Source organism: Colwellia sp. BRX8-5, from assembly GCF_014077325.1.
Taxonomy (GTDB): Bacteria; Pseudomonadota; Gammaproteobacteria; order Enterobacterales; family Alteromonadaceae; genus Colwellia_A.
The window spans coordinates 1-57,671 of record NZ_JACGVR010000021.1; the positions used below are offsets into that span (position 1 = coordinate 1).

Annotated in this window: 47 protein-coding genes and 1 pseudogene (1 of these 48 running past the window's edge); 14 read left to right on the plus strand and 34 right to left on the minus strand. The window is 37.3% G+C overall.

The window, feature by feature from the left end:
- Positions 1-84: 84 nt before the first annotated feature.
- The 7 genes from H4J62_RS20490 to H4J62_RS13625 all read right to left on the minus strand — a co-directional run bounded on the left by H4J62_RS20490 (position 85) and on the right by H4J62_RS13625 (position 9,450).
- Complete coding sequence (locus H4J62_RS20490; protein ID WP_259364983.1) at positions 85-231, minus strand: hypothetical protein; 147 nt, start codon at positions 229-231, stop codon at positions 85-87.
- Between the two features lie 106 nt (positions 232-337).
- Positions 338-1,618: a sensor domain-containing diguanylate cyclase gene (locus tag H4J62_RS13605; RefSeq protein WP_182216276.1), complete on the minus strand. Its 1,281-nt coding sequence runs from the start codon at positions 1,616-1,618 to the stop codon at positions 338-340.
- Between the two features lie 844 nt (positions 1,619-2,462).
- The gene (locus H4J62_RS20775; RefSeq protein WP_404842412.1) at positions 2,463-2,576 is read right to left on the minus strand and encodes a tyrosine-protein phosphatase; all 114 of its coding nucleotides are present in this window, start codon (positions 2,574-2,576) and stop codon (positions 2,463-2,465) included.
- Between the two features lie 344 nt (positions 2,577-2,920).
- Complete coding sequence (gene pgi, locus H4J62_RS13610; protein WP_182216274.1) at positions 2,921-4,573, minus strand: glucose-6-phosphate isomerase; 1,653 nt, start codon at positions 4,571-4,573, stop codon at positions 2,921-2,923.
- Positions 4,574-4,605: 32 nt separating this feature from the next.
- Positions 4,606-5,562: a carbohydrate kinase gene (locus H4J62_RS13615; RefSeq protein ID WP_182216272.1), complete on the minus strand. Its 957-nt coding sequence runs from the start codon at positions 5,560-5,562 to the stop codon at positions 4,606-4,608.
- 67 nt (positions 5,563-5,629) lie between these two features.
- Positions 5,630-8,053: a TonB-dependent receptor domain-containing protein gene (locus H4J62_RS13620; RefSeq protein ID WP_182216270.1), complete on the minus strand. Its 2,424-nt coding sequence runs from the start codon at positions 8,051-8,053 to the stop codon at positions 5,630-5,632.
- Positions 8,054-8,220: 167 nt separating this feature from the next.
- The gene (locus tag H4J62_RS13625; protein WP_182216268.1) at positions 8,221-9,450 is read right to left on the minus strand and encodes a sugar MFS transporter; all 1,230 of its coding nucleotides are present in this window, start codon (positions 9,448-9,450) and stop codon (positions 8,221-8,223) included.
- Between the two features lie 180 nt (positions 9,451-9,630).
- On the opposite strand from H4J62_RS13625, the gene gtfA reads away from it, so the two are divergent.
- Entirely contained in the window at positions 9,631-11,106 is a 1,476-nt protein-coding gene (gtfA, locus tag H4J62_RS13630) for a sucrose phosphorylase (RefSeq protein ID WP_182216266.1), read from the plus strand.
- A gap of 96 nt (positions 11,107-11,202) precedes the next feature.
- Positions 11,203-12,234, plus strand: a complete 1,032-nt coding sequence (locus H4J62_RS13635) for a LacI family DNA-binding transcriptional regulator (protein WP_070373768.1) — start codon at positions 11,203-11,205, stop codon at positions 12,232-12,234.
- A 449-nt stretch (positions 12,235-12,683) separates the two neighbouring features.
- Here H4J62_RS13635 and H4J62_RS13640 read toward each other — a convergent pair whose 3' ends face one another.
- Positions 12,684-13,061 (minus strand): RNA-binding S4 domain-containing protein, encoded by a 378-nt coding sequence (locus tag H4J62_RS13640; protein WP_070373769.1) that lies wholly within the window; start codon positions 13,059-13,061, stop codon positions 12,684-12,686.
- A 375-nt stretch (positions 13,062-13,436) separates the two neighbouring features.
- Complete coding sequence (ribA, locus tag H4J62_RS13645) at positions 13,437-14,033, minus strand: GTP cyclohydrolase II RibA (RefSeq protein ID WP_182216265.1); 597 nt, start codon at positions 14,031-14,033, stop codon at positions 13,437-13,439.
- 487 nt (positions 14,034-14,520) lie between these two features.
- Here ribA and H4J62_RS13650 point away from each other — a divergent pair, with 487 nt between their 5' ends.
- The 5 genes from H4J62_RS13650 to H4J62_RS13670 all read left to right on the plus strand — a co-directional run bounded on the left by H4J62_RS13650 (position 14,521) and on the right by H4J62_RS13670 (position 20,593).
- Positions 14,521-16,590 (plus strand): MFS transporter, encoded by a 2,070-nt coding sequence (locus H4J62_RS13650; protein WP_220466048.1) that lies wholly within the window; start codon positions 14,521-14,523, stop codon positions 16,588-16,590.
- Between the two features lie 669 nt (positions 16,591-17,259).
- Positions 17,260-17,634, plus strand: a complete 375-nt coding sequence (locus H4J62_RS13655) for a BlaI/MecI/CopY family transcriptional regulator (RefSeq protein ID WP_182175629.1) — start codon at positions 17,260-17,262, stop codon at positions 17,632-17,634.
- Positions 17,627-18,862, plus strand: coding sequence for a M56 family metallopeptidase (locus H4J62_RS13660; protein ID WP_182216261.1), 1,236 nt, complete (start codon positions 17,627-17,629; stop codon positions 18,860-18,862). The genes H4J62_RS13655 and H4J62_RS13660 overlap by 8 nt, the downstream gene beginning before the upstream one ends.
- A 182-nt stretch (positions 18,863-19,044) precedes the next feature.
- Positions 19,045-19,647 (plus strand): TetR/AcrR family transcriptional regulator, encoded by a 603-nt coding sequence (locus H4J62_RS13665; RefSeq protein ID WP_182216259.1) that lies wholly within the window; start codon positions 19,045-19,047, stop codon positions 19,645-19,647.
- A 391-nt stretch (positions 19,648-20,038) separates the two neighbouring features.
- Positions 20,039-20,593 (plus strand): carboxymuconolactone decarboxylase family protein, encoded by a 555-nt coding sequence (locus tag H4J62_RS13670; RefSeq protein WP_182216257.1) that lies wholly within the window; start codon positions 20,039-20,041, stop codon positions 20,591-20,593.
- Between the two features lie 103 nt (positions 20,594-20,696).
- On the opposite strand, the gene H4J62_RS13675 is transcribed toward H4J62_RS13670, so the two are convergent.
- The 7 genes from H4J62_RS13675 to H4J62_RS13705 all read right to left on the minus strand — a co-directional run bounded on the left by H4J62_RS13675 (position 20,697) and on the right by H4J62_RS13705 (position 30,015).
- A complete protein-coding gene (locus H4J62_RS13675) occupies positions 20,697-22,526 on the minus strand; it encodes a monovalent cation:proton antiporter-2 (CPA2) family protein (protein WP_182216256.1) in 1,830 nt (609 codons plus the stop codon).
- Between the two features lie 574 nt (positions 22,527-23,100).
- Complete coding sequence (locus tag H4J62_RS13680) at positions 23,101-25,146, minus strand: response regulator (RefSeq protein ID WP_182216254.1); 2,046 nt, start codon at positions 25,144-25,146, stop codon at positions 23,101-23,103.
- A 7-nt stretch (positions 25,147-25,153) separates the two neighbouring features.
- Positions 25,154-25,777 carry a chemotaxis protein CheX gene (locus tag H4J62_RS13685; RefSeq protein ID WP_182216252.1) on the minus strand — a complete coding sequence of 208 codons (624 nt, stop codon included), beginning with the start codon at positions 25,775-25,777 and terminating at the stop codon, positions 25,154-25,156.
- A gap of 8 nt (positions 25,778-25,785) precedes the next feature.
- Entirely contained in the window at positions 25,786-26,142 is a 357-nt protein-coding gene (locus tag H4J62_RS13690) for a response regulator (RefSeq protein WP_182216250.1), read from the minus strand.
- Between the two features lie 324 nt (positions 26,143-26,466).
- The gene (locus H4J62_RS13695) at positions 26,467-26,760 is read right to left on the minus strand and encodes a hypothetical protein (protein ID WP_182216248.1); all 294 of its coding nucleotides are present in this window, start codon (positions 26,758-26,760) and stop codon (positions 26,467-26,469) included.
- A gap of 230 nt (positions 26,761-26,990) precedes the next feature.
- Positions 26,991-27,827 carry a bifunctional allantoicase/(S)-ureidoglycine aminohydrolase gene (locus H4J62_RS13700; protein ID WP_182216246.1) on the minus strand — a complete coding sequence of 279 codons (837 nt, stop codon included), beginning with the start codon at positions 27,825-27,827 and terminating at the stop codon, positions 26,991-26,993.
- The gene (locus H4J62_RS13705) at positions 27,817-30,015 is read right to left on the minus strand and encodes a malate synthase G (protein WP_182216245.1); all 2,199 of its coding nucleotides are present in this window, start codon (positions 30,013-30,015) and stop codon (positions 27,817-27,819) included. The genes H4J62_RS13700 and H4J62_RS13705 overlap by 11 nt, the downstream gene beginning before the upstream one ends.
- A 400-nt stretch (positions 30,016-30,415) precedes the next feature.
- Between H4J62_RS13705 and H4J62_RS13710 the strand changes: the two genes are divergently transcribed.
- Complete coding sequence (locus H4J62_RS13710; protein ID WP_182216243.1) at positions 30,416-30,601, plus strand: hypothetical protein; 186 nt, start codon at positions 30,416-30,418, stop codon at positions 30,599-30,601.
- 235 nt (positions 30,602-30,836) lie between these two features.
- On the opposite strand, the gene puuE is transcribed toward H4J62_RS13710, so the two are convergent.
- The 10 genes from puuE to H4J62_RS13760 form a co-directional block, all read right to left on the minus strand.
- Positions 30,837-31,757, minus strand: coding sequence for an allantoinase PuuE (gene puuE, locus H4J62_RS13715; protein ID WP_404842411.1), 921 nt, complete (start codon positions 31,755-31,757; stop codon positions 30,837-30,839).
- 28 nt (positions 31,758-31,785) lie between these two features.
- Positions 31,786-31,959, minus strand: coding sequence for an ureidoglycolate lyase (locus tag H4J62_RS13720; protein WP_182216242.1), 174 nt, complete (start codon positions 31,957-31,959; stop codon positions 31,786-31,788).
- A 92-nt stretch (positions 31,960-32,051) separates the two neighbouring features.
- Positions 32,052-32,267 (minus strand): hypothetical protein, encoded by a 216-nt coding sequence (locus H4J62_RS13725; protein WP_182216240.1) that lies wholly within the window; start codon positions 32,265-32,267, stop codon positions 32,052-32,054.
- Between the two features lie 73 nt (positions 32,268-32,340).
- Positions 32,341-33,543, minus strand: coding sequence for a urate hydroxylase PuuD (locus H4J62_RS13730; RefSeq protein ID WP_259364867.1), 1,203 nt, complete (start codon positions 33,541-33,543; stop codon positions 32,341-32,343).
- Positions 33,544-33,850: 307 nt separating this feature from the next.
- Complete coding sequence (locus H4J62_RS13735; RefSeq protein WP_182216237.1) at positions 33,851-34,513, minus strand: TetR/AcrR family transcriptional regulator; 663 nt, start codon at positions 34,511-34,513, stop codon at positions 33,851-33,853.
- 30 nt (positions 34,514-34,543) lie between these two features.
- Complete coding sequence (locus H4J62_RS13740) at positions 34,544-35,245, minus strand: GntR family transcriptional regulator (RefSeq protein WP_182216236.1); 702 nt, start codon at positions 35,243-35,245, stop codon at positions 34,544-34,546.
- Between the two features lie 535 nt (positions 35,246-35,780).
- Positions 35,781-37,769, minus strand: coding sequence for a TonB-dependent siderophore receptor (locus H4J62_RS13745; RefSeq protein ID WP_182216234.1), 1,989 nt, complete (start codon positions 37,767-37,769; stop codon positions 35,781-35,783).
- 94 nt (positions 37,770-37,863) lie between these two features.
- Positions 37,864-38,238, minus strand: a complete 375-nt coding sequence (locus H4J62_RS13750) for a hypothetical protein (protein ID WP_182216233.1) — start codon at positions 38,236-38,238, stop codon at positions 37,864-37,866.
- 297 nt (positions 38,239-38,535) lie between these two features.
- On the minus strand, positions 38,536-39,066 hold the full coding sequence (locus H4J62_RS13755; RefSeq protein WP_182216231.1) for a hypothetical protein: 531 nt from the start codon (positions 39,064-39,066) through the stop codon (positions 38,536-38,538).
- A gap of 322 nt (positions 39,067-39,388) precedes the next feature.
- Positions 39,389-40,324, minus strand: a complete 936-nt coding sequence (locus tag H4J62_RS13760) for a LysR family transcriptional regulator (protein ID WP_182216230.1) — start codon at positions 40,322-40,324, stop codon at positions 39,389-39,391.
- 138 nt (positions 40,325-40,462) lie between these two features.
- Between H4J62_RS13760 and H4J62_RS13765 the strand changes: the two genes are divergently transcribed.
- Both H4J62_RS13765 and H4J62_RS13770 read left to right on the plus strand, forming a co-directional pair.
- Positions 40,463-41,488, plus strand: a complete 1,026-nt coding sequence (locus tag H4J62_RS13765) for a zinc-binding alcohol dehydrogenase family protein (protein WP_182216228.1) — start codon at positions 40,463-40,465, stop codon at positions 41,486-41,488.
- Between the two features lie 84 nt (positions 41,489-41,572).
- On the plus strand, positions 41,573-42,658 hold the full coding sequence (locus H4J62_RS13770; protein WP_182216226.1) for an L-dopachrome tautomerase-related protein: 1,086 nt from the start codon (positions 41,573-41,575) through the stop codon (positions 42,656-42,658).
- 246 nt (positions 42,659-42,904) lie between these two features.
- On the opposite strand, the gene H4J62_RS13775 is transcribed toward H4J62_RS13770, so the two are convergent.
- From H4J62_RS13775 to H4J62_RS13795, 5 genes and pseudogenes are all read right to left on the minus strand, one after another.
- Positions 42,905-44,551 (minus strand): FMN-binding glutamate synthase family protein, encoded by a 1,647-nt coding sequence (locus tag H4J62_RS13775; RefSeq protein WP_182216225.1) that lies wholly within the window; start codon positions 44,549-44,551, stop codon positions 42,905-42,907.
- Positions 44,552-44,701: 150 nt separating this feature from the next.
- Positions 44,702-46,027, minus strand: a complete 1,326-nt coding sequence (locus H4J62_RS13780) for an NAD(P)/FAD-dependent oxidoreductase (protein WP_182216223.1) — start codon at positions 46,025-46,027, stop codon at positions 44,702-44,704.
- 417 nt (positions 46,028-46,444) lie between these two features.
- Entirely contained in the window at positions 46,445-47,449 is a 1,005-nt protein-coding gene (locus H4J62_RS13785) for a hypothetical protein (protein WP_182216221.1), read from the minus strand.
- Positions 47,446-48,477 (minus strand): hypothetical protein, encoded by a 1,032-nt coding sequence (locus tag H4J62_RS13790; RefSeq protein ID WP_182216220.1) that lies wholly within the window; start codon positions 48,475-48,477, stop codon positions 47,446-47,448. Before H4J62_RS13790 ends, H4J62_RS13785 begins: the two co-directional genes overlap by 4 nt.
- A 401-nt stretch (positions 48,478-48,878) precedes the next feature.
- Positions 48,879-49,157 (minus strand): annotated as a pseudogene (locus H4J62_RS13795) (alpha/beta hydrolase family protein); the annotation flags it as partial.
- A 149-nt stretch (positions 49,158-49,306) separates the two neighbouring features.
- Between H4J62_RS13795 and H4J62_RS13800 the strand changes: the two are divergent.
- The 4 genes from H4J62_RS13800 to H4J62_RS13815 all read left to right on the plus strand — a co-directional run bounded on the left by H4J62_RS13800 (position 49,307) and on the right by H4J62_RS13815 (position 53,972).
- Positions 49,307-50,674, plus strand: coding sequence for a M17 family metallopeptidase (locus H4J62_RS13800; protein ID WP_182216218.1), 1,368 nt, complete (start codon positions 49,307-49,309; stop codon positions 50,672-50,674).
- A gap of 270 nt (positions 50,675-50,944) precedes the next feature.
- On the plus strand, positions 50,945-51,490 hold the full coding sequence (locus H4J62_RS13805; RefSeq protein WP_182175603.1) for a GbsR/MarR family transcriptional regulator: 546 nt from the start codon (positions 50,945-50,947) through the stop codon (positions 51,488-51,490).
- Between the two features lie 112 nt (positions 51,491-51,602).
- Entirely contained in the window at positions 51,603-52,970 is a 1,368-nt protein-coding gene (locus H4J62_RS13810) for a cytochrome ubiquinol oxidase subunit I (protein WP_182216216.1), read from the plus strand.
- A 3-nt stretch (positions 52,971-52,973) separates the two neighbouring features.
- Positions 52,974-53,972, plus strand: coding sequence for a cytochrome d ubiquinol oxidase subunit II (locus H4J62_RS13815; RefSeq protein ID WP_182216215.1), 999 nt, complete (start codon positions 52,974-52,976; stop codon positions 53,970-53,972).
- A 145-nt stretch (positions 53,973-54,117) separates the two neighbouring features.
- On the opposite strand, the gene H4J62_RS13820 is transcribed toward H4J62_RS13815, so the two are convergent.
- From H4J62_RS13820 to H4J62_RS13830, 3 genes are all read right to left on the minus strand, one after another.
- On the minus strand, positions 54,118-56,319 hold the full coding sequence (locus H4J62_RS13820; RefSeq protein ID WP_182216213.1) for a xanthine dehydrogenase family protein molybdopterin-binding subunit: 2,202 nt from the start codon (positions 56,317-56,319) through the stop codon (positions 54,118-54,120).
- A complete protein-coding gene (locus H4J62_RS13825) occupies positions 56,316-56,774 on the minus strand; it encodes a (2Fe-2S)-binding protein (protein WP_182216211.1) in 459 nt (152 codons plus the stop codon). Before H4J62_RS13825 ends, H4J62_RS13820 begins: the two co-directional genes overlap by 4 nt.
- Positions 56,775-57,613: 839 nt before the next feature.
- Positions 57,614-57,671 carry the 3' portion of an RNA-guided endonuclease TnpB family protein gene (locus H4J62_RS13830; protein ID WP_182216209.1) on the minus strand. 1,244 nt of this gene lie beyond the right edge of the window, so only the last 58 of its 1,302 coding nucleotides appear in the window; the start codon falls outside the window, past its right edge — the gene reads right to left on this strand; the stop codon is at positions 57,614-57,616.

Sequence of the window (57,671 nt, forward strand, 5' to 3'; positions counted from 1 at the left end):
AACCTGTTGCTTGGTTATGGGTTTTCCAGACATATCTTTCTCTATTGAATTTGATATATCTAAAGTGTACCAAAACCGGTCAACCTAATTGTCGCGACCCGGCCAAGCTAATTGTCGCCTAATAGGGACTTCATAATATTCAATTTTATAACCTTTTGATGTGTATATTTCGTGCAATATATCTATAACAAAGCCACGCGCAGAAGATGCTTCTGATGGAAATATTGTCATCGGAGGCCATTGGTCATAGCAAACTTTTAATGTCGCAGCATGACTTATATTAACTATACTGTTTCCTATGAATAAGGTTACAAGTAACAATAGCTTGTGAATTTTTTCATTTTTCAACACGGTCGCGGCCTTTATCTTTTGCGCCATAAAGTTTTAAATCAGCGCGTTTAAATAAATCTTGAATTAAATGGTCTTTTGGCTCTGTTGACACAATGCCAAGACTCACAGTATAAGTAATTTTTTTACCCTCTATGTGTAAAATAGAACTGCCAATTTCCTTCCTTATTTTATCAGCAATGAGAAAGGCGTCATCAATTCCGGTATCAGAGAGAAATATGGCAAATTCTTCTCCGCCAACTCTCCCAATAAGGTCAGACTTTCTTAAAAACTTTTGAAGTGTAGTAGTGAAATGAATGAGTACTTTGTCACCAATGTAATGCCCATAAGTATCATTGACTATTTTAAAGTGATCTAAATCCATAAATAAAAAAGATGCAGGCGACTTTTGGCGATGAGAAAGATCGAGCAAATGTTGCGCAGCTTCAAAGAAACTCCCCCTATTTAATGTGTCAGTCAAAGAATCCCTGGTGGCTAGAGCTTTGAGTTTTTCATTCAATATTTGTAGGGCTTCTGTTCGCTTTGTAACAGCTTTTTCTAACCAATTTCGCTTGGCTTGTTCGTCTTCTAATAATAGTTTTCGATCTTTCTCTATGGCAGAGAGCATATTGTTTATATGTTCTTGAAGTTGACTGAGTTCGTTATTTTCAATGTTCGACAGGTTAATACGTTTATTTATGTTTTGGCTCAATTGAACCTCATTCACTTGCGACATTAATTGTTTCAAGGGACTTGCTAAGTAGCGATCGAACGCCCAGATAAACAGCCAAAACAAAATAGATAACTTGATGATTTCCGTAATTGCAATTAAGGAAAAGCCGAACAAAACACGATCTAAAATAACTTCTGACGATGAATAAAGGATAACCGTTCCAAGCATTATATTTTGTTCATTAAGCGTCCAATTTAAGTCTGATGTGGTATCAAAAATGGATAAGGGGGGCGATGTCAAAGCGTAAGCTCTTTTAGAGATAATACTTTTGGCATTCTTATCAAGAATATCAACACCCTCGATAATTGGCATTTTGACAAGTCCTGCGATGAGAGCATCTAATTGATTATGATTGTATTGCCACAAACTTGTTGAGATAGGTTTGTGGACTGTTTCTTCCAACTGTTTCAATTCAGTTAATATTGAATCCTTCGTTTTCAAATATTCGGCCAAGAACTGCATACTTGTGATAAGACAAGTTACGCTCAAATAAATAGTAAAGATAACCCGCATCATTTTTTTTGATAGATTATTGGGGCGAATAAAACGTGCAAACATTAAACACTACTTATTGATAAGCTTGAAACTTAGATTAACATTAAATGACTTATGCGCTCAATGTAAGAATAGTAATCTAAATCGGTTAATTGTCTCCTTCATTGTTTAGCTAACTATTGTATTGTTTAACTGCTCATAGCACTCAATATCACAATATCTTGAAGATATAATCAAACAAAACTTTAAAGTTTCTAAATGGTTTTCAACAATATCTTGGGGGGTAACCAAAAGTGTAAATCAGCTTAAAATATCACAATGTCCGTTTTGTTAAATAACTTCTGTTATTGGTGTAAACTTTATTGTCGAAAATCACAAAGAAAACTCTAAAATCAAAGATTTTGAATGTCCATTTTAGTATCTAAAGTTAATCTAAATTCGAATTGATTTTAGTGATAATTTAAGTCTGATTTTGTGGAAAAAATTAGCATTACAGAATGATTCTTGACTAGCAGCTATGATTTTGAGGCCGACGCTAGGATTAACGAATTACTATTGTTAGTAATGCGACTTGCAGTGATTGATGCTTTAAATTAAAGCGACAATTCTTCCGATAAATTAGCCCTTTCAAAGTTAATAAAGTTGTTATGATTTCTCAACGTGAATTAGAAAAACAAATATTGATTAAAATTACTGAAAGCAGACAGTCAATTTACATGATTTTGTTTACTAAAAATTTAATCGTTCTAAAGCGGTTTAGGGCACAAACCGAGATAGGTCCTGTGTGCCGACTTGAGCGTAGTTTAACCTATTGATTATTGATTATACTCCTTTGGAAATAACTCCACCTCCCTTTTTTTTGGAAAGCTAATTGTTCTTTGACTTTTAAGGTTTCAAGCCGAACCTTTTAAATTGGCCAGTCGTAGCAAGTTAAAATCATTGCCGCGACTAATCCGTTTCTCCCTTTACCACCTTTGCAGTGAATTGTTACACAGCCTCCATTGATAATGGTAGCTAATATGAGTGATTGATATTACTTCCATTTATTTTCAAATGCTTTATTTGGCACATCATCATCGACTATAGGTAACTGTAACCCAGTAATTTCTTGTTTTTTGCACAATTGAGGAACTAACTCTATGTGATTTTCTGTCATCTTTTCATCAAACATCAGTGTCAATAATACTGTTGCACCTGCTTGTTTCAGGTCTTTTAGCGATTCGCTTAACTCAACGTTTATTGTTCCTGGACACGGTTTAAAATAATTTGTGCACTACTTTCTATATTTATCGAGTTGTTAAGATATTTATTCATAACCTTCTGTATCTAAAGTAAAATATGTTTTTGGTAATACTAGATGTTTTTCTATTTGGTGCGATTTTTTACCTCTTCATAATGCATCATAAGATTCCAGGTAGAGCTATCGTGAGCGAGATCGATCGAGTTATTGTGAAGCTCGCTTTCTATTCTACTGGCTAAACCTTTACCCAGTTCAACTCCCCATTGGTCAAAAGAGCATATTTGCAAAATAATGCCTTGAACAAATATTTTATGTTCGTAAATTGCAATTAAAGTACCGAGCGTAAATGGCGAAATCTTATTCATTAATAAAGTATTGGTTGGCCGGTTACCTTTATGTACTTTATGGGGAGCGACTTTATCTATGTAGCTAGGTGTTCGTCCCTTTGCTGTTAAATCGTCCCTAACTTGTTGTTCATTAACACCTTGCATTAAAGCTTGAGTTTGCGCGAAAAAATTAGACATGAGGGCTTCATGATGGCCTTCTATAGGAGTAACACTTTCAACCGAGCCAATAAAGTCGGCGGGAACAATGTTATTACTTTGATGTAAATATTGATAAAAAGCATGTTGACCATTAATACCCAACTCCCCCCAAATTGATGGAACGGTTGGATAATTGATAGTTTCACCATCCCAGTTCACCGATTTACCATTACTTTCCATCTCTGCTTGTTGCAGATAAGCCGACAACATATGTAAGGATTGATCATAAGGTAAAATGGCTTGAGATTGAGCACCTAAAAAAGTGCAATTCCATATACTTAATAATGCTAATATCACCGGAATATTATGTTCTATCGGTGTATCACAAAAGTGGCAATCCATTTCATAAGCACCATCAAGTAACTCCCTAAAACAATCAAAACCAAGATTAATAGCGATAGGAAGCCCGATAGCAGACCATAACGAAAATCGTCCACCAACCCAATCCCACATATCAAAGATGTTTGCTTCTGCTATACCATACTTCATGGCGTTTACTTTATTAGCAGTAACGCCAATAAAGTGTTTTGCGATAGCTGATTGATCAAATGATGACGCAGTTAACCATTTAATCGCTGTTTTAGCGTTTAACATGGTTTCTGTCGTGGTAAATGTTTTACTGGATACAATAAATAGCACTTTTTCTGGGTTTAATGGTCGAAGGACTTCGGCTATTTGGGTGCCATCAACATTCGACACATAATGGACGTTAACGCAGTTATCACTAAACCTTTTTAATGCCTCGGTCACCATTTGAGGTCCCAAATTAGAACCACCAACGCCAATATTTACTATATCGGTGATACGCTCACCCGAATATCCTCGCCAGATACCTTGACGAATATCATCACTAAACTTTTTAACTTGTTTTAGTGTTTTTTCAATATCTTCTGAAATATTTTTACCATCTACCCAAAGTGGTTTTTTAGAACGATCCCTTAATGCTGTATGCAAAACAGCACGATCTTCAGTTTTGTTAATACGTTCACCACTAAACATTTTTTCACGCCATTTTTCAACTTCACACTCTTTAGCTAGATCGGTTAAAAGCGTAATAGTTTCTTCTGTGATCGCATTTTTAGAATAATCTAATAGTATAGAAGGCAGTTTTATTGAAAACTTACGAAATCGCTGACTATCTTTTGCAAATAAGTCCTTCATATGTTGATTTTTCATTAGCTGTGCATGTTGGGTTAATTGCTGCCAACTATTAAGATTTTCTCTAGATTGCATGTCGATCCTAGGTAAGTAAGTTATGTCGAGTATTAGATATCAGTTAAGTGGGGTAATGCCGTGAAGGCCCCTTTTTTCTGACAGGTAAAAGCGCCACAGTTAGCGCCAAATAATACCGCAGCAGAAACGTGTTCACGTAGCTCAATGATTTCAAATAATGTATCGATACTTTCATCATCGTCCACAGATTTAGCGAGTGAAAATAGAAAACCTGAAATAAAGCTATCTCCGGCTCCAGTAGTATCAACGGGAGATACTTTAGGTACTTTAAGCATTATTGAAAAACTAGCACAAGTTACTTGAACAGGGTTTGCACCATCGGTGATGACAATCAGTTTAGCGCCAAGTAATAGTAAATATTGTACATAAACATCGACATCAACCTGCTTTATTTTTGCTAAGTATTCGGCTTCGTCTTTACTCAATTTGACTATGTCACTTTCTTCGATACAAGCTTCAACGCGTGACATCAATAGGGATAAATCTTGCCAAAGTTGTTGGCGTAAATTTACATCAAAGCTAATTAATACGTTATTTCTTTTCGCATTTCTTATCGCATAAAGCGTATCGCTATACATTGGCTGGCTAGTTAAGGTGTTTGAACAAAAGTGAAAAAAACCCATGTTTTGCCAGTTAATTTTATCAACTTGAGAGATGCCATATTGCATGTCGGCAGTATTATGACGATAGAAATTAAATGTTCTCTCACCACAAGAGTCTAAGCTAACTAATACTAAAGCGGTATTTGCGCCTGCTATTCTTTTAACGAAATCGGTATTAACGCCTTCATTTTCTAATGCTTGCATGAGCATTTTACCAAAGTTGTCTTCACTAACACCTCCAGCAAAGTATCCTGCTCCACCTAACTTAGCATAAGCTACTGCGACATTAGCAGGCGCACCTCCAGCTAACGGAATGTAACTGGGGTCATTGACTGACGTTGGCAGAAAATCGACCAACACTTCGCCATAACTGATTAAAGAAAACATAGATTCACCTTGAAAAAAAGCCCATATTAAATGGGCTAGTTAATACTTCTAATATTATAATTTAGGATTAAAATTCGTATTTAAACGTAAGAGTCGTTGAACGACCTTGTATTGATCTTGCACGGATAATAGTTTTGGCAGAAGCAGCTGTAGCATCTTCTGCTTCGGTGATCCCCACAGTTTCAAAAACGTTGTTAATATTTAAGGAAACACTAAATGCGTCAGAAAGACGGTATTGAGCAAAGGCATTTACTTGAACATAACCGTCTAAAATAAGTGCGTTAGGATCCGTTTGGTCAAAGTTATCTTGAGCAAATGAATCTGAAGTGCCAATAAGGTTAACACCCGCAGAACCTTCATTGAAGTTATAACGACCTGTTATAGAGTAAACAACATCGGCTTGTCTTCTTGGCGTATTACCAACAACGCTTGGGTTAACAAAATCTTTAGTTATTTCAGAATCAGTCCACGTTAAGTTTGCACGTACATCAAAATTACCAACATAGTAAGTTGATTCAATTTCGATACCTTTTGATTCATATTCACGGTCAAAAAATCGTTGACTAGTTGCTTCAAAATTTTGCTCTTGCGTTTGTGCAAAGAACGCTGTCGCAAAGACAGACAAGTTATCTTGACGGAATTTAACACCCAATTCCAATTGATCTACTTCATCATAAATATCTTCATCTTTTGCAACACCAGCAGTATCTATTTTACCAAAAGCCAAGCGGTCTGCGTTAGCGGTAGCCCCCTTGCTGATACGACCAAATGCAGCTAAGTCGTCATTAATTTGAATATTAGCGCCTAAAGAGTAAGACACGTAGCTCCAATCATAATTTACATTGTTAGCATCGGCGTTGTTTACATTTGAAACACTCGTTTCGATTTGATGAATACTGCCGTCACCGTTCATGTCAACTGTCGATTGAGCAGCGCCTGCGAAAGTCCCCGTTGCTGTTCCACTGTCAAAGCGAACACTACCGTCTATATTGATGTTATCAAAACTTGTGCTAAACGCTGCGTATGGAGCAGAAACTTCATATTGTAGATCGTAATTACGCGTACAACAGTTACCCCAAGCTGGAACACCGTATCCAATAACACCATTGTCAGAGAATTCAGTACCGTCAGCGGCATTTACATCAACAAGCGCAGCATCTTGGCCTTTAACTTCATATAAGTAAGAATTCCATAACCACGATTGTTGAATGGTTTGAGATGAGTTATATAAACCAAATGTAAAACTCGTATCATTCATTGTTTTTGTTAATTTAAAATCGTTAACCATAAAATCAAGGTTAGTCATTTCGACATCAAATGAGTGAATACGCATAAGGTTATCAGCAGTATAAGCATTACCTGCTTGTGGACCATTTGCGTAAGTTAATGTTGCACCATCACCCGCTATACTGTCAGCTAAGCCTTGACTTCCTTGAATACTTTCAGGGAATGGACCAGTAAAGCTACCTTTAGTGCGAGAAATTCTCATTCTGTTTTCAACAGACCAGTCATTGCCTAAATCAAATACGGCTTCAAAACCAAGCGCATCAACTTTCGGACTCATTCCATTACGCATATCAGCAAGACGTCCATTTCCAGCACCATCCGTTGTGATCATAGAGGTGTGATATGGAGTGTGAGGAGTTCCGGTTGAAGCATCAAACCCTTCAACTGAAGAACCATCAGCATAAACAGGCATAGGTAAATAAGCGGTTGTTGTATCATCTAAGTGTTTGAAATAAAGTCTAACGTAACCAGCATCGAACTCTTTAGTTATATTAGCTTTAATTTGGCCACCTTTATTACCCGTATAACCAGTATCACGTACACCCTCACCTTGACGGTAGAACCCCCCAAGATGGAAATAGGTAGAGTCGTTAATGTCGCCACCAAATTCAAAATCTGTGCGAGTTGAGTCGTAATCTAAACCGATGGTTGTAGCTACGCTACCTCCTTCAGTTTTACCATTTTTGCTAACGATATTGATTATGCCGCCAGGAGCATTTGTAGCAAGTGTAGATGCAGAGCCACCACGAATAGCATCAATAGAAGCCATTGTAGAGTCTATGCGTAAGAAAATATCTGTGTTACCAAAAGCGATATCACCAAATTGTAGAATAGGTAAACCATCTTCTTGAATTTGCATGAATTTAGCGCCACCTGCTGCTACAGGAAGACCACGAACCGCAAGGTTAGCGTTACCGTCGCCACCTGATGCTTCAGCACGAACCCCGGGGATATTTCTAAATGCCTCTGCACTACTTCTTGGTGCTGCTACTTCTATTTGATCACCAGAGATAGTACTTACTGAAACGCTTGATGCCATCACTGTTGTGCCTTTACCCGTGGCACCTGTTACTACGATTCGCTCAAAATCGATGCCTTTTTTATTTTCTACTTTCGTTTTGATTGTTTCTGCTGCACTTAAGCTCGAGCATATAGCCATGGCTAATGTACTTAATATTAATTTTTTATATGTTGTATGTTTCATTTACTTCCCCAAGTTTCTTTATAGTATGTTTTATATTTTAAAATCTTTCTGCTAAAACGACCAACTTAATCGATTAAGATGATTATTGTGTAAGAAGCAGTCATTTTGCAAGTTATTTTTTATATTCAATTTTGTTTTTTTATTAATCTACTGATAAATAATAAGATTTAGTTTTGAGGATTATGCTGAGTGGGATCAGCTATCAGGTTATAAATAGCAGCTAACGCTAGAATAGCTGAAAAGAATGTTGCTAAGTAAAAACCATAAGATACATGACCAAACAGATCACTAATAACGCCCATAAGAAGTGGAGATACTGCGGCAGAAACAGCGGTAAAAAACAGAATAACTCCAGCAACAGCACCATGTTTTGATGGGTGGAAACAACTGATCCCTTTAGAATTAAGGGTCGGATATATCATCGACATAAATAAACCTGAAAGTGGCAATAGTACAACTGCTGCTTCAACACCCATTATTGCCGTGCCTAAATAACACAAAAATACGGCTAACGAGAACCAACACATCACTGTTTGCCAGTTAAAATGTTTTAGCATCCATACTCCTAAAAATCGACCTCCCGCTCTTAAAGCAAAGAAAATAGTGAGTGAGTATGTAGCCAGCCAAACCAGAGAGCCTGTATAATCAGCCAAGAGTGTTGGCATCCAAACGTAGATGGCAACTTCTGTGGCAACATATAACGCTATTGCCAATGAAAATCCCATCGCATAAGGGTCTTTCATTACTTTAAGTGAGCTTTTTAAATTTATTTTCCCTTCCGTACTTGGTTTGCTGACCGGGTATTTAGTTTTCATTGCGGCCAAGCATAGTAGTGCGCATAACACACCAGCACTTATGTATAAGTACTTCCAAGATATACCAGCAACAAGTAAGTAACTTACAATCGCAGGACCCACCATAGCACCTATACCAAAAAATCCTTCTACCTTGTTCATCGTCGACGTATGATCTTTATTTGACGAAGAGATGTCACCAATAAGCGCTAACGCACCTGTTTTAAATAAACCAATAGCGATGCCAATTAAAGCGAGTAGTGATAAAAAATACAGGAAAGAACTACCCAAGGAAAATAAAAAGCATGCGATAGAGAAAATTGCCAACCCAATAACAATCGTTGCTTTTCGCCCCCATTTATCGGCCAAGTATCCTAAGAACAAACCACTCAATGCAATGAAAATCATGGGCACATAATGAAATGCACTCGCTTGTGTTAGATTTAATTGATAGGTTTCTATTAATTGTGGAATGATAACCCCTACTGCATCCGAGGTCATCGCAAAAACAAAAAACATCATATATGTCAGAAGTTTAATTCTATTTACCGACGCATCTTCAGATAGTTGTGGGCTTAGTGTTAAGTTATTCGTTTGGTTCATTATTCTTCCCCAGTTAATAAAACTTTTTATGTTAATGATAGCTAAAAAAATTTATCGCTATTTACTTATTTTGTCTTAGCATCTTAAAGAAAAATTAAATTATTCTTGATTAATACTATATTGTATATAAAGATAGAGCTTAATCGATTAAGATGCAACTTAAAATTAAATGGTAAACTTATGAAAAATAATGTTCAGCTAATCACCTACATTGATAGACTCACTGGAGCAGATACCCAGTCATTAACCAACTTGTTAAATGAGCAACTTTCAGATTTGTTTTCCGGTGTTCATTTGTTACCTTTTTATTATCCAATAGATGGTAGTGATGCTGGTTTCGACCCTATAGATCATACCCAAGTCGATAGCAGGCTTGGCAATTGGGATGATATAAAAGAGCTGGGTAAAAATCATGAGTTGATGGCTGATCTTATCGTAAATCATATGTCAGCCCAATCTGAAGAATTTAAAGATGTATTAAAAAATGGTCAAAAATCTCCTTTTTGGGAACTATTTTTAACCAAAGATAAAGTTTTCCCGAACGGTTTAAGTACTACACAACAAGAAAAAATATATCGTCCTAGACCTGGTAGTTGTTTTACTCATTTTTCATTACCTAATAATGAAAGCGCAGATTTTTGGACTACCTTTACAGACAATCAAATAGATATAGATGTGACATCTGAGATAGGGAAAGCCTATTTAAAACGCATTTTAACAACATTTTCTGAAAATAATATTAAAATGATCCGTTTAGATGCCGCAGGTTACGCACTGAAAAAAGCGGGAACAAGCTGTTTCATGCTTGACGAAACTTTTGAATTTATTGATGAGCTAAGTAGTATCGCTAATAAACTGGGGATTGAAACCCTTGTAGAGATCCATTCCTATTATCAAACTCAAATAGAAATAGCTAAACGCGTTGACCGAGTTTATGATTTTGCATTACCTCCTCTGGTTTTACACAGTATTTTTAGTCAGAACTTCACCGCATTAGCTAAGTGGCTACACATATCACCAAGAAATTGTATTACTGTGTTGGATACTCATGATGGCATTGGTATTATTGATGTTGGCCCAATGAATGGTAAGGCTGGTTTATTGGATGATGTTGAAATCGATAACCTGGTTGAAACAATTCATTTTAATAGTGCTGGCGAAAGTAAAAAGGCAACGGGAGCTGCGGCAAGTAATGTAGATATATATCAAGTAAATTGTACATACTATGATGCACTTAGGCAAAATGATTTTGATTATTTAGTTGCCAGAGCGATTCAATTCTTCTCACCAGGCATACCACAGGTGTATTACGCTGGTTTACTGGCTGAAGGTAATGATATTACATTATTATCTAAAACAAATGTTGGCCGAGACATAAATCGCCCTTATCTAAATAATGAGCGCATTGAACAAGCATTAAATAAGCCTTATACCAAAGCAATAATTAGTCTCATTAAATTACGTAATAACACTGAAGCTTTTAATGGTGAATTTACCGTTAGTAGTAATGTTTCAACATTAGAAATGAAGTGGCAAAAAGATGATGACAGTACAACGCTAATCGTCGATTTAGCTGACAGACACGCACAAATTGAGATCATAGAAAACAATACCACACGCATTATTAGTTTAAATATGTTGCTTAATTTAAGCTGAAAGCTCATGAATTAATATTCAGTTTATAATAGAACTAAGTATACTATGGCGAACATTGTAAACTGCTGAAATTTTAAGGTAATCAAAAAGGTCATCATGACAGATAAAAAAGTTTGGACGCTTAAAAGTGTTGCTAAAGAACTCGGTGTTTCAAATGCAACAGTCTCTAATGCATTTAACAGACCCGATCAACTCTCTAAAAAGCGTAGAGATGATATTCTCGAGTCATGTGAAAAAATGGGTTATTCAGGACCTAACAAAGCGGCTCAATCGTTAAGAAATGGTCGCTTTAATATCGTCGCTTTAGTGCTACCTGACAGTGTTGAATACATGATAACAGATCCGGTGGCGAGTAATTTTGTAAAAGGTGTTTCATCGGTTTTAGAAAAAAGTAAAGTCAATTTGTTATTGTTTTCTGGCACTTCTGAGAATATCAACGCGGTATCTGATTTTGTTGATGGCTTTATTTGTTACGGTAGTCCACGTAATACAAAGTTAATTGACCAATTAAGAACAACAACAAAAAAAGTTGTTACCGCAGATTTTGATATAGATCGTAAAGCATCTGTAGGTATTGACAATGAACAAGCCGCTTATGAAATAGCGAAACTTGCAATAAAGTCAACAGATGACGCCATCGCTATTCTTGGCTTGAGATTACTCGATTCTAATGTAACTTGTCGTGTTTACGATTTACCAAGTTCAGACTTTAAATGTTCAATTGCTCATCAACGCTTAAGTGGTTATCAAAGAGCAATCAAGGAGTTAGATGTTAATCTCAGAGCTGATAGAGTGTGGAACATACCTGAAAGTAAGCATCATTCTGCCTTAATTGCTGCTAGAGAAGCGTTAACATCAACGCCTCGCCCAAATGTTTTACTTTGTATGAGTGATCTTATTGCTTTAGCTGCCATCAAAGAAATTAACGCTATGGGACTTAATATTCCTGAAGATATAAGAGTGGTTGGTTTTGACGGTATCGATGAAGCTCTTCGTTCTACTCCGCCCTTAACAACAGTGCATCAAAATAGTGAAAAAAAGGGTGTCAAAGCTGCAGAACTTTTTATCAATAGAGCGACTGATTCTGTATTAATTCCTTTTCATATAGAGCATGGAGGGAGTTGTTAAACTCAAGGGCACCTTTTATAACCGTTAATGACTATAATCAGATAACTAATCAATTATTTTTAGCTATATCGCATTTTTATGGTGAAAGTCATTCTTAGCTCTATCTCGCATAGGTCGAAAGCGCCGTAGATCTAACGCCATGCAAAAATGTTAGGCAAAATTTCAGTTGTAAATTGATGTGAGTTTTTAAGTTAAATTGCAGTAATCAGCTTGAACCCGACCTTAAGAACATTAGCAAGTTTACTTCCGGTTTACTTACCAAGAAGTCATTAAAACTGATTTTTTAATTGCTCATTGTAAGCTGGGCTAACGTTTGGGACACATGAACCGTAGCTTTACCAGGTTTTATCCCCTAAAATATTAATGGCATTTCTTGAAGTAACTGTAAATGGATTTCCCCCAATGAAAAATTTGCGATTTATTTTCAATTTGGAGGAAATTTAAAAAAATTAAAGTGCTGTAGACTTTCTTTTTGGGCGCTCGCTCGATGGTTTTGTAACAGATTCAGATGCAATAACCGGTGCTTTACTTCTTGCTCTTTTTTTCTTTTTTGAATTCTGACTTACTGAAACGACAGAATTGATAAACTCTGCTGATTTCTTAGTCGGATTATAAGCGACCTCAATAATTTTACCGTTATATTCGATAATATCACCGCGGCGAATTTTTTTACGCTTTTGAACTGAAACTTCATTATTTACTAAAACATTACCTTCACTGATCATGGTTTTAGCTTCGCCGCCGCCACCAACCATATTGGCAATTTTGAGTAATTTACATAGTTCTATAGGTTCAACACAAATGTCGATAATAGTGTGTTCAGACATGAAATACGCCTAATAATTTTAAATAATAATATCGTCGAATTCTAACATATATAACCGCTATTGAATAAGAATTATATTAAGGACACTGGGCATTGTTAAGCTAGCATAACCAGTAAATACTTAATGTAGCAATACCTTAAAATTTAACTATTTCTTTTTAATTCACTATCGGGTTATACATCTAATAAACGTTCCCTTTTTAACAATTAATACTACTGAGTTAGTTAGTGAATAACGAATTTAGCTAAATGCACTACTTAAAAGTGATTTAGTCCATCGACTGCTTAAGCATTTAATACAATGCTTTAGAGAAAAATCCAACTGATACATAAGTACCGTTGGACTTTTATAGGTTTGGAATTAAAGATTAACTATTTAATCAATTTTTAAATCATGCTTACCGTGATTTTTTTTAGTGCGTAAATAATTGTTATTATCATCTTTTAAATGCAAACTCGTATTCACTTGTTCGACAATATTAAAATAATCTTTTAAGGCATTTATCTTTTTAGGATTATTAGTGATCAAACGTAAATCTGTAACGGCTAAGGCTTGCAGCATAGTCACTGCATCTTCAAAACTACGGGCATCTTCTGCAAAACCTAAGTGCTTATTAGCTTGATAGGTATCCATGCCTTGGCTTTGTAATACGTAGGCATCTAATTTATTGTATAAACCAATGCCACGACCTTCTTGGCGAAGATAAAGAATAATTCCGCCCTGCTCTTTCATCAAGTTGATAGTTTCATCTAACTGCTCACCGCAATCACAACGTGAAGAGTGGAATACATCGCCCGTTAAACATTCCGAATGCATACGAACTAGTGGTGCTTGCTGATTTTTATCGGCCTGTTGAAAAATTAACGCTATGTGCTCATGGTTTTCATCAAACATTGTAAAGGTCGCGATTTCTGCGTCGATATCACTGTGTAATCCAACTTTTAGATTAATTCTTGCACGTATTTTATTCATGGGTTTCTTTATTAAATTAGCAAAGGCGCTGTTATTAGCCCCTTAAATATTACCACTCGTTACATTCATATTGAGATATTTATCTAGCTTTCAAGTGTTAATCAACTTTTTGGCTTAAATAGTCCACTCTGTTAGAAATTCACTGCGTATATTAACAATAATCGATTAATACGGCTAATAAGTTAACCTTGAGATACATTTACTACAACGAAGTGTATAAGTCATTAGTGCTGTTAAATATTGAGATAACAGTGGGATTTAAAAGGTAACGATTGAATTTTGAACGAACAGACTAACTTTAGTCATCTGTTTTTCTTATTCCACTGTAAACCCTAATATGCGCTTGGTATACTAAGTGTCTGTGAGTTGCTTTGAAGTAACATCAATAATTTATAGTTGAACGTCATATTATTTAATTTTAAATAATATGACGTTCATTCAAACCGTTAAAGCGTTCCGCTAATAGATAAGAGTATTCCTTGTGATAATGACCCTCAAACCCTTTATTTTAGTATTAATAAGTGGCTTCTTGTTAATGCTAGGCTATGGACTCAGTAATATTTTATTGCCTGTGCGCATGCAGAGCGATGGAATGAGCATGAACAATATTGGTTTAGTGTTATCGATGTTGTCTGTGGGGTTTTTGTTGGGTGCATATTATAGCCGTATGTTATTACAACGTGTTGGGCACATAAGAATATTCGCGATGTGTGGTAGCTTAACTTCCGTCGCTATTTTACTTTCAGGCCTGTATCCAGAACCATTAATGCTTGCGTGTATGAGAATTGTCACTGGCTTTTGTATTGTTTGTACCAATGCCACACTTGATAGTTGGTTAAGCCACAGCGCCACAGAAAAAAATAGAGGACGCATACTATCAATTAATCAGATGATGATAATGACGGCACTATTTTCTGGTCAGTTTTTATTAAATGTCGCTCCTATTGATGACATTACTTTATTTGTTATCTGCGGCATTTTATTTAGCTTGTCTATCACACCTATCGTTATTAGTAAGCAACAAGGTCCACAAATTGAAGACAGTCAATCAATGTCTTTAATGACTGTTTTTAAGTTATCTCCTTTAGGTGTGGTTAGTTGTTTTTACTGTGGAGTCCTCTATGCGGCTTTGATTAATATGCTGCCTATTTTTGCCAGTAACAACGGTATTGCCGGCTTAGATTTATCCATCTTTATGGGCACAGCCATTTCTGGGGCGATCATTTTACAGTTCCCTATCGCCTACTTATCAGATCACTTTGACCGTCGAAAAGTTATGCTCTGTATGGTCGCAACACTCATTGTATTATGTTTATTAGTGCCTTTTCTTATTTCCTCAGATATGTTCAAACTCACCTTGTTAGCCGTAGCGCTGATTACGGGATTAGTTGCCTGCCTTTATCCAATGAGTATGTCAGAGACTTTTGATAAAGTATTAAAAGAACAAATTTTATCTGCAATGAGTTCGTTATTATTAATCTATGCATTGGGCAGCATTTTAGGCCCCTACCTAGCTTCTATGGTAATGGATACTTTCGGTAGCAGTGCCTTATTTAGTTTTATGAATATCGTTGCGATAACACTGTTACTGTTTATCAGTATTCGAATGAAACTAAGAAAAGCGTTACCGCTTGATGAACAAGAAAGCTTTGTTATGCAAACACCCAGCGGTGTAGTATCGGAACTCGATCCTCGTACACAATATGCAGAGGCACAATTTGAAACAACGCCAGAAGTAGAAGTTGCCATTAGCCTTGCAAGTAAAAACCCATCAGCGGCTGTTAACATGGTTAAAGCGCTAGTGCTTCGAGACCCCAAAAACGCCTCAAATTTAGCCGCAGCATTAAGTACCATAGACGCGATAGACATTAGTAAACTTTATGCGGCAATAACCTCGGCAGCACCACAAATGAGTATTCATATTGCTCAAGCATTAACAAATGCTTGCCCTGAGAAAGCCAATCAATTAGTTGATTGGATAACCTCTGAGTACCCTGACCAATTCACTAATATCATTGTTGCTATTGCGAATACAATGCCTGACGACGGTATTAATGTCATGGAACTCGCCGCTGAAAACATGGCAGAAGACTACCCCAGTGAACTTCTAGAAATGACCAAAGAATACATGACAAATTTATCAGATTCTTTAGATGCAATGCGACCGATAGATAGAATCGCCGCGGTCTCAGAAAATACAGCAACTGAGCTTTATAATCGATTAACGGATGTTGCTCCTGATCAATCAGCAGAGCTTGCCTTTACGGTATCAGATTCGCTACCTGAATCATCAAGTGATGTTGCTGAAGCCTATGTCCAAAATTTAATCGACAGTGAACAAGCTGGCTCAGCACAGACCTCAGAAAACATTGAAAATGCTGCCAATAACTATGTTAACCATATGGTTGAAAGTATTCCTGAACATGCAGTAGAAATTGCCGGTACCTTTGTCGATTCTTTCCCCGAGGTTGCATCGGATATGCTTGAAATATTGCAAGAATCAGATGATATTGAAGACAGCGAGTTAACCACTTCTATTGATAAAAAACCCTCGTAAGGTTTTATAAATCGGCAGTAACAATTACGCTATAACTCAAAACCTCTAATATCAGTAAAAGTAATTGGCCTAGAATGAAAATTGTTGACGTTAGCAATATAAGAATTAATGATAATTTTGTCTACTAAGCGAAAACTAGACGTTATTATTTTAACGTCAACAACTCTGACATTGTTGGCATTAGGAAATTCACTAAGCTTTATTATGTAATAATATTTTTACTAGATAACTAGTTACAACTGAAAACTCATTGGTATTATCAAATTATACAGATAAATATAACAACCTAGCATGACCCTTTTTTTAAACCAACCCTAGCTACAAAGAATAAGTACCAATGTTCTATTTATACAAACCTTATACCAATCAGTACTTTAAGTTAAATAAGCGCCTAAAAACAACAACACTTTAGTTATTTTTATTCTGTGTTATAAATTGACTTACCATGGCTGATATCGTCCAACTTTGCTTAACTTCTAGGTATTTATCTATCTCAGTCGAGAAAAAGTGACTGTAAAATACAGCAAATATCTAGGGGATTTTACTCTCTACTAAAACATGTAAACCAGGTTACCAGTAAATATATAAATACCTTTAACACCTCGATACTTGACAGCTGTGATTACAAGTGTAATATCAACGCATCGATTACAACTGTAATATTAAAATATGTCTGAAATTACTAATACAGAATTTGAAGTTTTAGAAGCTTTGTGGGCTCAACACCCTGCTACAGCAAATAGCATTATTGAACAACTTAATAAACATAAGCCATGGCACGATAAAACAGTAAAAACCCTGATAAATCGTCTGGTAAAAAAAGAAGCGATAGGTTTTGAAAAGCAAGAACGCCATTATCTTTATTTTCCGTTACTTGAACGAGATGCTTATACGGAAGTTCAAAGCCAAAGTTTTATCGAACGGTTATTCAGAGGAAGAGTATCGCCATTAGTTGCTGGTTTTGCTAAAAAAAACAATTTGAAGAAAGAAGATATTGATGAATTAAAACTTCTCATTACAAAATGGGAGCAAGACAATGATTGATAACCTTTTTACTTTATTACTGCCCTTAACATTGTTGCTAACTATATTGTTAGTTGGTCATAAATGGCTAATACATTATTTAGGCGCTAGTAATACCTATTTACTATGGTTAATAGTGCCCTTAGGGCTGGTGATATATTGTTTACCACTCCCTTGGCAGCAGAGTAGCCTATCAAAAATAATTGAAATAAAACGTTACTTGATAACTCCAACTGATGAACTTAAACAAAGCCTCTCTATGTCTTGGGCTCTCTATATTTGGCTAATTATTGTGGCTGCCATGATAACTTATGGCTTGTTAACTTATCATATATTTAACAAGCACCTTCAGCTCACCGCTATTAATAAGTCTATGGTGCCATTAGTGTTACCCCCAAATATATTGCTCTACCAAAGTACAGGTACTTATAGCCCGATGTTGGTGGGTTTGGTACAGCAAAAACTTATTATTCCAGAAGATTTTTTTGAGCTTTACAGTACCGAGCAACAAAAACTAATTCTTGAACATGAAATTTGTCATTTTGATCGAAATGACATTTATTGGAACCTAATTGCGCTGACTTGCTTAACGTTGTTTTGGTTTCACCCTCTTGCTTGGCTCGGCTATTTTAGGTTTCGTCAAGATCAAGAACTCTCCTGTGATCAACTCGTTCTGGCGCGCAAACCAAAAGAGAGCAGGATTAACTATAGTAAAGCGCTGTTAGTGGCGGCTCAGTCGACACCTTCATTAGCATTTGCTCAACTATCATTTAAGAAATATGGAGATAAAAAAATGATGTTAGAACGAATTAACAATTTAAAAACTCGTCCAAAAAGCTCTAAATTAATACTGGCTACCGTAATATTTACCACCGTTACTCTGCTCTCAGGATTAAGTTACGCAGGAAACCAACAGGAAAGTCTTGGAGATAAAGTCTCAAAGTCAGTTGAGCTTAAGCCTATTCAGCGTGTTAATCCTAGCTATCCTGAACAAGCAGCAAAAGACAATATAGAAGGTTCAGTAGTACTAACGTTTGATATAATGACAAATGGTGCGGTTGAAAATGTAGCGGTCGTAAATTCAAAGCCTGCCGGTGTATTTGACCAAGCAGCCTTAACGGCATTAAAGCAATGGAAATACTCTGTCAGTGACCACACGTTAAAAAATGCGTTAGTTCAATTAGATTTTTCAATGAATAAAGATACAAAACATGAAAGCTTAATTGAGCGTATTCAAATAACTAAGTAAAGTTAGCGTAATATTTTAAAAAGGTTACCTAGGTAGCCTTTTTACATTTAAATTAGTATACCCGATCGTAAAATTAATCACTTTTGCTGTAAATTTTTCCATAACCTTATCCATTTTTTGCTACTTGAATGCGCCTGTACCGTTAGGTACAATGAGTTGAGTTAAATTTACAGGCTAATATTGTGATAAAAGGTAAAAGAAGATCCTTCGATGAGACTACCGCATTAAATGCTGCGATGAATGTTTTTTGGCAAAAAGGTTATGTTGGCGCATCACTCACCGATTTAACAAAAGAGATGGGGATTAACAAGCCAAGTATGTACAGTGCTTTTGGTAACAAAGAAGCCTTATTTGTTAAAGCCACACAGTGCTATATTGATACTAAAATGAAACCTCATATGGCGTTATTATTTGCACCTGATATTCCCCTAAAAAATCGTTTGAAAAATCATATGATGTCAATTGTAACTATGCAGTGCAGCGATGAGCAAGCAAAAGGATGCTACTTAGTTTTATGTCAATCAGAACTGGTCAGTGGTGATATTCCTGAGCAAGCAAAATTGATACTCAAAGATGCTGAAGTGATTCCTAAACAATTATATGTCGATTTTTTTAATCAAGACTTAGAGGCTATCGCTTTAGGGCTAAATAAAAATGCCGACGCAAACAGTTTAAGCGTATATACGCTTTTAAAAGGCACTGCCTCTATGGCTCGTTCTGGCGTAGCTAAATCACAACTAGAATATACTGTAGATAGTATGCTTAAAGGTATCGGCGTTAACTAAAGAGATCACTCTTTTTAAAAACGAAATGTCAAGGCTATACACAACCAACAATAATGCGTTATTTACCATTATTTATCTGGGCATTTAAAGTTTTACCTTCCCCCAATAAGGCACGACAAGACTTTCAGTTCACTTTTAATTACCCTTTCGTTAATCAGCATAGATAAACACGTTGCTTACTCTTTAACATGGCCTAAACCTCTAGAACTTTAAATAGATAAAATTTATTTCATTAATTACGATTGACTTCAATGTACCGATCGGTACAATACGAAAATCAAGACATACCGATCGGTACATTTTTTAAATAAGCACCATAGACGTGAAGTACTTATTCACCGTGAATTTTTAATCTGATCAATTAAATTAAATTAATGATAAGGAAAGTAAAATGACAACTTTAACAATACATACGATTGAATCTGCTCCACAAGCAAGTAAGACACTTTTAGAAGGCTCAGTTAAAGCTTTTGGCATGTTACCAAATTTACATGGTGTACTCGCTAGCTCACCACAACTTCTTGAAGCATATCAAAAACTTCATGAGCTATTTACAAATACCTCATTTGATGCAGAAGAATTAACTGTTGTTTGGCAAACAATAAATGTTGAGCACGGCTGTAATTACTGTGTACCAGCACACACGGCTATTGCTCATTCAATGAAAGTTGATGCTGCAATTACTGAGGCTTTGCGTAATCAATCACCAATGCCAAACGCGAAGTTACAAGCACTTCAAGATATGACCTTGATTATTGTTCGTAATCGCGGACACGTTAGTGATACAGAATTAGCCAGTTTTAAAGAAGCTGGGTATGGCGAACAGCAAATATTAGAAATAATATTAGGCCTGTCTCAAAAAGTGATCAGTAACTATACCAATCACATTGCGAGTACGCCAACAGACGCACCATTCAAAGAATTTGCATGGCAGAAAAATGCATAAGTAGCGCTGGGGGAATAGCTAAGTTAATTATTCTACTGACCATTCCCCAAATAAATGCTAAATACGTTAATAACGTGCTAATAACATCGAGTTATTAGCACTTTTATTGGTTGTTTTTTTGACGAGTTTTTAGTTTATTTTGCTCAATTTTATCGTTTTGTAATACTTGTTGTAAATCTTCACTACGTTGTTTAACCGCTACCCCATAACTTTTATCATCACCCCATTTATCAGCCAAAATTGTCATTGACTCAGTATCATGCTCAGCAAAAAGTTCTCCTGCTCTAGCCGATTCAACCGGATCGTTGCCAAGTAACACTAATGCTTCAATACCAAAATTAACAGCAGAGTCAAAAGTTTCTCGTTTAAGACTTGTCACCCCAAGCTGCATAATCTGATAAGCGTGTCGTCGGTCAATAGCGCGTGCAAGAATTTTTAAATGTGGATAGTGCTTACGAGCCAATTTAATAATATCTAATGTTTTATCGGGCTCGTCTACAGCAATAACCAGCATTTTTGCATCTTGGGCCCCTGCCGCTGCTAATAAATCTTGTCGAGCGGCATCACCATAAAAAACTTTATTACCAAAACGTCTGAGTAAGTCTATTTGGCTGGCACTGTGATCAAGAATCGACAAATGGTAGCCTTGAGCCGTTAATAAACGTCCTATAATTTGGCCAAAACGTCCATAACCAGCAATAATGACATTTTTTGTGGGTTCGAGGTCTTTTATAGCATCAAATTCAGGTGTGGAAGAAGTTTTTCTCACCAACACCTTCTCATATAAAATTAATAACAATGGTGCACAAAGCATTGATATAGCAACGATAAGTGTAATTAATTTAGTCTGCTCTGGTGTGGTAATAAGTAGATTACTTGTTAATGAAAGTAAAACAAAAGCAAATTCACCACCTTGAGCTAAAGCTAAAGTGAACAGTATCTTTTGGCTGCCTTTCATCTTAAAAAAATGTGCCAACACAAAAAGAACCAGTGCTTTAATCGTTATAAGGGCTAATACCGTTAGCGTAACAAAGGTAATTTTATCAAAAAGAAGAGGAAAGTCTATCGAAGCACCTACGGTTATAAAGAATAAACCAAGCAATAATCCTTTAAAGGGTTCAATATCAGCCTCTAATTCATGCCTAAACTCGCTTTCAGCTAGTACAACACCCGCTAAGAATGTACCTAACGCAGGAGACAAACCTATTTTTTCCATAATCAGTGCAATGGCAATAACTAATAGTAATGCCGCAATGGTAAAAATTTCACGTAACCTTGTTTCAGCAATGTAACGAAATAATGGCGATGAGATGTATTTGCCCGCTAAAATAATGGCTGCAATAACTGCAAGAGAAATCCCCACTTGACCGTAAACGGGTAAGTGAGCAATCAAACTATGGCCAGAAGACTTTGCTGCACTTAAGTCTTGAAAGGCAAGGAGTGGTAATATCGCAAGAATAGGGATTACCGCAATATCTTGGAACAGGAGTACCGAAAAAGCATTTTGCCCCGCGTCTTGCTTGATCCAACCCTTCTCTGTCAATGTCTGCAAAACAATCGCCGTTGAAGACAATGCCAACATCAACCCTATTGCTAACGATGTTTGCCAAGGCAAACTGAATAGATAAAAACAAAGTGCAAAAATAAGCGTGGTTGTTGCTATAACTTGTAAGCCGCCTAGGCCTAGAATAGAGTGACGCAATTTCCATAGTCTGGCCGGTTGTAATTCTAGGCCAACTAAAAATAGCATCATCACAACACCAAACTCTGCAAAATGCATAACACTGGTTTGATCGCCAACCAAGCCGAGTAAGCTAGGGCTAATTAAAATTCCCGCTAACAGATAACCTAAAACAGAACCTAAGCCGAGTCTCTTTGCCACTGGCACTGCAACAAGTGCTGCAACTAAGTATATAACCGCTATTTCTAACATCTTTACATGTACTCCTTTCACTAGGGCGTTATTGAATAGTTAAAGTTGAGGATTAGTCGCCTAAGTTATACGTATTTTATCAATATTTTAAAGCTGATGCGATAGTCTAGTGCAGAGTTATAGGCGAGAAGTAAAATTGTCACCTGAAGTTTAATGATGACGATAACAGCACTAATAGTGTAAATAATGATTGTATGACATCACCATAGTAACTTATCCTTCAGTTTCGACTAGAGAGACTAAAGTTGCCCGCTTATCAAAAAAAACACTGCATTATGTGAAGGAATTCAAGCGTCAATAATGCAAATATGATCATATATATACCGTTAGCAACGTTATTAGACAATGTTGCTCGGCATATATTGGTTTACTTCATGGTGAAGCTCTTGTATCGCACTAACAGTAACATTTAGTTTTACTGCTAATGTTGTTTTTGATAGTGCTCAGATAAAATAAGTAATGAGCGATGATAATTAATTTTAGCGATACTTTAAAAAGTTAATGTATTGAAAAAGTGGCCATGCTTTTATTTTTCTGTTTTATTAGCAAGAAAATCACTACTTGGTTACTAAAATTAATTAAGTTTGTTCAACCAGTAACTAATTTTCTCTTCCAACAGTTTAGGGTTTATCGGTTTAGAAATATAATCATTCATACCCGATGCTAAGCATTTTTCTTTATCACCCTTCATAGTATTTGCCGTCATTGCAATAATAGGGATAGTCGAGAACAAGACACTATCCATATTATTTCTTATATGTTCAGTGGCTTGATAGCCATCCATTTCTGGCATTTGGCAATCCATTAAAATAAGATCATAAGGATGTTCTGGATCTTTCTTCTCTAAGATATCAATTGCATTTACACCATTGACTGCAATATCAATAGAATAATCAAACTTTCTTAATATACCTAAAGCGACTTGTTGGTTAATTCGGTTGTCTTCAACTAACAATATTTTTGCTTTAGTGGTCTGACTTTTATTCTCTAACATATTACTTCCAAGGCTAGCTGAAACGCCAGCCGTATTTTTTAATATCTGTGTCTTGTTAAGCGTATCATCTAAGATATTAAGTAACTCATCAATGACCACAGGTTTTAATAAATAATCTGAAAATCCTGACGTTGATGACAAAGGACCTTTAACAATCTGATCCATTGAAGTTAACATCACTATTTTAAGCTTATCAAGTGACTTAATTTTTCTAATCTCAGCGCTTAACTCACTACCTGACATGCTCGGCATTTGCATATCAATAATAGCCATAGCAAAATAATGGCTATCGTATTGCTTCAATATAGCCAATGCCTTACTACCACTGTCAGCTTGAATAACTTCAGCCCCCAAAAGACCGAGTTGTTTGCTAAGCACGGCAAGATGAGTAAGATTATCATCAGTAACTAAAATGTTAATTCCATTTAAATGAGTACCTAACTGAGTTTGCACTTCTTCTGTGCTAGGTTTTAATTGGATATTAAAACTAAATTCGCTGCCTTGACCCAAGACACTACTAACAGTAATGCCTCCCCCCATTAATTCACATAATTGCTTTACAATAGACAAGCCTAAACCTGTGCCACCATACTCTCGTGTTGTCGATACATCGACTTGGGTGAACACATCAAAAAGTATTGAACATTTATCCGCTGGTATACCTATTCCTGTATCTATGACACTGATATGTAGTTTTATATCTCCATTGTCATTTAAAACTGTCTTTGCTTTAATAACAATTTCACCCGTGGGGGTAAACTTTATTGCATTGCCAACTAAGTTAGTAATGATTTGTCTTAATCTACCAGGATCACCGATGACCATTTGATGACCAACATCGGTGACATCAAGAATAATTTCTAATTTTTTATCTTTGCTATTCATCGATAAAGACTGAACCAAATCGCCTAAATTTCTTAAAAGGTCAAAAGTAATCAATTCAACTTCAAGTTTACCTGCTTCTATTTTTGAAAAATCTAGAATGTCGTTTAGGATATGAAGCAAGGTATCGGCACTTGAATGTGCTAGTCGAGTAAAATGAGCTTGTTCTTGACTTTGCTTGGTCGTTGATAATAAATTTAGCATGCCTAAAACACCGTTCATTGGCGTTCTAATTTCATGACTCATATTAGCCAAAAACTGTGACTTAGTCCGATTGGCTAATTCAGCTTTTAATTGTTGTTTCTTATTTTCATCGGCTAAACTTTTCAGCATCAATTCTTTTTTAACTGAACTAGACACATCTTGGATCAGAATTTCACATAAGCGTTCATTCGGGGAAGTATTGATGCTTTTAATCGATATTTGCTGCTGTATACGGTAATCGTTATCACCAACATGGCTTTTATGGAATAACGCTAAAGGTTTAGGATTAAAAGTATTAGAGAGTTTAGTGGGCAATCCTAACGTTAATGCTTCATTGCATGCATCACTTAAGCGGGAATAGTTAAACCCCTCTAGAATATCACCAAGTTTACAACCAACACCTTTATCATCGACTATAACAGAGTGATCTTTTATCCACTGATTATAAAAAACTACCTGATGGTTTTCATCAATAATGATAATACCAAGAGAAAGATCATTCACAGAACTAAATAAAATATCTTTTGTTAAATTATTCATAGCAGAGCTAAGCTTCAATTTTGTTAGTAATGCCAAAAACAAATTTTCTCACAGATTCTTGAAAAATCTCTAATGAGGTAATATCCATAATAAAAGAGATAAAACCTTCAATATTATCATCGGGTAAAGAGAACTTAACTTTTATATATAATGACCAATCATTTTCGCTGCTATACACATAAACTTTATTAATATCCCCTTGTATAAACTCTGGCATTTCAATTTTTATTGAGGATTTAAGAAAGTTAATAACCGTTCCAAAACAAGCATTTAAAATAACATTGCCTATTTCTACTAAAGAATCTTGCTCAAGATCAGACAAAGCCTCGGGTGGAAACTTATTACCAAGTAAAGTACTAACTAATTGCAAACCACTTTCTTTGCTAAACATAAGTAATGCTTGGCCTTTAAAGTCACCTTCAAATCGTTGAATTACAGCACTGATTTCTGTATCACTAGCAAAATTCAATTTAGATTTGGCTATTTTGTTAGAGACGATTTCGACTTTTGGGATAGTTAAATCAACCGGTTGAGATACCATTTTATTCAGGGAGTTGGCCGCTCTACCAATACCGATGTTAAATATTTCGGTGAGGGCATCAATTTCAAGTGGAGATAAATTATCCTTCATATGCTTCCCTAACTATTTAAAAAATGGCTAATGAGTTCTTCGGTAATCGGTTTAATTAAAAAAACAACACCTGCTTGCTCAGCCTGTTGTTTTATGTCATCTTGGATATTTGCGGTTAACAAAGCGCGCTTAGGAATTGAAATTAGCTTATCTAATGCAAAGATTAATTCAATACCTGTCATACCAGGCATATTATAGTCAAAAATCGCAATATCAATTTTACTTTCCGCCGTTAATTGGCTCAAGCACTGCTCTCCACCTCCAGCTTCAATGATGTCGACTCCAGGTATATAAGATTTAACAATTTCTTTAAGCATCATTCGAGAAACAATACTATCGTCGACAATTAATACAACTTTACTCATTTAAATACCCAATTATTTTTAATAACCTGCCTCATAAAAGCATATAAACGAATGGGTTTATTTGCAAGCTAATATATTGAAATATAATTAGTAATTTGAGCAAGGTATAAAAAGATGCTGTAATTTTCAAAACATATCCCTTAGCGGTGGGTGTTTTGGTTAGAGCCAATGAGCCTAAGGGGAACGTTAAAAGCATGTAAGGCGACGTTAAAAAGGTGGGGAGCGATTAAATACACTTCTGTAATGCCGGTAACATAAGTTTTGGCTAGATGATAAATATTCGTGTTATCAAATTTTATACTTGGCCTATAACTTTCAATAAAATTAACCTGATGTAAAAATATAAATCCGTCGCAAAAATGAGTAACAACGAGTAGCAACTAGTAACGTCTGTTTATGTTTTCTTACATGGGCGAGAATATTGATCATTACCGCTTCTTCTTTGCCTCGATCTAGTCCTTTGGTTGGCTTGTTTAAAATCAGCACCTTTTCTGGACGTAACAACAACGGTGCAATCTGTAATCGTTGTGCTTGGCCAACTAATAATCCTACACTTTTAGAGCCTAGCCAAGTATTAATACCAAACGATAAGCTATCAATAAATGAAGTTAGCTTCACTAATTGACATACCTCAAGCATTTCTTGGTAGCTAGCATCATGTTTTGCTGGCTTTATAGTTTTTTTTAAATGTTAGCAGCTAAGAGCCCTATTCCGCCTACAAGGATACCTTTAACAGAAATAGGTAAACCTCTTGTTAGCCAGAGGCTAAAGTAAAATATCCAACATTATTATCACATTCGATATTTTACTAAAAAGTACGTATAGAGTAACTATAAGCACAGAAGAGATTAACTTCTCGGACGTATAAATGGCATATGTCTATTTACATCTTTATATAATAAATATCTAAATGGACCTGGGCCACCGGCATAGCAAGATTGTGGACAAAAAGCACGTAACCACATAAAGTCACCCGCCTCTACTTCAACCCATTCACCGTTTAAATGATAAACAGCTTTACCTTCTAAAACATATAATCCATGTTCCATCACATGTGTTTCGTCAAAAGGGATCACGCCGCCTGGCTCAAAAGTTACAATGTTTACATGCATATCATGGCGCATATCTGATTGCTCAGTAAATCTTGTGGTTTTCCATACACCACCGGTATTAGGCATTTCAATAGCTTCAACTTCATGGTCACTGGTTACAAAAGCTTCTGGTGCATCGATGCCTTCAACGACTTGATAAGCTTTGCGGATCCAATGGAACTTTACATTTTCTAAACTATTATTTTTAAGTGTCCATTGAGCACCTGCAGGCAAATAAGCATACCCGCCTGATGTCATATGGTGATTTGTCCCTTCGATAGTAACATCCATTTCACCTTCAACAATAAAGAGTACACCTTCAGCATTTTCATCAAGTTCTGGTTTTTCAGAGCCGCCGTTTGGTGTTACTTCTACTATGTATTGAGAAAAAGTTTCTGAAAAGCCACTCAATGGACGAGCCAGCACCCACATCCTCATATTATTCCAAAAGGGTAAATAACTGATAACAATATCGGTTAACACACCTTTAGGAATAATTGCGTAAGCTTCGGTAAAAATAGCGCGATCAGAGATCAATTGTGTTTGTGGTGGTAATCCACCTGTAGGCGCATAATATGTACTTTTATTTGACATCTTCGTTTTTCCTTGTTGTTTGGGTTTCATTAAATTCTTTCCTGTAAGCGTGAAGTAAAGGCTCGGTATAACCATTGGGCTGTGTTTTCCCTTTAAAGACAAGATCTAATGCTGCTTGAAAAGCTAAACTACTTGCAAAGTTAGCAGACATTGGCTGATATAAAGGGTCATGGGCATTTTGTTGATCAACAATAACCGCCATTTTTTCTAAGGAAGACCTCACTTCAGACTCAGATAAGATACCGTGTGCTAGCCAGTTACAAATGTGCTGACTAGAAATTCTTAATGTAGCTCTATCTTCCATTAAGCCAACATTGTTAATGTCGGGGACTTTTGAAGCGCCCATGCCTAAATCAACCCAACGAACTACGTAACCCAATAGACCTTGGGCATTGTTATTAAGCTCTTTTTCAATCGCCTCTTTACCCAATTGCTCAGATTTTTTTAATAAGGGTACTGTTAATATATCATTTAGACGAGTACGAGATCTTTGCGCAATCCTACTCTGTACCTCAAATACATTCACTTGATGGTAATGTATAGCATGTAAGGTAGCCCCGGTTGGTGATGGAACCCATGCCGTATTAGCACCTGATAAAGGATGAGCAATTTTCATTTTCATCATATCAGCCATTTCATCAGGAATAGCCCACATCCCTTTACCAATTTGTGCTTTACCGGAAAAACCGCAGGCTAAACCTATATCTACATTCCTATCTTCGTAGGCTTTAATCCAGGGTTGTGCTTTCATATCACCTTTTAACACCATGGGACCTAGTAACATACTGGTATGTATTTCATCGCCCGTTCTATCTAAAAAACCAGTATTAATAAATACAACGCGATTTTTTACGGCTCTAATACACTCTTTCAGGTTGACTGTTGTGCGACGTTCTTCGTCCATTACCCCAATTTTAATGGTATATCTATCAAGACTTAAACCATCTTCAACAGCATTAAAGAGTTTATTAGCAAAAGCCACTTCATCAGGGCCATGCATTTTAGGCTTTACAATATAGACACTACCCTTTCTTGAGTTACGGTGAATACTATTTTTTTGTAAATCGTGTAAGGCTATTAAGGTGCTTATCATGGCGTCCATGATGCCCTCTTGAATTTCGAAGCCCTCTTGATCGAGTATTGCAGCGTTAGTCATTAAGTGGCCAACATTTCGACAGAATAATAAACTGCGTCCTGGCAAATTCAAGTTGCCACCGTTAAGGTCCTGATAAATTTTATCAGCTTTTAATACTCGCTGAGTTATTTTACCGGCTTTATCAATAGTTTCACTTAAGTCACCTTTCATTAGCCCTAACCAATTACGATAAACATGAATTTTTTCTTTGGCGTCTACTGCAACTACCGAATCTTCAAAGTCTTGTATTGTGGTTAATGCTGATTCTAAAGTAATATCTTTTATATCTGCAGCGTCTGTTTTACCAATAGCTGAGCTTGCATCTATTTCTATCGCCACACGTAAATCATGATGGTTAAGTAAAACTGAGCTGAGCTTATTCTTATCCCCCTGAAAGCCAATAAATTGTTCAGTATTTTTTAATAGTGAAGTACGACCATCAACTAAAGTGACTAAAAGCTTTTTATTGTCAATAGTATAAGCACATGACTGATGATGTGAGCCGTTGACGAGTGGAAAGTGATCATCTAAAAATTCACGACCGTAAGCGACTACTTTTGCTGCTCTAATAGGATTATGCGTTGCTTTTTTCTCAGCGCCATCTTCACCACTAATGACATCAGTTCCATAAAGGGCATCGTATAAACTTCCCCAGCGAGCATTAGCGGCATTTAATGCAAATCTAGCGTTGGCGGCGGGAACAACAAGTTGTGGTCCTGCTTGTGAGCTTACTTCACTATCTACGTTGTTTGTGGTGATAAGAAAGTCATCACCTTCAGGGCTTAAATAGCCTATATCAAAAAGAAATTGTTTATATTCCTCAATATCAAAATTATCTTGATGCGCGAGATTCCAATCATCAAGTTGTTCCTGAAATTGAGTGCGTTTTACTAATAAGGCTCTATTCTCAGGCCCTAATTGATGAGTGATTGTTGATAAGGATTTCCAAAAATTATCAGCAGAGATGTTTAAGCCGAGTAAAACCTCTTCTTCTATGAATTTTACTAAATCAATATCTACTTTTAGCAAGTTTTTCTGTTGATATATTGTCATTTCCTTAACCACTTATTCCTTAATTATACTTTGATTGTTATGTTAATTATCTGTTGAGGTCTGCGCTGATAAGCGTCTTTATCTAAAGCTGCAATGCTGATGAATGTATACAAATTCACAATACCTGTCAATAAAGACGATAGATTGCATACATAATTGTTGACAACCTATCTTTGAGTCAACTCTATTAACATCAAACAATATTTATGCTTAATAAAACACCTTAATAATCATCTCAAGATCACCTGTATTTATCGAAAAGTTGACCTATAAAGCGAGTAATGTGTATAAAAAATCTAGATTAATCGTCCGTTTACTAGCAGTGATAATCAATACTGACGGATGAAAAAACGAGTGATTACTTGGCGACACCAAAATTGAAGTTGGAGAATACGTTATCATGCTCCATGTGGCAGACTACTTTGCAAATAAAGGTGACCAACAAGATAAACCACCATTTTTAAATCGTATTCCAACTCATCTTGGCATTTTGGGTGCGTTAACCATGCCTTTTTTGGCGGTTAGAAGAACAGAATATTTTGGTTTTACTGCTAGTGTAATCTTTGTTTCAACTTACTTCTTTTGAGGGGGGCATTGTAATATTTTTACCCTATGCTCAATCTGTTAACAACAACACCAGTCAAACCTTTTCAATTAAGGCTCTTGGTGTTGTTGCAGTATCACTAGGTACTTGCTACTACTTATTCTGCTTTATGGTTTGCTAATCGTTTGTCATTGCAATAATTTTAGCTGCTTACTACTTATTCTGCTTTATGGTTTGCTAATTGTTTGTTATTGCAATAATTTTAGCTACTTACTACTTATTCTGCTTTATGGTTTGCTAACCAATGCTCTGCAATATCTTGTCTCCTACACACCCAGACATCATTATATTTTCCAATATAATCTAGGAACTTAACCAGACTTGCAAAACGACCTGGTCGGCCAATAATGCGGCAATGCAAACCAATAGACATCATTTTTGGCGCATCAGCCCCTTCAGCATACAAGGTATCAAAAGTATCTTTTAAATAACAATAAAACTGTTCACCTGAATTAAAACCTTGCGGACTAGCAAAACGCATATCATTGGCATCTAAACTATAAGGGACAATTAAATGTGGCTTTTCTTTACCTTTTACATAATAAGGTAAATCATCAGCATAACTATCAGCATCGTATAAAAAAGAGCCTTCTTCCATGACCAACTGTCGAGTATTTTCACTCATGCGGCCAAGATACCAACCTTTAGGTTTTTGTCCTGTCATTTCTTTGTGAATAGCTATCGCTTTTTTTAAATGTTCACGCTCGGTTTCAATCGGTACATTTTGATAGTCTATCCACCTGTATCCATGACTCGCAATTTCCCAATCTGCTTTTAACATCGCTTCAACTGCTTCAGGGTTACGTTGCATCGCCATCGCGACACCAAAAACAGTTACAGGTAAGCCTCGCTGAGAAAATAAACGATGTAATCGCCAAAAACCTGCACGGCTGCCATATTCATAAAAAGACTCCATGTTCATATGTCGTTCGTTAACAAACGGTTGTGCGCCAATGATTTCTGATAGAAAAGTTTCCGAGGCATTATCACCATGTAAAATGCAATTCTCGGCTCCTTCTTCATAGTTGATCACAAATTGCACCGCCACTTTTGCCTTATTTGGCCAAGTAACCTTAGGTGCATGCTCTCCGTATCCTTTCATGTCTCGAGGGTAGTTATTCATATCTATTTTACTCATGCTAATGTCAACTCAATAGTTTCGTTTTCTAAAGTAAGTTCATTACAATGTTTGCCAGCACCGGCCCTATCAAAGACGAAAAAAGTCGGTCTTTTTCTAAAATTAAGGCCATGTGCCAAATTCCTGCATGAAAATTAAAGTCTTGTTGTTCATGGGTTACAAAAACCTGTAAATTTGCACTAGAAACAGAGTCACCTGCCATTTTTATTATCTTGGAGGTGACTTGTTAGAGGCGATAGCTAGGAGCAAACTCGAGATGTGTACAACCTGTTGAATTTGCATCACTGACATGGGCTACATCGGCAAAAAATAGCTATCATCCCACGTAAAGCCTGTTGCATTTGCAATAGTGAACGTTGCTTCATTGCCATCAGTGCTTCGTTTATTATGTCCTGTGCCATATAAGCCTGCTACTTTAAATGTATTAAAAGTAGCAGCTTGTGTTGTAGCCGAACTCAAACCAAGAAATAGAAAAGATGCAGCACTAATAACTGTGGTTATCATGTTCATTTATCTTCTCGGTTTATGTTTTGTTGTAACTTTTTATTCCATGATTATTTAGTTGTATAAAGTAAAGGTTACATTACTCTTTTGTTGTTTGACGTTGTTGATACCACAGTGCAATTAACTTCCGCTCTGAGTCGGTAATTTTGGTTAAGTTACCTATAGGCATAGCTTTAAGGACTACGGCTTGCTGATAAATTTGAGTGGCTTGCGCTTTAATTTGTTCAGGTGTGTCATAAATAAAGCCTTTAGGCGCAGCGGCAAAACCAGCTTGTGTAGGTTTGTCTGCATGACAAGATGAACAACGCTGTTTAATAATGGCTTGAACTTGAGAGAATTCTACTGGTGAGGCTGTTGAATCAGTGTTCGCCACGATTGACTTAGGCGCCATAGCCCAGATAACGACGACCATAATAACTACAGCAGTAACTAACGCTCCTGTTAGTGGTTTTCCTGGCGTGTGACGCGAAACAAAGAACACCCGTATTAAGGCACCTGCCATTGAAATACCCATTAATATTAACCAGTTATACTCATGGTTATAGGTCATGGCATAGTGATTACTTATCATCACAAAGACAACAGGTAAGGTAAAATAAGTGTTATGAACAGAACGCTGTTTGCCTGCTATTCCCGGGGCGGCGTCAACTTTCTCGCCTGCGATGAGCCTTTCGACCATTTTCTTTTGGCCAGGAATAATAACAAAGAATACGCTAGCTGCCATAATAGTACCTAACATGGCACCAAAGGTCATAAAAGCGCCACGACCACTAAATATGTGTGTTAATGCATAAGCGGCGGTAGAGACAAGTGCAAAAATCACAACACCTAAAACTAAATCGTTTTTAGCTAAAGCAGATTTACATAAGAAATCGTAAATAATGTAGCCACCAAACATAAAGCCTAAGCTAATTGCAATGGCTGTGCTTTGCGATATATCAGCAACACTTGTATCAATAAGGTAAATATCAGCGCCATACCAGTAGACAATAGCCATCAAAAAGAAACCGCTGATCCACGTTGTATATGCTTCCCATTTAGACCAATGAAGATTATCGTCTAAAGGTTGGTTTTTGGGACCCAACATGTATTTTTGCGAATGATAAAAACCACCACCGTGTACCGCCCATAACTCACCAAAAACACCATTTTTGGTGTCTGCAGGATTTTTAGGTGTATGTAATGAATTATCTAGCATAACAAAATAAAATGATGCGCCGATCCAAGCTATGCCGGTAATGATATGAAAACTTCGCACTAAAAAATTTAATACATCGAACAAATACGCTTCCAAATTTCTGACCCTTCTAAAGAATTTATATTGCATTTATAGCGCGGCTTAATTTGCCAACCTAACTATAGCTTAAGGCTTGTGTTGTGTTGTGTAATTTACATTCATTACTAAACATCAACTTAGCATATGAAACAAAAACAACATTGTCAACAATCTTGTTTACAATTAACCATCAGTACAAACAAGTATTTTTGCCCATAAACAAAGCCAAAAAATTACAATGACTTTATGTTTTTAAAAATATTGGTGATTTTTCTACAGGAAGGGATTGAAATTATAAGAGTTATATCTATTGTTAGCGCTTCTCAACAAGCTGCATACCACAACCTTTTAAAATGATATGTTTTATCGTTCTTTTAGCATCATCAAAGTCGCTATTGGTCAGCGGCCTATCTAAAGCAGCTTCAATCTCAACTGAAAAATTAGCATAATGTTGAGTTGCCCCCCAAATAGTAAACAACAAATGGTAAGCTGATATTTGCTCATCTAACTTACCTTGCGCTTGCCATGATTGAATGATGTTAGCTTTGTCAGTGATCCACTGTTTAAAATCTGTTTTCAAATATTGACTTAAATAAGGCGCGCCATGCAGTAACTCACTAGCAAAAATAATTGAAGGAGTAGGATTAGTTCTTGAATACTCTATTTTCGCATCTATGTAGCTTGCAATTGCTTTTGCTGGGTCATCATTGGGCTTTATATCAGCAAAAGCTTGATTCCATAAATTGATAATATTAGTTAACACCGCACCATAAAGCGCGAGTTTATTCGTGAAATAATAATGAATGTTACTTCTGGGTAACATTGCCGTTTCAGCAATACGCGCAATGGACGCACCATTAAAGCCATATTTCTTAAATTCTTGTTCAGCAGCTTTTATTATTTTATTTTTGTTTAATAACCTAGCTTTTTGTTGTGTATTGACTAAATCATCATCAGAAATTTTTATTATTGCCATATTTTAACCAAAGACCTAACCGTTAACGCATTAACGTTTTTTAAATATATCAACTAAATCGTTAGTAAATTCTTTTTCATCTAAATTTAAACGCGTCTCAATACTATGAATATGTTGATACATAAGTGCTGTAGCTTTTTCAACCTGACCTTTTTCCATTACGTCGATAAGCTCGAAGTGTTCAAAATGCGAGCATTTAGGCGCATCAGGGTTTTCATACAGTACAATCACTAAAGAGGTTTGCGGTATTAAGGTTGTCAGAATGCGCTCAAGCGTGGTGTTTTTTGATATCTTCGCCAGCATCAAATGGAAGTCGCCACCGAGTTGAATACCTTCAACCATATGTTCACGTTTGATATTATTTTCTTCTGATTTAACTATTTTTTTCAATAAGTCGAAGTCACTATGCGTTGCATGCTTAATGACATCTTTAACAATCTCTACTTCAATTAATTTTCGAGCTTCAAGAATATCTTTACCTTGTTTAACGGTCGGACTTGCGATAAATGCCCCTTTGTTCGGTTGAATTTCAATAATATGGTCTTGAGAAAGTCGCAGTAAAGCACTACGAATCGTTGTACGACCCACATTGAATATTTTTGATAAATTTTCTTCAGTCAGCCGAGTACCAGGGCGTAAACGAAACGATAATATTGCATCAAAAATTTCTTGGTATATTTCTTTATCGCTAATTTTTTTAATTTTTTCGTCAGACTTCAACTTAACTTTCATCACAATCCTAAATACAAATTGACCACTTGGTACTAATCCTCTTAGATTATAGTATATAGAGTTTTATGTTAACTAGTCATTGAACTTCATTACAATCAATAACCTTATCGCTTATTTAAATAAATAGCGCCTAACTGGCGCTGAATATCAAAGAGACAGTCTCATGTTAAACAATCAAAATTTAAACTAAAGATCCCTAAATAGTTAATCTTCATTATGAGCATTTTTTTGATGGGTTAATCGAGTAACCTGTTAACGCTGACTAATGTTACATTATAGACTTGAGGTTTTACATTCTTTATCTCAGTTGTGGCTGAGTGAGACTGATAAACTTAGCACCCTAATCCCTATTTAGGGTTTAGGGTGACGATGAGAACTAAACGCTAGCCATTAGAAGCCCCTAATAGCTCATTTAAGATCACCAAAGCACCCGTTATTCGAATCAGGGGACAGCTAAAACTGCCGGTATCCCCTCTAAAAACACTTAATACAATATGGTCAATCCAACAAATCGTTATACTAATATAGTATGGTTTTAACCGCCAAATTTAAAACGTAAACCAGCATTAACAGTAAAACCATCGTTTCTTGACCAAATGTTGGTTGTCCATCGACCGCTAGGTGCTTGTTCGGGTAATACTAAAGAGTCATCCTTTGTTTGTCGCACATTTAACAAGTTTTCAGCATTAACAAAAAAACTTACTTGTCCGATGGTAATTTGACCCAGCAGCCCTAAGTGCCAATAAGGGCTGCTTCGCTCTCGATATGGGTTGTTTTCAAGTTGTTGTGTACCCGTATAGTAAGCTTCAAATCCTACCATATGACTACCATGTTCTTCCCACATTACAACAAGACCAGCCGAATGTTTAGGGGTTAACGCTAAGGGTACTCGGCCAAATTGCGGATCTCTTTCTTTAGTGGCGTCTATGTATAGATAGCTACCGGTAAATTTAATATCTTGCCAGCGATAGCGTAGTAATAATTCAGCACCGTTAATGTTACTTTCGCCAGCAGCATTGACGATAAGAACTTGCTTTCTTGAAGCATCATCACTATTAATCACAGCTAACTCAGTAACGTTATCAATATCTGACGCAAATAATGTTAGGCTAGTTTCTACACTGCCCAGCACATAGCTAAAATCTATAGATGCGGTAGATGCTCGCTCCTCATCAAGACTCTCTAGCGGCGCAAGTCGAGATAAACCGGCTTCATCAATATCTTCAATAAAAGGACTTGGTGCGAAAAAACCTTGCCCATATGCCCCTCTAACCGACCAGCTTTCTTGGTTGTATAATAATGAAATTCGCGGGCTTACTTGTGTTCCGTATTCATTATGCCAATCAGCACGTGCACTAAGCGACATAGAAATATCATCACTGACTTCATAATCTAGTTGCGAAAATAGTCCCGGCACTTGATAGGAATAATTAAATTCAGAAAAGGTATCAGATTCGAACTTTTCAGACTGTAGTGCTAAGCCAACTAGCCATGCCGCTTTATCAGAATACCCTGACAAACTCGACTCAATCAGGCTGCTTGTATGGCTATCATCCTCTTGAACAGGACCAAATTCATGCTCGTGGTCTTGTTTCATTGCCGAGCCACGGACATTAATAGTCATCACCTGCCCCAATGGGCGGTCATATATGAAACCAACATCGGTTCTAAGCGTACCCTGTGTTTGAGGAAAACTATTACCATCAGGTAAAGTAGCGTCACCTAAAGTACCACCATCTCTTTGTTCTTTCATTGCACCCAAGGTAACGTAAAGGTTTGCACCATTATCTTGCTGCCAATAGAAACGAGGTCGGACACTGTGCCTTTCGTAGCCAGCCAAATCAATCCAGCCATCGTTATCTAAGTCTTGCTCTTCTTGATGATGAACTCCAGCAGTAATCGATGCACTTAAAGCGCTAGTTAAAGGAGCGGCAAAGTATGAAGTGATATCTTGACCATTTTTAGACGTAGCATTAAGTAACACTTCGCCCTCATAAACATCTGAAGGTGTGCGTGAAATTAGATTAATCACTCCTCCAAGTGCTGAGCCACCATAAAGAGAAGAAGCAGACCCTTTAATTATTTCAACATTTGCAAGGTCTGTAGGTGGAATTTGCAACAGGCCAATTGAAGCGGTTTGACCACCGTATAAGGGTAAACCATCACTTAAGAGCTGTGTGTAACGACCATACATTCCTTGCAGTCGAATGTTGGAACTTCCTAACGCAGGCGAGGTAGTTTGCACTCTAACGCCACCCGTTTCAGCCACTAACATGGAGATATTCCCTGGACGCATTAGCGCTTTTTCTTGTATTTCTTCCCCATTAATAATTTCGGTTCGTGTTGCCGATTCAGTAACGATACGACCTAAACGAGAAGCGCTTACTTGAATTTTTTCAATTTTGTTATCGTTATGTTCATGGTGTTCTTTGTCGTGTTCATCTTCATTGTTATTTTCATTCGCGTAAGAAAACGCAGGGATTAACAGCATGGCTACTGCCGTTTTTAATGATATTTTAAACATTTTTACCTCAGGTATTACTTGATAATAATTCAGCACAAGGGCGCTAATTAACTTGAAAAGTGATGAGTTGTACAATCTTTGTTATTCTAAGTTTTTATGAGGTAAAAATAGGAGGCCGATAGAGCAAGGGAGAAATAGATTTAAGCTGCTCAAATTGTTGCATATAAAAAGCTTCAGCTAAGATAGTTATTTTAGCTGAGTGAACGACAGTATTAAAATATACAGTTGATGAACATGCATTAACAATACAAGTACAATTAACATCGCAACATTCGATACCACAGCAGTCTTTTGGGTTAGCTTTACTAGCTGTATTTAAACCGTAATGTTTTACTTTTTCGCTGGTGTCAAAAGAAAGAGATTTTTCTGAATTTTCACAAGACATAGCAGTATTAAAGCTAATTGCTTGCCCAACGAAGGCAACAAGCATCATTGCTATAATAAACATTCTTAACACTGCTTTAAACATAAAAACCCTTAAAAACCATACGCAGAGTATTATAAGAGTTTATTCATGATATGTGAACAATCATAGGCAACTTCGTACGAGTTATCTATTAAGTCGGTACTATAAACTGTTTAAGAGATTATTAATTATAATGCCTAGTTTGTCAGATAAGCAGACAAAAGTAGCATTAGCCTTTTTATGATGAACGACATCTATGGTAGCCTTGCTGGCAGTTATTGGTGGGCTTGGATTAGGTGAAACATCTATTTTCTGCCTGTTGATATCTACCTTTGAGAGCGGTTTTAATAAACGTTGATTTTAATTACCCATATTATTTTGTACTGACAAATTAAACGTTTTTACATCACAGTTACTGAGGGCATCACAACCTCTTATAATAAACCTTAAGCTTGATAGGTCATTATCTTGAAAAGACTCGCTTCCTACAGATTTGTTTCCAAAAGAGCAAGATAAGCTGTTGTCATCAATTACACATTGAACTTCACCTGTTGCGTTTGGGCAGAGTGAGAAAGAAGCGCTACCACATTTAAGCCCGGCTATTTTATTATCGTCAGAATATACGTCGCCATTAATCGATAAGTATAAATCTATTCTGTAGGCTGCAGAAGTCGGTGATACCCACTGAACTTCAAAGCGAGTACCTTCTGTAACAGTAACCTGCTCTCCTTCATAATAATCTCTTGAATCAAAGCGAATATTTTGTAAGGTGAAGCCTTCCTCAACCGGTGGCAATATATTAATCTCTGGTGTTTTTTTATCAGCACCGCCGCCACAAGCGCTAAGCACGATTAAAGTAGTGGTTAATATAGTTAATAAAAGATGTTTCATCGATGTCCTTTTTATTACGTTAAATGTATTCCATACTTGACAGCTCAGTAGTCAAAGAAGACATTAAGCTTTTCAGTTCATTACGTCAATAACAGGCACTAAAGTCATGTTAATATAATTGAGTGACGGATGACGTTATTGCCAATCATAGGAAATTATTTTTAGCTAAAAAGCTCTCCTGCAAGCTTATTACTGCCGTTGGTATTTCACCTATTTATACACAAGAATACTACATTGTCGTCACTAGCCTCTAAAGCATTGAGGATTACCATCAAACCTCAAATCAATAAAATCGCTCATTTAAATCAAATAGAATGCTCAATTAGTAGACATCCGCTTGAGCTAAAATACCTTTGTTTATAAGTTGAGTAAGAACATAGTTACACTTTATTTTTAAGTGTTCTCTAAGCAGGCGAACTGCCGGAGTAATGGTCTGTCTACTTGGGCAAATAATCCATAATTCTGTTGGCTTAGGGACAAAGCCAGTTAATAGTGTCACAAGTTGGTTACTCAGCAAGTCATATGACATATCTAAACTAGATTTTACAGCTATTCCCTTACCACTTACACACCAACGCCTGACTAGGTCAGCATCGTTTGAAACGCGATTACTTTTCATTTTGACTTTAATAAACTCACTTTTATAAGAGAATTCCCATACATCATGAACAATGTCATGTAACTTATATAGAAGACCGTTATGTGTGGTCAAATCATTAGGATGCTTGGGTATACCATGCGCTTCTAGGTACTGAGGTGTTGCACAAATAACTCGTGGTACATTACAGATTTTAAAACCGTAAAGGTTGGCATCATTTGGTGAACCATAGCGCAAGGCAATATCAACGGGATCCCTATAGAAATCAATATTGCTATCACTGACATGTAATTTAACACTGATCCCTGTGTGCTCTTCCATAAATTCATCAAGCCAAGGTAATACTAAATTCCGACCTAAATCTGAGGGGATAGAAATTCTTAATTCACCATCAATAATGTCTAAATCATCTTTAACATTTTGCTTAGCTACGTCAAGCATTTGCAATGCTTGCTGACAATTTGGAATATACCTTTCACCTGCAACAGAGAGCCTTAAGCTTCGAGTCGTTCGTATAAACAGATCAACGCCAAGCGCACGTTCAACCCTTTTTATTGCTGCACTAGCTGTTGCTGTATGCATGTCTAAACTCTCTGCCGCTGCAGTAATACTGCGAAATTCGGCAACTTTTAAGATAACATTAAGATCTTCTAATAGCATGATTGTCAAAAATAATTTGATAAAGATTCTATCATTATGCTGTTTCTATTTGAGCGATCAAGTCATATCATTATAATCACCATAACAATTAACGTTAACTCCCCGTAATTAACCATTTTAAAGCTTTGGAGAAAAACCATGAAAGCAGTTGGCTACATACAATCATTACCGATCAGTAATCCTAAATCATTAATAGACATCGAACTATCGCAACCTACAGCTTCAGGACATGACTTATTAGTACAGGTTATGTCTATCGCTGTTAACCCTGTAGATTACAAAATCCGTCAAAATGTTGCAGCAGAGAACGATGAATACAAAGTGCTTGGTTGGGACGCTGTTGGTGAAGTCGTGGCCATAGGTGAGTCAGTGAGCCACTTTAAACCTGGGGATAAAGTCTTTTATGCCGGAGATTTAAATCGCCAAGGAAGTAACGCGGAATATCAATTAGTTGATGAGCGCATCGTCGGTCATAAGCCAAAAAGTTTATCAGATGGCGAAGCCGCTGCATTACCATTAACCGCGATTACTGCTTGGGAATTATTGTTTGAACGCTTATTAATCAAACAACAACATCCTGAGATAAAGAAAAAATCAAACGATATAATTTTAATTGTTGGCGCGGCGGGAGGTGTCGGTTCGATTTTAGTTCAGTTAGCAAGTGCACTAACAGGCGCAACTGTCATTGCTACGGCGTCACGAGATAGTTCTGCAAAATGGGTAAAAAAACTGGGGGCAGATTATGTTATCGATCACTCCAAATCACTAGTAGAACAAATTGAACAATTAGCTATAGGGCAAGTAACACACGTTGCTAGTTTAACGCATACTGACTCCTATTTAGATAGCTTTGTTGAACTGTTAGCTCCAATGGGAAAGATAGCCTTAATTGACGATCCTAAGTCGCTTGATATCAGTAAACTTAAATTTAAAAGTTTATCCCTGCACTGGGAGTTTATGTTTACACGTTCAATGTTCAAAACAACAGATATCAATGAGCAACATCGCTTACTTAACAAAATTGCAGACTTGATTGACCAAGGATATATCCAAACTACGGTCGGTAAAAACTTAGGAACCATTAACGCTAAAAACCTAAGAGCGGCCCATAAAATACTTGAATCAGGACAATCGATTGGAAAAATTGTTTTAGAAGGTTTTTAAAAGCAGTCCTAGAAATGTAAGAGACTCTCTAAGACGATTAAGTATAATTATTAATAACTTAATAACTTAATAATAGGTATAAAAATGAAAAAATTACTTTCAGTAATAGCTTATAGCATAGCATTACTCACTACAGCGACGACATTAGCCAATAACAGTGAGCTTCACACAGTCGCTACATTCGATGCACAACATCCACCGGGTAACATTGCTATTACGCCATCGGGAAGAAAGTTTTTGTCGATACATGGATTTTATGGACAAAAGCAAAAGATCATGGAGCTTATGCCAGACGGCACCACAAAACCTTATCCTAATGAAGAATGGGCATATGCTTACAATAATGGTAAAGGTTTTTACGGTGTTCTGGGTATTAATGTATCAGCCGAGGGTGTGTTATGGATGCTAGATACGTCGGGTCCTGATCATGCGGGGCGATTAGTGGGTTGGGATACTAAAAGTGAGCAGCTTGATAAAATTATTTATTTAGCAAAGCCAACGATTACAGACACGTCGTTTCTAAACGACTTAGCCGTTGATAACAAAAATGGCTATATTTATATTGCTGACACGGCACAAGGTAGTCAAGCCGCAATTATTGCTGTTAACCTTAAAACAGGTGCCGCACGAAGAATACTGCAAGACAGCCATTATACTCGTGCTGAAAACATCGACATAGTTATTGAGGGTCGCACAATGAAAATTGGCGGGCAAGCTGCGCGTTTGGGTGTAAACCCAATCACTCTTGAGCCCAATGAAGACTGGTTATACTTTGGCTCCATGTCGGGCACATCGGTATATCGTGTTGCCACAAGCGCAATTATAAATGAAAGTCTATCAAGTAAAGAGCTAGAGGAAAAAGTACAGCACTACGGTACTAAGCCTATTTCTGATGGTATTATTGTCGATGGTGGCGGCAATATATATGTCACCGATATTACTAACGGCGCTATTGGTGTGGTTAAACCTAGTGGCGATTACCAAGTGTTATTTAAAGATGAACGTCTTGTGTGGCCTGATGGTTTTAGTTACGGAGACGATGATAAAATTTACGTTACCGTTAATAAACTTCACCGTTCGCCAATACTCAACAATGGTAAAGATGACAGCCAAGGGCAATATAGTGTGCTTTCTTTTAAGCCACTTGTTAAAGGTAAAGTAGGTCGTTAGTGCCCCGCTACTTTTGACTTATCAATACTAAAAGTCTTTTGGCCGCTTTTAACCATTAAAAATATTAAGGTAATTATCAATACGACCGTCTATTTTATTAATGAAGCAGACGTTCTATCCTAATATCGTGGCTCATAATATGAACCACGATATTAGAGCTTTAATGGTCAATATTCATTGATAATTAAACGGTTCTCAACCTCAGAGATAACAATAAAATAGTATTGCGCAACGCTCAAGTAATCATTAAGAAATTTGCTTAACGGCTAATTCAGGTGGTACCAAAGGCGCAATATCATTAACATAAAAAGTATCGCTAGAGGCTTGATTCCACCATGTTAACCACATCCCAGTAATATTTTCTTGCGTTAACTGACTCTCAGTCAGTTCAGGTACTGTGTGGGTATTAGATTCTAACATGCCGTTTGGTGTTCTACGTTTTATCATGTTGTAAGTTAACTGCGAGACATCATCTAGTCCCATGCTTCCCAATAATTCAAAGAAGCTATTTAGGGTGTGATGATGAAATGAGGTTACACGTTTGCCTTTTACTTCTATATCGATGGCTTTAGAGCGATTTTTATCTTGTGTGGCGACCCCCGTTGGGCACATATTGGTGTCACATTGCCTAGATTGAATACAGCCCAATGACATCATAAATGTTCGGGCCGCGTTAACAATATCAGCACCAAAGGCAACCTTATTAAGCATGTCAAAACCCGAAGCTGTTTTACCGGCTGAAATCACCCGTATCTGTTTACGTAGTCCTAATCCAACAAGTGCCTGATGAACAAAATAGGTTCCTTCCAAGCAGGTCATACCAAGTCTGTTACTAAATTCCACGGGTGCAGCGCCTGTGCCTCCTTCTGCGCCATCAACCGTAATAAAATCAAGGTATATGTTACTTTCCAACATGGCTTTGCCAAGACATAAAAATTCAGCGGGGTTACCAACACAAAGTTTGATACCAATGGGCTTGCCACCACTTAACTCTCTAAGTTGGCTAACAAATGACAGTAATTCAAATGGGCTATTGCATTCAGGGTTAATCGCCGGAGAAACACAATCTTCTTCTTTACTAACACCTCTGATCTGCGCGATTTCATCTGTTATCTTAGCTTTAGGAAGTACGCCACCATGACCAGGCTTAGCACCCTGCGACAACTTTATTTCAATCATTTTTACTTGTGCTAATTGAGCCGTTTTAGCAAACATCACAGGATTGAAACGGCCATATTCATTTCGACAGCCAAAAAGCCCCGTACCTATTTGCCAAACCAAGTCTCCACCATGCTTTAAATGATAAGGGCTAACACCACCTTCGCCAGTATTATGATAAAAGCCACCTGCACCTGCGCCTAGATTCATTGCTTCAATAGCTTCTGCACTTAAAGAGCCATAACTCATTGCTGATATATTTAATCTTGACGCTTTATAGGGTTTTGAACATTGTCGCCCGCCAACTGAAACGTGCTTAGATTCATCCTTTATTGTTTTTGGTGCTAGCGAGTGCCATATACTTTGATAGTTAGTTTGCATTAAATCTCGTTGAGTGCCAAAGGGAATGGTGTCTGTTACCGACTTTGCACGTCGATAAACCAGATCTCTTTGTTCGCGATTAAAAGGCATTTCTTCGGTGTTATTTGCAATAAAATACTGTTGAACTTCTGTTCGTATTGATTCAAAGAAGTAACGAAAGTAAGCAAGAACAGGATACAGTCTATTTAAGGTATGTTTACTTAGGGTAAGATCATATGCACCTACTATTGAATAGGTCAGGGTAAAAAACACCAAAAAACCAGGGAACCAACCAGCAATAGTATAAAGTAAGATAAAGCTACTGATGTTACCTAGGGTTAAAACTTGCCAGTAAAATTTTTGAGCTGAAGTCATTTTTTAAATATCCTACTATATTTCTAATCTGCTTATTTAACCCCATTGATCAATGGGATAATATTATTTTTTTGATGTATGGCGGTAATAAATAGGTGTAAAGCCTATAGAGACTGAAAATCTTTATCAATCATCTTCACCACCCACCAGTTAATGTAATTTCAGGTTAGGCCTTAACGCTCTATTAACCCTACCAACAAGGACTATGAGTAAGGTTTTAAGCACACCAAAAAGTGTCACTTGGTGCATGCGGTATAACCCAATATAAACCAGTCTTGCCAACTTACCTTCGATGAACATACTGCGTTGATTAATGTTTCCCATTAGGCTGCCTACTGCCGTATAAGATGATAATGACACCAAGGAACCATAATCGATATATTCATAAGCGACTAAGGGTTTCAATGCTAATTTAGCAATAATATTGGTAAAGACAGTCGATGCCATTTGATGCGCTGCTTGCGCCCTAGGGGGAACTTTTATCCCTTTTAATGTCGTGCATGAGGCGCAGTCGCCAAGGGCAAATATATCGGTGTCTAAGGGAGTTTGCAGGAATGGATTAACCAGTAATTGATTGTTCTTTGCGCTTTCCAAACCGCCAATAGCTTGCATAAAATCAGGTCCCTTTATGCCCCCCGCCCAAACAGTAATGCTGCTAGCGATTTCACGGCCATCTTTTGTTATTACACTGTTGGGCGTAACTTCAGTAACCGCGGTGTTAGTATTTACGGTGATACCAAGCGCCTCTAGTTCTTGTTGTGCACTTTGCGCTATACGTTCAGGAAGTGCAGCAAGGATCCGAGGCCCTGCTTCTACAATGTGAATATCTAGACTCTTTTTTGATAAATGGTCATATCCATAATTTCTCAGTAATTCAGAGGTTTTTACTATTTCTGCAGCAAGCTCTACGCCTGTAGCACCACCACCAATAATGGCAATATTGAGACTGCTGCGCGTATCGTCCCCTTTAAGTCGTAAAAAAGCATTAAGTAACTCAGTATGGAATCGCTCTGCATTTTCACAAGTATCAAGAAATGTACAGTACTCCTTTGCTCCCAGCGTATTAAAGTCATTCGTTACAGACCCTAACGCAAATACCAATAATGAGTATTTAACCTGGCGAGCAGGAAATATTAAAGCACCGTCTTGATCATTTAATTGTTTTAAAAGTACATGCTTCGATTCTCGGTTGAGTCCATCAACTACACCTAGCTGAAACAAAAAACCATTACGCGCACCATGGGATAAATAATCAACACAATCTATATCTGCGTCAAGTGAGCCTGAAGCGACTTCATGTAAAAGTGGTTTCCAAACATGTTTTCTATTTTGGTCGATTAAAATAACTTTTTGTTTGGTTTTTCGAAAATACTTGCCGAGTTTAGTGGCAAGCTCTAAACCTCCTGCACCACCACCGATTATAACAATGGGGTCTGAAGAAATGGTCGGTTTTCGCCACCAAGGCCTGATTAACATTTTATTCGCTGATCCTTAAACTATAATGAGCCAACACCATTAAAAGCTAGCGTTATTTGTATTAGATATTCCCTACCTTAATCTATGCTTAAGTTAGCGAATATGTAATAAACTATCATGCTATCTTTATGAATGCACTAAGGATAAAGCGTGTCTTCCTGGTTTAAACGTTTAGGTCCATTTCTTGGTGTTGTGTTCTTTCTTATGGCTGCGACACGAGTCTATTTTAAATTAGAACATTTTAAATATGCAGACTCTCTTTCAGCCTTGAGTAGTAGATCTAGTTGGGTTTTCGGCCTGGGTGTTATACTTACTTTGCTAAATTATCTGATCTCCAGCCTTATTAATAATAAGTTAATCCTAAATATTACTAACGACTTCATTACCAATAGAAGTCGTTAATATCTAGGCTAAAATTTACAGATCTTTTATGTTGTTAAGATAGTTTTTATAGTTAGACTTTTTATCTTCGAATAATTTCAGTAAATCTAAAGTAACAAAAACACCATGCTGCTGCTCGCTGTTAGTCGTTAAACCAAAAGAATAAGTATTGTTTATGTGAAACATAACCCCGTGAGATACCGACTTAACTGAAACTCTATCTGCATAGGTAGAGACGACTGAAAGTCCCAAAGGTATCTTTAACTGCCAGTAATTAATCCCCGCCCATTCTATAGCAAGTGCTTCTTTCATCTGTTCGCCATGTTCAGCATCGACACTGTAATGCATAATAATAGAAGGATGTAAGGCAAAGTACTGTTTATTGGGGGGTGGAACTAAACGGTTTTCTTTTAATTTATCTTGGTAATACCAAGTATTAATGGCTAAATCTATAAACGTTTGTGAACGCGAATTTTCAAAATAATTTGACCATGCAGTGTTCTTTAAAGCTATATTCATACCTGCTTTTGAATTGGCATATTTATAAGAAGATTCAAAAGGAGCAACAATTGCCTTATGCAAATTATCAAAGAGGATCTTACAGTTTTTTGGGCCATACCCCTTACAGTCAGCATTATCTAAAACTGCAATTTCTTCATTGTTATACTTTAGATGATATTTTCCTGTCTTAGTGCTTTTTGAGGCATTAATATTTTTAGGGTACGACAATGTGGTTAACGATTGATAAGCATTGTTGATGATAAAATCGCTGTCGACACCCATTTTTTCTAGCGGTTTAACATGCAAGGAAAGTTTTTCCTTCCAATTAATAAACCAAGCATTCATCGCTTGATCGACTTCTGAGCCATCAAGAAGTTTATTACATATTTTCAGAGAAATATCATCAACACCCTCATACATATTAATAAAAACCTTCCCTTTTGTAGCGTCGTGTTTTTGACAAATAAGCTCTTCAGAAAAAGAAGATAAAGAAGATAAAGATATCAAGGCAAGTAAAATAGCCGCCAATAAATATTTCATTGTTTATCCTCCTTGAAATATCTAATAAAACCGGTGATAGCTGCCACTAATCCCTTAATGTCAGCAGTAAAGCCGCCTGTTTGTTGATAATTTTTAATTTTATTTAGCTCTCCTTGATAATGTTTAAATGCCTTATTAGCTTGTGTTTGCTCAGTAGAGCTGGGGTCGAAGTCATCTAAAAATGTATAAAGTAAAGGATAAGATACTTTTGGATCTTCAATGTACCCTTTAATTGAATGGGTATTCTTGCGACTAAATTCTTTAGTAACAATTTTTCGATATGCATTATCAAACGCTGATTCACTTATCCAACTACCATTATTTTTAGGATCGAAGCGTCTAAATAAATCAAAAGCAATAGGGTCGCACTCATGATAGATATTATAAAATTCATTCATTATTCCGCCAACACCAGGTTTAACAATAGATTGATAAGGTGAAGTTAAACCAGAAGCCCACGTGACTAAATCGCTAACATTAGCGAAACTCCAATAGGTAGATATTTGCGGTTGACCGAGCGGTTTTTCATCAGGAAAGAGTTTATTTAATGAGTCATGCATTACTGACGTGCCAAGAGAATGCGTTAAAAAATGATAAGTCGTACCTGCACTGTGTTGGCCAAATATACTCACTAACTCTTTGATAACAAAGCCCCTAACGCTTTCACCAAATATAGACAAATATAGGATAACATCTAAGGCATGAGTATTTTCAAAGGTATCACTCCCCAGATTGGCATCAATACCTATCAATTTATTCATTAAGTCAGGCGTATCAACACCCGCCAGCTGAGTTTTAATGAAGTGTTCAACTGTTTTACTGCTGCTTGAAATTTCCTTACGGATCTTCTCAAATAGATGGTCATAACTAATACTATGAATGATCAATTCATTTTCAATTTTTAGTTTTTTATAACTTGGATACCTTTCCAATGCATTGTTAATTGACTCAACAACGTCTTCTTTAAAAGAGTCAGAGGTGTGCATTCCAATGCCATGCATTAAAATTAAGACGGGTTTATCGCTCATTTTTTTCTCCAAATATCGACGTCAATGTTAAATTAAATAGACTTTACGAACGTGAAGATTCAGCCGAGTAAAAAAGGAAAGGCGCTATCCTAGCTAAGTCAAATTGAATCCATTTAAGTTCAATAACCAACTATAGGTGCAGCCTATAAATTAAACAACAATAGAGCGCCATTAGTTTATGTTATATAGATTTTCATAATGAACATAACCTTATTCGCTAACTTATTATTGATTTGCTGAAATTTAAAATATCATTATTTTGCGGTGAGTAATTCGCCATGCTCACTGATAAGCAGTTGACATGGCTTTTACTTAAACGATTATTTGATAGGTAAAGCGCCTGATAAATTTTATTCAGGGGTAGCGCTATTAGTGGGGTTTTTCACATGTATATCTAACCATTAATATTGTTCCCACAGCATATGGAGCAACGACTCTCTGGCTCGATAACCGTGTTGCTCATGTGGTAGCATCACCAAGCGAGCATTACCGCCAAGTCCTTTTAGAGCAGCAAACATTCGTTCTGATTGCATTGGAAAAGTACCTGAATTTGGATCTTCTTTACCGTGGAGCATCAACATTGGCTCATTAATTTTTTCTGCATGAAAGAACGGTGGCATCGATGCATAGGCTGGTTGACCTTCCCAAAAACTACGCTCTTCTCCTTGAAAGCAGAAGGGTTCGGTGGGTATTTCACTTACAAACATCTATGCTCGCAATAATTACTTTATAATTAGGCCAGAAACATCCGATAGCACTTCAACTTAATCTTGCTTAGGTTACAATCTAGCAAGACATAAAAACCAATCAATTCGTCCTAAGGAAATTCATGAATCAGTTACTACGTGCCGACGATAAAGGTACATCACTTTTTATCATCAACAAAAATAACTATAACGACTGGTTAAGCGAGCAAACTCAGCAAAACCAAGCATGGTTAGCCAATACTAATTATAAAGCTGAAGGTTTAGCGTTATTACCTAATACTCAAGGGGAGTTGTCGCTAGCAGTATTTGTTGTTGAAGATGCCAATCACTTCTTTGCCTGTGGCGAATTAATTAAGCAACTTCCTCCTGGTCAGTATTTGTTACATGCGAAAGATGAACAGCAACAAGCCATCTGTTTTTCATGGCTAATGGGCGCCTATAAATTCGATCGTTATGTAACAAAAAACAAAAATAATGACCCGCTTCCCTGCTTAGCCGTTAATAATCAGACCATAGTCGACAGTGCCATTAAATATGCCGAGGCAACGACTTTAGTACGTGACTTAGTCAATACGCCAGCAGCTGATATGATGCCAATAGATCTTGGTGACTGTGCGCAAAACTTGGCTAATAGGTATCACGGCCAAGTTCAGCAAATTATTGGTGATGAGCTGGTCGAACAAAATTACCCAACCATACATGCCGTTGGTCGCGCGAGTGCGCATGCACCTCGTTTAATTGACTTAACTTGGGGTAATAGCCATCACCCAAAAGTAACGTTAGTGGGTAAAGGCGTTTGCTTTGACAGTGGAGGTCTCGACTTAAAACCCGCTGCTGGTATGCGTAATATGAAAAAAGATATGGGCGGATCTGCACATGTCCTCGGATTAGCTCAACTAATTATGTCGCATAACCTACCAATTAATCTACGAGTACTCATTCCTGCGGTAGAAAATGCCGTGTCGAGCAATGCCATAAGACCTGGTGATGTTATTACTACACGCGCAGGTATTACCGTTGAAATTCACAACACTGATGCAGAAGGTCGCTTAGTATTGTGTGATGCTCTAACAGAAGCTGACACCGAACAGCCTGATTTAATTATTGATTTTGCAACCCTAACTGGCGCAATGCGTGTTGCTTTAGGCACAGAATTACCAGGATTTTTCTCAACAAGCGATGAAGTTGCTGCAGGTATTACCCAAGCGGGCAGCAAAATTAGCGATCCGGTCTGGCGTATGCCCCTTTATAGCCCATACGGTGATTTACTGAAAAGCTCTATTGCTGATATGACCAATTGCGCCGCAATACCCTTTGGTGGTGCAATTACCGCGGCATTATATCTACAAGAGTTTGTTAAAAAAGAGACTGATTGGGTTCACTTTGACGTGATGGCATTTAATATCAGAGCTTTACCAGGGCGCCCCCTTGGCGGTGAAGCTTTTGGTATTCGCGCCGTATTTGATTACTTACAAGCTAAGTATAAATAAGCAATTAAAACCACATCGCCATAAAAGTTAATAACTGCGGTGCTTTTGCGCCGCATTTATTCATAAATGTCTGTCGCTACCAAAGCTAGTTTTTATTGATACTTTCCCCATTTTTCTGTCGGTACCTCACTTAACAACACCTTGCTTTATCACGAGCTGAGTACCTCACTCAATAATCAAAAAAAAGCCATAATATTCAAAATAACACTTGATCTAAATCAACAAAGGTTTAAACTTTCAGAAATTACTGAAAGTTCAGAAGACTTAATTATGATTATGACAGCTAAAATCGAATCGTTCGTTATGCACTGTGGTGAAATGGGCAGTCGCTGGGGCTTTAACCGCACCGTAGGTCAAATGTATGGTTTATTAATTATTCACAATGATTCACTCACTGCGCTACAAATATCAGAAGCCCTCAACATTTCTCGCGGTAATGTCAGTATGGGTATTAAAGAATTACAGTCTTGGCGCTTAGTTCAAGTACAACATAAACCCAAAGATCGCAAAGAATATTACTCACCGGCTGGGTCTATTTGGGAAATGGCAATACGTGTCTTTGAAGAACGTCGCAAACGTGAGGTTGACCCTACCCTGTCACTATTACGCGATAATCTTTTAGATGAACCCGCTAACCCTCAAGAACAATATGCACAGCAAAAAATGCATGAGATGCATGACCTACTTGAAACGATTACCCATTGGGCGGCAGAACTACAAAGCATGAGCCCAGAAAAACTTAATACATTAATGAAACTTGGTGCCGGTGTCAGTAAAGTTATTGATATAAAAGATAAACTTTTAAATAAAAACTAAATTGTCACTTTGACTTTTTTAAAGCTAGCACATTAATGTTATAAAAAATTGTCACTTTAAACGTTAAACCCGTTGATGATACTCGTGTTTTCTAGGGTTTATGGAGTAAATCATGTTAGAAACCTTAATGCTTTCACGCATCCAGTTTGCCGCTAATATTAGCTTTCATATCCTGTTTCCAACAATAACCATCGCACTGAGCTGGTTTTTGTTTTATTTCAAATTACGCTTTGACCAAACCAATGATCCTATCTGGATGCGGGCCTACCGTTTTTGGGTCAAAATTTTTGCCCTTACCTTCGCAATAGGTGTGGTTACCGGTATTACTATGTCGTTTCAATTTGGCACTAACTGGCCAAAATTTATGGAAACAGTCGGTAATATAGCGGGACCATTATTGGGTTATGAAGTACTCACTGCTTTCTTTCTAGAGGCTGGTTTTTTAGGCATTATGTTATTTGGTATGAATCGAGTTTCGGCTCGAGTACATACATTATCAACGTTAATTGTCGCTTTTGGTACCAGTTTATCGTCATTTTGGATCCTAGCACTTAACTCTTGGATGCAAACGCCTCAAGGTCATGAGATGCGCGATGGTGTCGCATTCCCCGTTGACTGGTTTGCTATTATTTTCAACCCATCATTCCCTTACAAATTGTCTCATATGCTGGTTGCCTCTGGTTTAACGGCAGCATTTTTAGTTGCGGGTATAAGTGCCTATCGCCTACTCAAGGGTGATAACAAAAAAGCGCCACAATTAACGCTAAAAATAGCGTTAACAGTCGCTGCGGTGCTGGCACCAGTACAGATATTGTTAGGTGATATGCATGGGTTAAATACCTTAGAACATCAACCACAAAAAATTGCTGCCATGGAAGGTATTTGGCATACCGAAAAAGGAGCACCGCTGTTGTTATTTGCACTTCCTGATGAAGAGCAAAAAACCAATCATTTTGAAATAGCCGTTCCTAAAATGGCCAGCTTTATTTTGACACACGATTTTGATGGCGAAATAAAGGGGCTAAACGAATTTGAAGGTAACCATCCCCCTGTTGCGCCGGTGTTCTTTGCTTTTAGAATCATGGTGGCTTTAGGTCTCTTCATGTTTATTGTCGCTTGGTTTAGTCGTTTTCAATTGTGGCGTAAAAAACAATTGCCCCCTTGGCTATTAAAAGTACTGGTTGCGATGAGCTTCTCGGGTTGGGTCGCCACATTAGCGGGCTGGTATGTCACTGAGATTGGCCGACAACCTTGGCTAGTGACAGGGATTTTAACGGTAAAAGATGCAGCGACAGATATAGCACCAGCAAATGTAGGAATTACACTTACACTTTATTTGACTTTATATGTTGTCATTATGGTTGCCTACCTACACACCCTATTTACGATGGCAGGACGAGCGATTGAACTTGAAGAATTCAGTATCGATGAACAAGTAAAACCTGTTATTCACACACCTAGTAAATCAATCGAGGGATAAGTTATGTTTGAAGAAAATACCTTAGCGCTAATTTTTGTCTCATTAATGGGTCTTTCAATCTTACTTTATGCCATTTTAGATGGCTACGATTTAGGTGTTGGCATTATGCTACCGCTCGATCAAACAGATAATGCAGATACGATGATAGCTTCAATAGGCCCTTTTTGGGACGCTAACGAAACTTGGCTAGTCTTAGCGATTGGTTTATTGTTGATAGCCTTTCCTGCGGCGCACAGTTATATATTTAAAGAGCTCTATTTACCCACCGCGGTATTATTAATTAGTTTAGTGCTTCGTGGTGTAGCTTTTGATTTTCGTGCTAAGGCGGCCTTTGGTCATAAGCCTACGTGGAATAAAGTCTTTAAAATAGGCTCGTTACTCGCTGCTTTAAGCCAAGGTTACATGTTAGGTATGTATGTTATGGGCTTTGAAAGCACTGTAGCCGCTTATTGTTTTAGTTTACTGAGTGCCTTTGGTGTTGCGGCCGCTTATAGCTATATAGGTGCTTGTTGGTTAATTATGAAAACTGAAGGTGAACTACAAATACAAGCGGTAGCTTGGGCAAAAAAATCAGGACTAATTTGTTTCCTTGGTATTATAGCTGTCTCCTTTGTTAATCCATTAATTAACCCAGGTGTCTATGAAAAATGGTTTGCTTGGCCAAACACTTTATTGATATTAACCTTACCCGCTATTTGCTTTGCGTTATTTATTTTTAGCTTAATACAACTAAAGCGACTACCTAAAATAAATGACAAAGGCTGTTGGCGACCTTTTGTCGCGGCAGTGATTATCTTCACTCTATGTTTTTTTGGTTTAGCCTTTAGTTTTTTTCCGTACATAGTGCCTAACAAGCTGACTATTTGGGAAACAGCCGCAGCACCTGAATCTTTGAGTTTTCTCTTATGGGGAACCTTCATTGTGGTACCGGTTATATTTAGTTATACCGCCTTTTCTTATCGGGTATTTTGGGGCAAGGTGCGAGAGCTCAGATATTATTAAGCGTGAGTTTATCCTTAAATAAACTAAGCACAGACACTTATTATTAATGTTCTTCTGTTAAGTATTTTTGCTAAGCGCCATTCTTAATTAAAAACCAGCCACAAGGCTGGTTTTTAATTAAGGTCATTATACTTTGGCTATCATATTAAGCATTAATCGGTAAACGCATTGGTCTTTTACCTAAGACCGCCAATGCATTTGCAACTGCTGGGGCAATAGTCGGTACGCCAACCTCACCCAAACCACCGGGTTCATTAGTACTTTCAAGCAATTTCACCTGAACAATCGGCGCTTCAGCCATTTTAATAATAGGGTAATCATGAAAATTGCTTTGTTTAACACCACCACTTTCAATATCACAACGCCCATAAAGTGCCGCCGTTAGTCCAAAGAGCACACCACCTTCAACTTGAGCGATTGCTGAGTCTGGGTTGACCACCACGCCACTGTCAGTCACTATCCAAACACGATGAACACGCGCTTGGTTATTTTGCAGTGAAACTTCAGCAACGGTAGCAACCATAGTGCCAAAACTTTTTTGTACCGCAACGCCCATCGCTTTACCGTCAGAGCTAACACCGTATTGCCAATTACACAGCTGCGCCACTTCCTTTAAGCATTTTGCATGATCGTCGTTATTATCGAGCAATGCTAATCGATATTTAATGGGGTCAACCTGTGCTTTTTCAGCCAATATATCAATGAAACTCTCGTTGAAAAATGCATGTTGGCTATTTTCGACACTACGCCAAAAACCAATAGGCACAGGAGAAGGATGATTAGCAAACTGCACCTTAATATTATCAACATTATAAGGTGGCATAGAGGCTGGCGCACCACCTTCGCTGCCATAGCTTGCCGATAGCCAGTAACGTGGTTTAGCGTTTTCGTCAAGCTGTGCTGAAAATTTTGCCAGAACTGCCGGTCGATAAACATCTTGTCTCGTGTCTGCCTCACGTGACCAAGTGAGTTTAATAGGAAACTTGTATTTTTTTACTAAAGTGACGACTTCATCAATCCACATTATTGGATTGTCTTCACTCATGCTAAAACCGACACGACGACCAAAGCCTCCTCCCATTGAATGAGCATGAAAAACAACATCTTCTACGTCCATATTAGCGACTTTTGCCGCATGAACACGAGCGTAAAGTGGATTTTGCACACCCGCAGCAACATGAAGCTTATCGCCTTCTAGCCAAGCGCTCGCATTCATCGGTTCCATAGTAGCATGTGCTAAATAAGGCACCCAAAATTCAGCTTCAACTGTTTCACCGCTACCGCCTAACACAGACGCTACATCGCCAATATTGTGGGCATCACTTAATTCTCCTTGTAAACTCTCACGTTGAAAGTTTTCAATACTTGCTGAACTTAAATCACTATTTTTATGGGATGCTGCCGTAATTTTTAAGGCTTTTATCGCTTGCTCTGCTCGCCAAGGATTATTAGCGATAACAGCAACGGATAGCCCCATATTTTCAACACCCAGCACACCCCGCATCGAGGTAATTTCAGCTAAGTTATCAATAGTGGCGACATTAGCGCCAAAGACACCGCTGTGTGCAATAGCTGCATAGCGCATCCCTTCCACATGGCGATCGATACCGTATTGTGTTTCAAGAAATATTTTGTCGGGTAAATCATGACGAGGCATTGCCTTACCAATAAACTTACGATCACCTTTTGCACGAAGTGTGTAGTTTTCAGGAACGTCTAAAGTTGCCGCATGCTCAACCAGTTCGCCATAACTCCAGCGGTTGTCGCCATCAACAACATATCCAGCATCGGTAGTCGTATTAGTACTTGCGCCGTATTTATCGATGGCTGCGTTAATCAGCATTTGACGTGCAGCTGCGGCTGCTTCACGCATAACTTGCCAGCCAGTAAAACGAATAGAGGCGCTACCCCCAGTCATTTGCATATTAAGTAAGTCGGCTAGACGGTTGAAAGCATTACTAGCAATATGCTCTGCCCAGACTGGTGGCTTACCAATCATTTCACTAACAAAGCCTTCAAAAACGCCACCATTGGAAAATGCAGTGGTCGCAGGCGCAAGCTCTAATTTGATTTGCGGCCAATTCAAGTCAAGTTCATCGGCCACTATTTGGGTTAAACCAGTACCGGCACCTTGACCAAGTTCGGTATGCGGAGAAAGTAGTGTAACGGTATTGTCTTTGTTAATACGAAGCCACAAGTTGAGCAAGGTATCTCTGGTGTTGCCATCTCGCTGCACACCAAGGCGATCATGCATGGCCAAATGTGTTCCTAAACCAATAACCCCTAGCGCTAATCCGCCGCCAATCGCTGCACCACCAAAAACGAACATCCGACGAGTAAGACTCATAAAGACATCTCCTTTGCTACATCAAGAATGGCAGCTTTAACTCGACTGTAAGTTCCGCATCGACAGATATTGGTCATTGCAGTATCGATATCGTCAGAACTTGGATTAGGAGTACTCGCTAATAATGCCGCTGCTGCCATCATCATTCCTGACTGACAATAGCCACACTGAGGAACTTGGTGTTTAATCCAAGCAGCCTGTAAAGCGTGCGGAGCCTCTTTTGAGCCTAAAGTTTCAACTGTATTCACTTGCTTACCTTGGGCTGCAACCGCCGGATACATACAAGAGCGAACGGCCTGATTGTCAACATGAACCGTGCAAGCACCACATTGTGCTATACCACAGCCAAACTTAGTGCCGCGAAGACCGGCTTCTTCACGGATCAACCAAAGCAATGGCATATCGTCTTCGACATCAAATAATTGTTCGCGGCCATTAAGGTTGATAGAAATCATAGGGGTTCCTTGCTAAAACATTATAAAGAGAGATAAAAAATCTCCGCTAAAATCAATCGATAAGATTAATCTAAAAAATCAAAACTGACGGTTATTGTGTTTGGACTTGTGACTATCATCGCTAAAAACTATTCTCGTCACAATAGCAGCTATTGATAATTTACAACGATGTTCTTCGCAATTAATCACTTTGAGCAGAACCTATTAAAGGTTATTCACGTTTATTGAATAAAATAAATATTATGTTGCTTTCTATTTTCAGTCAATAATTACCTTATAACCACTCAATTTCTTAGCGTGCCCCCCTACTATTTAATGTTTAATATCGTTAGATTCCGGCTGTTTTTCTAAGGAGGTAGAATGTGACTTCGTTAAAGATAGTGCAGATAAGCTGACTTTAATTTCCAATAAAAAATACTTCAAAGAAAACGATATCGTCGCCCTTTATTAAAAACGACATGTGATAGATTTAACGATTAATTAAGTAAATACTAGATGTTGACAAGGTTAACAATAATAAAAAAAGCATCCACTATGGAGTATTCATTAACGTTAGTTTTAGACAAACCGAGGAGATTAACAGCAATGCTTACCTGATGCTTTGCGCTGATTTAAGGTGATATTAATTTTAACGGCTAACTTTTGATTGAAAAATACAGACTAAACGCTTCTTCTCTTAGGCTGAACATATTCGAAAGTAGCTAAAAGTAGAGAGTAATGGCTATGCAACCTTCGCTTAGACATTATCTCGTTCAAAACTAGTTAAATCTAAACATTCATTAGCTCTATGGATAAGGCATCTTGACAGCTCCTGCAACGCAAGCGGTGAGGATTCTTGATCAGGCCACGTGAAATAGCTCAGACGGTGTTTTACCACCTGCACTCGAAAGTGCCTGA

Coding starts and splice junctions, on each gene's coding strand:
- H4J62_RS20490 (WP_259364983.1), bottom strand. CDS start 231: ATGACAATATTTCCATCAGAAGCATCTTCTGCGCGTGGCTTTGTTATA.
- H4J62_RS13605 (WP_182216276.1), bottom strand. CDS start 1,618: ATGTTTGCACGTTTTATTCGCCCCAATAATCTATCAAAAAAAATGATG.
- pgi (WP_182216274.1), bottom strand. CDS start 4,573: ATGCAATCTAGAGAAAATCTTAATAGTTGGCAGCAATTAACCCAACAT.
- H4J62_RS13615 (WP_182216272.1), bottom strand. CDS start 5,562: ATGTTTTCTTTAATCAGTTATGGCGAAGTGTTGGTCGATTTTCTGCCA.
- H4J62_RS13620 (WP_182216270.1), bottom strand. CDS start 8,053: ATGAAACATACAACATATAAAAAATTAATATTAAGTACATTAGCCATG.
- H4J62_RS13625 (WP_182216268.1), bottom strand. CDS start 9,450: ATGAACCAAACGAATAACTTAACACTAAGCCCACAACTATCTGAAGAT.
- gtfA (WP_182216266.1), top strand. CDS start 9,631: ATGAAAAATAATGTTCAGCTAATCACCTACATTGATAGACTCACTGGA.
- H4J62_RS13635 (WP_070373768.1), top strand. CDS start 11,203: ATGACAGATAAAAAAGTTTGGACGCTTAAAAGTGTTGCTAAAGAACTC.
- H4J62_RS13640 (WP_070373769.1), bottom strand. CDS start 13,061: ATGTCTGAACACACTATTATCGACATTTGTGTTGAACCTATAGAACTA.
- ribA (WP_182216265.1), bottom strand. CDS start 14,033: ATGAATAAAATACGTGCAAGAATTAATCTAAAAGTTGGATTACACAGT.
- H4J62_RS13650 (WP_220466048.1), top strand. CDS start 14,521: ATGACCCTCAAACCCTTTATTTTAGTATTAATAAGTGGCTTCTTGTTA.
- H4J62_RS13655 (WP_182175629.1), top strand. CDS start 17,260: ATGTCTGAAATTACTAATACAGAATTTGAAGTTTTAGAAGCTTTGTGG.
- H4J62_RS13660 (WP_182216261.1), top strand. CDS start 17,627: ATGATTGATAACCTTTTTACTTTATTACTGCCCTTAACATTGTTGCTA.
- H4J62_RS13670 (WP_182216257.1), top strand. CDS start 20,039: ATGACAACTTTAACAATACATACGATTGAATCTGCTCCACAAGCAAGT.
- H4J62_RS13675 (WP_182216256.1), bottom strand. CDS start 22,526: ATGTTAGAAATAGCGGTTATATACTTAGTTGCAGCACTTGTTGCAGTG.
- H4J62_RS13680 (WP_182216254.1), bottom strand. CDS start 25,146: ATGAATAATTTAACAAAAGATATTTTATTTAGTTCTGTGAATGATCTT.
- H4J62_RS13685 (WP_182216252.1), bottom strand. CDS start 25,777: ATGAAGGATAATTTATCTCCACTTGAAATTGATGCCCTCACCGAAATA.
- H4J62_RS13690 (WP_182216250.1), bottom strand. CDS start 26,142: ATGAGTAAAGTTGTATTAATTGTCGACGATAGTATTGTTTCTCGAATG.
- H4J62_RS13700 (WP_182216246.1), bottom strand. CDS start 27,827: ATGTCAAATAAAAGTACATATTATGCGCCTACAGGTGGATTACCACCA.
- H4J62_RS13705 (WP_182216245.1), bottom strand. CDS start 30,015: ATGACAATATATCAACAGAAAAACTTGCTAAAAGTAGATATTGATTTA.
- H4J62_RS13710 (WP_182216243.1), top strand. CDS start 30,416: ATGCTCCATGTGGCAGACTACTTTGCAAATAAAGGTGACCAACAAGAT.
- puuE (WP_404842411.1), bottom strand. CDS start 31,757: ATGAGTAAAATAGATATGAATAACTACCCTCGAGACATGAAAGGATAC.
- H4J62_RS13720 (WP_182216242.1), bottom strand. CDS start 31,959: ATGGCAGGTGACTCTGTTTCTAGTGCAAATTTACAGGTTTTTGTAACC.
- H4J62_RS13725 (WP_182216240.1), bottom strand. CDS start 32,267: ATGAACATGATAACCACAGTTATTAGTGCTGCATCTTTTCTATTTCTT.
- H4J62_RS13735 (WP_182216237.1), bottom strand. CDS start 34,513: ATGGCAATAATAAAAATTTCTGATGATGATTTAGTCAATACACAACAA.
- H4J62_RS13740 (WP_182216236.1), bottom strand. CDS start 35,245: ATGAAAGTTAAGTTGAAGTCTGACGAAAAAATTAAAAAAATTAGCGAT.
- H4J62_RS13745 (WP_182216234.1), bottom strand. CDS start 37,769: ATGTTTAAAATATCATTAAAAACGGCAGTAGCCATGCTGTTAATCCCT.
- H4J62_RS13750 (WP_182216233.1), bottom strand. CDS start 38,238: ATGTTTAAAGCAGTGTTAAGAATGTTTATTATAGCAATGATGCTTGTT.
- H4J62_RS13755 (WP_182216231.1), bottom strand. CDS start 39,066: ATGAAACATCTTTTATTAACTATATTAACCACTACTTTAATCGTGCTT.
- H4J62_RS13760 (WP_182216230.1), bottom strand. CDS start 40,324: ATGCTATTAGAAGATCTTAATGTTATCTTAAAAGTTGCCGAATTTCGC.
- H4J62_RS13765 (WP_182216228.1), top strand. CDS start 40,463: ATGAAAGCAGTTGGCTACATACAATCATTACCGATCAGTAATCCTAAA.
- H4J62_RS13770 (WP_182216226.1), top strand. CDS start 41,573: ATGAAAAAATTACTTTCAGTAATAGCTTATAGCATAGCATTACTCACT.
- H4J62_RS13775 (WP_182216225.1), bottom strand. CDS start 44,551: ATGACTTCAGCTCAAAAATTTTACTGGCAAGTTTTAACCCTAGGTAAC.
- H4J62_RS13780 (WP_182216223.1), bottom strand. CDS start 46,027: ATGTTAATCAGGCCTTGGTGGCGAAAACCGACCATTTCTTCAGACCCC.
- H4J62_RS13785 (WP_182216221.1), bottom strand. CDS start 47,449: ATGAAATATTTATTGGCGGCTATTTTACTTGCCTTGATATCTTTATCT.
- H4J62_RS13790 (WP_182216220.1), bottom strand. CDS start 48,477: ATGAGCGATAAACCCGTCTTAATTTTAATGCATGGCATTGGAATGCAC.
- H4J62_RS13800 (WP_182216218.1), top strand. CDS start 49,307: ATGAATCAGTTACTACGTGCCGACGATAAAGGTACATCACTTTTTATC.
- H4J62_RS13805 (WP_182175603.1), top strand. CDS start 50,945: ATGATTATGACAGCTAAAATCGAATCGTTCGTTATGCACTGTGGTGAA.
- H4J62_RS13810 (WP_182216216.1), top strand. CDS start 51,603: ATGTTAGAAACCTTAATGCTTTCACGCATCCAGTTTGCCGCTAATATT.
- H4J62_RS13815 (WP_182216215.1), top strand. CDS start 52,974: ATGTTTGAAGAAAATACCTTAGCGCTAATTTTTGTCTCATTAATGGGT.
- H4J62_RS13820 (WP_182216213.1), bottom strand. CDS start 56,319: ATGAGTCTTACTCGTCGGATGTTCGTTTTTGGTGGTGCAGCGATTGGC.
- H4J62_RS13825 (WP_182216211.1), bottom strand. CDS start 56,774: ATGATTTCTATCAACCTTAATGGCCGCGAACAATTATTTGATGTCGAA.